Source organism: Actinocrispum sp. NPDC049592 (assembly GCF_040675465.1).
In the GTDB taxonomy this organism is placed as follows: domain Bacteria; phylum Actinomycetota; class Actinomycetes; order Mycobacteriales; family Pseudonocardiaceae; genus Kibdelosporangium.
The window spans coordinates 393,849-449,138 of the sequence record NZ_JBFAPA010000004.1; the positions used below are offsets into that span (position 1 = coordinate 393,849).

The window sequence follows — 55,290 nt, forward strand, 5'->3', positions numbered from 1 at the left end:
GTGATGGTGTCCAGCAGCCGGTCCTGCGCCTCGGGTGGCAGGTAGCCCAGCAGGCCTTCGGCGCTCCACGCGGTGGGCCGCGCCGGGTCGAACCCGGCGGCGCGCAGCACGGCGGGCCAGTCGTCGCGCAGGTCGACCGCGGCCACTCGCCGCTCAGCGGTGGGCGCGGCGCCCAACTCCGCGAGCGTGCGGGTCTTGAACTCGATGACCTGCGGCTGGTCGAGTTCGTACACCACGGTCCCAGTCGGCCAGGGCAGCCGGTACGCGCGGGAATCCAGTCCCGAAGCCAGGATCACGGCCTGCGTGATGCCCGCGCCGGTCGCGTCGAGGAAGAACTCGTCGTAGAACTTGGTGCGGATCTTGGCGATGTCGATCCACACCTGCCCGACCTCCTCGCCGGGCGGTGTTTCGCCACTGGCCAGCCGGGTGAGCAGGTCGATGCCGACCGCCCGGACGAGCGGTTCGGCGAACGGGTCGTCGATGAGCGAAGGATCCGTGCGGGTCGCGATCGCCCGGGCCGCCGCGGCCATGGTGGCGGTCGCGCCGACGCTGGACGCCAGGTCCCAGGTGTCCCCGTCGTACCTGGTCGAAGCCATGCTCTGCCCTGTCCTTCCGGGGGTCAGTCCTGCGGGGTGAGCAGGACGATCGGGATTTCGCGGTCGGTCTTCTGGGCGTACTCGTTGTACAGCGGGAAGATGGCCGCCATCTGGGGCCAGAGAGTCTCGCGCTCGGCCGGGGTGGCGACCCGGGCGCGGGCGGTCAACCGCCGGGTGCCGACCTGAACGCCGACGCTCGGGTCCGCCAGGAGGTTGTTGAACCACGCCGGATCCTCGTCAGCGCCGCCCTTGGAGGCCACGACGACGAAGTCGTCGCCCGAGGTGCCGTAGATCAGGCAGGTGCGGCGTGGCAGGCCGGTTTTGCGCCCGGTCGTGGCGAGCACGAGGGTGTACACACCGTTGGATTCGTGTCCCTCGGTTCCGCCTGAGGCCAGATACTTGTGGGTGTGTTCGGCGACCCAGTCGGTGGGGGAGTCGGTGGCGCGGTCGAGGTCATCGGCGACGGCCATGTCAGCGGTCCTTTCTCGTGCGGTTCAGTTGATCTTCTCGGCCAGGGCGACGATGAGGCCCTCGGGACCGCGGATATAAGCGAGCTGGTAGCTGTCCCCGTACCGCACCAGGTCGCCGATGAGTTCCGCGCCACGGCTGCGCAGCCGGGCAATGACGCCCTCGATGTCCTTGACGTCGAACATGATGCGACGGATACCGAAGGCGTTGACCGGGGCGTTCGCCTCACCGGCGGTGGCCTGCGGGCTGCGGAACTTCATCAGCTCGAGCCGTCCGTGGCCGTCCGGGGTCCGCACCACCGCCATGTCGCAGCGAACACCGTCGAGCGCGACGAGGCGGTCCACATCCGGTCCTTCGACCGACGCCTCACCCTCCAGCTCCAGGCCCAGCTCAACGAAGAACGCGACCGCACCAGCGAGGTCGTCGACCACGATGCCGACGTTGTCCATCCGCTGGATCGTCATGGTTTCCTCCCACGTCGCGCGGCTCTCGTGGCCGCTCGTGCCCCTGGGACGGAGCCGGCGCCGCGTTCTCGACAACCCCCGGCCGCGATGCCCTGGTATGCCAGCTACCAGGGCATGATCAGCGACTCCGCACAGTACTGCCCGGCCTGTCGGCTGGACGAAGTACCCGCCGTACGGCGTCACGGAGCCACTGGTGGGCTCCGTCGGCGGTGTGGCGCGGGTGCCAGGCCATGCCGATCGTCAGTGGTGGCAACGGAAGCGGGATGTCCAGCAGGCGCAGTTCCAGTGCGTGTGCCATGTCGCTGAGTGGTGCGGGTGGCTGGCCTGGCAGCGCGGTCGGCACCAGGCAGACGACGTCGCTGGCTGCGGCCAGTGCCATGGCCGCGAGGTGGCTGGGCAGGACGACGCTGACCCGCCGGGTGAGCCCGTGCTCGGCCAAGGCCATGTCCATCGGGCCGGTGAAGCGTCCCCGGCGGCTGACCGCCACGTGCTCGGCCGCGGCCAGTCCCGCGGGTGTCAGGGTTCCTTCGGTGAGCGGGTGCCCGGCCCGGACGCCGGCTGCCATCCGCAGGGTGATCAGCTCTTCGACCTGGGTCTCCGGGTCGACGTGGTCGATGGCCCCGATCTCCAGGTCGACCCGGCCCTCACGCAGCGCGGGGCCCGCCTCCCACTCTTCGGCCAGCACCCGCAGCGTGACGCCCGGGGCCTGCTGCCGGGCCAGTTCGAGCAGACCGGGCGCCAACGCCGCACCGACCAGGTCCGCGGTCTGGACGGTGAAGGTGCGTCGCACGACAGCGAGGTCGATCCCGCCGCTGGGCGAGAGCAATGCTTCCAGCCTCCGAACCACCGCTGCGGCCTCGTCTCGTATGGCCTCGGCGCGGGGTGTGGGCACCAGTGCCTGTCCGGCCCGCACCAGGAGTGGATCTTGGAGCAGGCGACGCAGCCGGGCGAGGGTGCGGCTCATCGCCGCGGGGGAGGTGTGCAGCCGCGCGGCGGCACGGGTGACGCTCTGCTCGGCCAGCAGGGCGTCGAGGGCGACGGCGAGGTTGGCATCGAGGTTCGGAAGTGGCGTGCTCACCTGCGTTATTCCGTTTCGAGCAATGATTGGATGCTGAAGTTCCCATTGTGGCAAAGCTGCGGGCGTCGGCACGATCAAGTGGTCATACCGATTCACCACAGACCGCGAGGTTTCATGATCGTCATTACCGCTCCCACCGGGAACATCGGCCGACGGCTGCTATCACTGCTGGTCGAGGCCGCTCCCGCATGCGGAGAGAAGCTACGGGTCGTGGTTCGCGATCCGGCCCGGCTCCCTGACGCCGTGCGCGGCCGGGTCGAGGTGGTCACCGGCTCGCACGGCGACGCCGCGACCGTCGAGCGCGCCTTCACCGGGGCCGACGCCGTGTTCTGGCTCGTGCCGCCGGACGGCTCGCTCACCCCCGACGAGGCGTACAGCGGCTTCACCCACCCAGCCGCGCAGGCCTTCGCCGCCCACGGCGTCAGCCACGTGGTCGGCGTCTCCGCGCTCGGCCGCGACAGCCCGCTGGCCGACCAGGCCGGGCTGGTCACCGCCTCCCTGGCCATGGACGACCTGATCGCCGGTTCCGGCGTCGCCTACCGCGCCCTGGCCAACCCCTCCTTCTTCGAGAACCTGCTCGAGGAGGCCGACTCGATCCGCTCGCGGGGCGTCTTCACCGACACCGTCGACCCGGACCGCGCGGCCCCGCTGGTGGCCGTCGCCGACATCGCCGCGACCGCGGCCGGGTTGCTGCTGGACCGCACGTGGACCGGCGTCGGCAGTGTTCCGGTTCTTGGCCCGCAGGACCTGTCGCCCAACGATCTGGCTCGCATCATGACCGAGGAGCTGGGCCACCCGGTTCGCTATCAGCGGGAGTCGCTCGACGAGCTGCGGTCCACCATGCTCGGCTACGGCCTCAACGAGGCGTTCGTCGAGGGCATGGTCGAGATGAAGCGCGCCAAGGACCTGGGCTTGGACTCCGGCGTGGACCGTTCCCCGCGCACCGGCACCGGATTCGCGCAGTGGTGCGCGGACACCCTCAAGCCCGCCGTTCTCCCCGAGGCAGTGGATGCCCACTGACCGTGCCGAGCCGCCCGTCACCGCGTTCATGCTGGTCAAGACCACCCCGAATGGCTGGCAATGACCGTCGAGGCCTTCACCACCCAAGTCCTGCCAGGCCCGCACCCACGGCGTCCGCTCCCGCTTCTACGACACACCGTCGTCGAGAACCTTCGGGGGAGAGGTTCGCTCCGGGACCTCGTCCGTCGGCGGGTCGCTCCGTGATCGGCGGCGCGCGCATCTCAAGCCGTCGTAGCTCTGCGTATGACTCGCCCCCGTGAAAAAGGCTTGATTTCCGAGGTCCAGCGACCCCAGTCGATTACGTCACGGTGACGATCTCCTAGTTTCCCGCCCTGGTCACGGGTCTGATCTCGCCTCGGCCGTCACTACCCGTGATAACAGTCATTATCACTGTATATCCATCTAGCGTTAGTTACGCGTGCGCGACACGCGTAACTACTAACGCGTACGCGTAAGCGAGTGAGATATGCTGGTGATGTGATGGATGCGGGGATCGAACTCGGGATTTGCGCGTTGGAAGGCTGTTCGAACGCGCTGCCGGCACCTGCCCGGGATGAGCGGGGGCGGTTGAAGGGCGGGAAGCCGGTTCGGTACTGCTGCAAGGCGCATGCGGATGAGGCGTCGCGGCGCCGGCGGGCTCTGGAGGCGGTGGGCGCCGAGGAGCCTCTGCAGTTGCTGCGGAATCTGAGTGGGGAGACGCGGGAGGTCGTGGACTCCGCGTTGAGGGAGCTGGCGGAGATCCGCAAGCGGTGGGATGAGCTGGACACTGGCGCGGTGGCGCGTTCGGCGGCGGACCGTGCGGAGTCGGCCAGCGCGATGCTGAAGGTGGAACGCGCCGAGCGGGCGGTGGCCGACGCGGAAAAGGCTCGTACAGAGGCCCTCACAGCAGCGTTGGCGGACCGGGAGGCCAGGGTCGCCGCCGAAAAAGCCGCGGAGGAGGCCGCTCAGGAAACCGCCGCGGTCCGCAAAGCGGCGTGGGAACAGACCGCCGAGCACGAACGGGCCCGCGGCCAGGCCGAGACCCGCGCGACCCTCGCCGAGCAAGGCCAGCGGACCGCGCTGGAGCGGCTGGAGGCGACGCGCCGGGAGCTGGGCGAGTTGGCCGAGTTGCAGCAGGACACCGCCAGGCGGCTGGCCGAGGCGCTGGCGTTCGCCGACCGCGCAGAAGCCGCACGCACGCTCGCCGAGGAGAAGATCGCGGCCGCCGAGGAACGCGCCAGGCTCGCCACAGAGACCGCCCAGGAGAAGGAAACCGCGCGCCGCGCCGAAGAGGAACGAGCCCGCCGCGCCCAAGAAGCCCTCGACAACGAATGGCGGGCCCGCCAAGAAGCGGAGACCACCTGGCGCGCGGAGCTGGAGCGAGCCCGGCAGGCCCAGGACGAGGCGGCGGCCGAACGCCGCGAGACGACGAAGAACCTCGCCCGGGTGCAGACCGCCTATGGCGAAGTCCTAGCCCGGCTTTCCCACCAGGACAAGGAGATCCAGCAACTGCGCGCCCAGCTGGCAGACGCCGTCGAACACAAGCCCGATCAAGCCCCGGGGACACCACCGGAGACAGCCGAACGCGAGTGACCACCCGGGTGGCGAGGCGATCGACTCGATCTTCGGTTCGCCGCGGATGCGGCGCCATCGGTTCCGGCAGCACCCCGATCCGGCAGCTCTTGCCGCTCAGGGTCGGGAAAGACCAACGGCACGCTCACGGCCCGGGCGACAGGAACGTCGCCATCGAGCACGACCAGGAAGTACTCGGGCCAGCGGACGGCGAGTCGGCGAGCCCTCGTCAGCGCGCCGATCTGGTCGTGCTACATGAACTCGGCCCCGACACCACCCAGCGCCAGTGCTGACTCCAGCAGATCAGGCCGCTCAGCCAAGTTCGTCACAAGCATGATCCCAGCCCTCCTCGCCCTTCGGCCGAGTGCCGACATGATGCACCTACGTCTCCCGCATGTGCGTTCAGTCAAAGCACCGTGTGACTGAATGAGGTACGGTGAGAAGGTGACTTCACCGGATGTCATTCAGGTCGATGCGGTGGACCGGCGTCTGCTCAGCATCCTCCAGGAGGACGCGACCACGCCCTACGCAGCGCTGGGCGAAGCCGTGGGGCTCTCCAGCGCCGCGGCTCACGATCGGGTCCGCAAGCTGCGAGAACGCGGCGTGATCCGCGCGACGACGGTCGACGTCGACCCCCACGCCATCGGCCGACCCGTTCTGGCCTACGTCCAACTCGAAGCCGACGAGTGGATGGGCGCCGCTGATACCGCTGAGGCGCTGCGGGCACTGCCGTGGATCCAGGAGGCGCACATCATCGCCGGGTCCGCGTCGGTGCTGGTCAAGGTCCGTGCCAGCAGCACCCAGGACCTGCAGAGCGCCCTCAAGCGCCTCTACGACATCCGCGGCGTCACCGGCACCCAGACCACCGTGGTGCTGGAGACCTTCTTCGAACGCCCGGTGAACCCCGATGCCTGACCTCGCCTACAACGCGCTCACCCTCGACCGCGCGACCGCCCACCGTGCCGACCCCGCCTGGCTCGCCACCCAACGAAGCCGCCCGGATGCCCGAGTGATCGCCTTCCACGACGGCGAGATCCACGACGCCCCGGTCACCCCCGACACCGAAGCCGTCTTCCTCGGACTCGACGGCGACACCCCGGTCTTCGCCGCCGACATCCCAGAGCCACATGGCCCCACGCGAGACCTGCGGGCGATCTTCAGCACCCTCGACCCCGCCGAAGCCGCCACCCTCGCCTACGCCCGCGGCCTGCTGCACTGGACCCGCAACCAGCAGTTCTGCGGCACATGTGGGGGAGCGACCCAGCCGACTGACGGCGGCCACGTCCGCCAGTGCCAGAAGTGCGGCAAACTGCTGTTCCCCCGCATCGAACCGGCGATCATCGTCCTGGTCACCTGGCAAGACACGTGCCTGCTCGCCCGGCACCGCAACGCCAGGAGCTACTCCACGCTCGCCGGGTTCGTGGAAATCGGCGAGAACCTCGAAACCGCCGTTCACCGCGAAGTCCACGAAGAAGCGGGTGTGCGCCTCGCGAGCGTCCACTACCAGGCGTCCCAGGCCTGGCCGTTCCCGTCCGGGCTGATGATCGGCTACCGCGCCGAAGCCGCCAGCCCGGACATCCAGGTCGATGGCAGTGAACTCGATGAAGCCCGCTGGTTCACCCCGGCCGAGGTGCGGGCCATGGGGGAGCACCGGACGGACTCCATCGAGCATCACCTCATCACTGACTGGCTCGCGCGAACGCCTCCGCGTAACGGAACTCCCCGGTGAACCCCGAGTCGTACATGCTCAGCGCCCGCGCCTGGAAATGCTTGGCCCACTTGGCGTCCTGCGGCATGATGTCCATCTTCGCCGCCGGTACGAACCCGAACCGCGCGTAGTACTTCGGGTCGCCCAGCAGCACGATCAGCGGTTCACCCAGCGCGTCGGCCGCGCCGATGACGGTGTGCATCAACGCGGCCCCGATACCCCGCCCCTGCAACCGCGGCAAGACCCCCAACGGCCCCAGGCCCAGCGTCTGGCGCCCGTCGATGGTCGCCCGCGAGCACACCACGTGCCCCGCCATGTCGTCGCCCAGGAACGCCACGAACGACAACGCCGGCAACCACGCGGAGGAGTCCCGCAGCTCGTCCACCAGCGAAGCCTCGACGTCACGGCCGAACGCCGCCCGGTGCACTCCCCAGATCCCGTACCGGTCCCCTGACCGCTCCCGGCGAACCAGCATCAGCCACGGGCCTCCGTCAGGGAGCCGAACAGGTTCAACGTCTCAGCCAGGCCCGTCAGCTCGAACACCCGCGCCGTCCCCGCGCTGGTCACGATCCGCACGGTGCCACCGGCCGTATCGGCCTCCTGATGCGCCCACGCCAGCACCGACAACCCGGCCGAACTCAGGAACGTCACCCCGGACAGGTCGATCACCAGCACCTCACCGGCCGCGGGCAGCGACTGCTCGACCCGTGACCGCAGCTCCGGCGCGGTGAGCGTGTCGATCTCACCGGCCGCATTGAGCACCCGGCCGGACGGCCCCTGCTCGACGTTCACCGACAACGGCTGAAATTCAGCGGAAGACATGCCCCATCATGGCATCACGGAACAAGCACGACCTTGCCCACCGTCCCCCGTGACTCCAGCGCCGCATGCGCCTCAGCCGCCTTGGCCAGCGGAAACGACTGCGTCACCGGCGTCACTTCGCCACGCCCGGCGGATGCGAGCGCCGCCGTCTCGAAGTACCGCAGCCCGCGCTGGGCGATCCGCGGCCCGATCGCCACCGAAGCCGTGATCCCCAGCCGGAACAGGTCACCCGTGCTGATCTGCGTGAACTCACCACCCGCCGACGCCCCGTACAGCACGATCCGCCCACCCGGCGCCAGCCGCTCCAAAGCCTGCCGCCCCGGCTCGCCGCCCACCCCGTCCAGCACCACCGTCACCGGCTGTACGCGTTCGGCCCACCCGTCCTGGCGGTAGTCGATCACCACGTCCGCGCCCAGGCTCTCCACCAGCCGCACCTTGTCCGGCCCACCTGCCAGCGCGACCACGACCGCACCCGCGTTCTTCGCCGCCTGCACCAACAGGTTCCCCATGCCACCGGCCGCCGCCGACACGAGCACGATGTCATCCGATCGGATCTGCGCCACGTCCAGCACCGCGAACGTCGTGCGCCCTGTGCCGATCATCGCCACCGCGTGGTCCGCGGGCATCCCGTCCGGAACCGCGTGCAGCGACTCGGCATCCGCGATCGCTGCCTCCGCGTACCCACCGCTGGCCATCCCCAGATGCGCGACCACCTTCTTGCCCAGCCACCCCGTGTCGACGTCCTCGCCGAGCACGTCGACCGTCCCCGCCACCTCACGACCGGGCGTCATCGGCAGCTCGGGCCGCGGGAACGGACCCGGCTTGCCCTCCCGGATCACCGTGTCCACCAGGTGCACGCCCGCCGCGGCCACCTGGATGCGCACCTGACCCCGGCCAGGGACCGGGGCAGGCACCTCCTCGTACTTCAATGTCTCGGCGGAACCGAACTCGTACTGCCGAATCGCGTGCGTCATACCCGCGAGCCTGCAACCTCAACTCCGGTCGAGGTCAACTCGCGTACGGCGCCTTCGCCGCCTTGGCCGCGGTCAGGAACGCACCCTTGTTCTTCGGCCAGAACAGGCTGTCCATGCACGAGTACTGCGGGAAGAACCCGCCGCAACTGCCCGAGCTGCCACCGACCTCGATCGTGTAGCTCGCGACACCCATGTTGCCGTAGGTGAAGTCGTCCGTCGTCCCGGTCGTGTCACCCTCAGCGATCACCGTGTACCCGTTCGAAACGGCCATCTTCTGGCCCAACGCCTTCAGCCCGGCCGCGTTCGGGTTCGGGTCCCACGTCCAGCCCCACGGCGGCATGATCTCGTTGCCGTAGCTGTGGAGAGTCAGCATCACACCCTTGGTGGTGACCGGCGCCGGGTCCGTGTCGCCCGGGCCGCGCTGGTCGGGGAACAAGGACTTGAAGAACGCCTCCATCGCCTTGGTCTCCGGCTCGGAACCCGCCGACGGACCCTGATACGTCTCACCGCACCGGCTCGTGCCCGCGCCACCCCACTTGAACGTGGAGTTGCGGTTCAGGTCCACCCCGTAGTTCGGCGTCCCACAGCTCGCGCCCGTGTTGTCGGCGTTCTTGCGCTGCATCAACGGCTGGTTGCCGCCCGAGGCAACGATGTCCACGCCATCCGGGTTCACGATCGGAACCACCCACAGCTCCGTCGTGTCCAAAAGGGACGTCACCTCGGCATCGGAGCCGTAGCCCTTGGTGAGGTAGTCGATCCACTTCCAGGCCAGCTCACCGGTGGACAGCTCCCGCGCGTGGATCTGCGCCATCATCGCCATGCGCGGCTTGGGCGAGTTCGGGTTGAGCGCACAGTCACCGGCCTGCTTCTTGGTGACGCAGATCGCCCGGATATCGTGCCCACCCGACCCGCGGGTCTTCTTCCAGCTGTCCCCGATGTCGAAAACCTGGGTCAGCGCGGGAAACGCGGCCGCGACATCGGTCAAGTGCTTCTCGTGCTCGGCCACGGTGTGATACCCACCGTAGAAGCCTTGCACCGCAAGACGTTGTTGGGGGAGCGGCTTGTAGACCGTGTCGACCTTCTCAGGCTGATACCCCAACCCGCGCAACCGGTCGGCCACGCCCTGGTCACCCACGACCAGAGCGCCATGATCGACATCGAACCCGGCATGCGTCAACACCCGTTCACTGGCACCAGGCACCCGCCAGAGATACGGCGTCGAATCGGCCGCCGGAGCCGCCGTCGTCGGCCACGCCAACACCCCAGTGAGCACCACCGCCGCAGCGACAGCACTCACAAAAGACTTCCTGTGCAGGGATTTCATACCGCGAGTATCAACAGCCACACGGGCAATTAGAACCTACGAAGGGTGGTCACATGTAAACACAGCGTGTCGGCGTGTCGGGACATATGGATCACCTATGCAACGGCCATCGGTCACCCATCGCCCCCGGTCGATAGACCTTGATCGAACCTTCGACAACAGGGGAGATGGCATGACCACGACTCGGCGATCGGTCCTCGGCCTGATCGGCGCCTCCGGCGCGGCACTCGTCACCGGGGGAGCCGCTCAAGCAACGCCTGCCCGAGTGCCCGATGACCTGAGGCCCGGCGGCGCGTTCGACCGGTACGTCAAGGAACAAGCCGACAAGGACGCATTCTCCGGCAGCCTCCTGCTGACCTACCGAGGACGCACCGTGCTGGCCCGCTCCTACGGCAAAGCCAACGACACCGCGCCCAACGGCCCGGACACCCTGTTCGCGATGGCGTCCGTGACCAAGATGTTCACCGCAGTCGCCATCGCCCAACTCGTCCAAGCGGGCAAACTCGCCTACAACGGCAAGCTGGGCGCATATCTCACCGGCTTCCCAGCCGCCATGGCCGACGCTGTGACCATCCACCAGCTGTTGACGCACAGCTCCGGCCTCGGCGACCCCTTCACGTGGCCCGACTACATGGCCACAGCGCTCACCTGGACCAGCCCCGAACAGGTCATGGACAACACGACCGACTTCATCCGCCGCTCATCGCTGGCATTCACCCCCGGAGCCGGATTCCAGTACAGCAACGCCGGCTACCACGTCCTCGGCGCGATCGTGGCCGCCGTGTCCGGCCAGACCTACTACGACTACATCCGCGAACACGTCTTCCGCCCGGCGGGCATGACCAGCAGCGACTTCCACACCCGACCGCAATGGCACACCGACCCCCGCATCGCCCACCCTTACGCCACACAACCCTCCGGCGGCCGCGCCGACTCGATCGACCAACGCCTGTACATCGGCACACCCGCCGGGGACGCGTTCTCCACCTGCGCCGACATGACCCGGTTCGCCTGCGCACTGCAAGGGGAGAAGCTGCTCAACCGGGCCTTCACACACGTCACGCTCACCGGCAAGACACCGCTGAGCCCGCCCACCGCGCCACCGAACCAGCCGCCGCCCCCGAAGCCACCGCTCGGATTCCAGTGCTACGGCCCGATGACGGTCCTGGCGAACAACCAATGGGTCACCGGACACAGCGGCGGCGCCCCCGGCACCTCCACCGACTTCCAGATGTACCCCGACAGCGACTGGGTCTCGGTCTTCCTCAGCAACATCGACTACGGCCACGGCGTCGTGCCAGCCATCCCCGGCAAGATCCGCGACCTCATCACTGCCTAACCGGCGCGGGTACCGGAGGCAAGGAAGAACGGGACGGCGACGAACAACCGGTCGTCCCGTGCCCTGGCGGCCTGGTCGTCGAGCCAGGCGCCTTCTCCGCCGATGTTCGCGAGCAACGGCAGGCCCGTTTCGCCAGTCCACACGATCGTGTGAACCTCGACCGTGACATCGACGAAACCGTTGTCCAGCAAAAGGTTCCGGTACCGGCGGGCGATCCGCGGATGAGGCATGCCGTCGGCACGAGCGTGAACGAGCCTGCGGATCAGCCCCGGGTCGTCCGAGTCGATGATGAAGGTGTCCCAGTCCTGGCCGACCAGCACCGCGCGACCGTTGTCGGCCAGGACCCGGCGCGCCTCGACGACAGCCGCCTCTGGCTCGGCGAGAGCGTGCAGGACCTTGTCAGCGCGATATCCGATGACCGAGCCGTCATCGAGGGGGAGTGCGGTGGCATCGCCGACGTGGAACTCGCCCGCAGGCCACCGCTCAGCAGCGATCTCGATCATGGTAGGACTCACGTCGACTCCGATCGCCCGTATCCCACGAGCGGCCAACTCGCCAACGGCACGCCCACCACCACAGCCGACGTCGACCACGGTGTCACCCAACCCTTGGTATGTGTGTTCACGCAGGTCACAAACCTGAGGGAGATCGTCAAAAGCATCAAGGAGGGGGAGCAGCGTCGACATGACCGTCATTGTTCGACTTAATGTCGGCATGAAGTCAATCGGCGAAGTCGCGGCCCGCTTCGGGCTACCTGCACACGTGTTGCGGCACTGGGAAGCGGAAGGCCTGCTGACCCCGACCCGTGAGGGCAACCGCCGCCGCTACACCGAAGCGGACATCCACCGGGTAGCGGCGATCCTGATTTCCAAAGAAGCGGGTTTCGGCCTCGCGGACATCCGGACCATGCTCGCCACCCGGTCCGCACCCGCCCGCCACGAGGTCATGGCACGCCACCGCGAACGGCTGCAGGCACGCATCGCCCGCGCTCAGGCCGCCCTCGACATGGTCGAAGGCGGCCCCTGCACCCACGACGACATCATGACGTGCCCGCACTTCCAGGGACTCCTGGCCGAACGGCTCTCATGACCCCCCTCGCAGAAGACTTTCCGCACAGTCGATGATCGTGTCCGGCAGCGGACGCGGCCGCCACGCCAGCGTCGTCTCCGCTGCCGTACTCGCGTAAGTTGTCCGCACCCCCAAGTCGCCGACGACCTGCTGCAGTTCCTTGTCGAACAACGCCACCAAGCGAACCACCAGGTCCGGCAGCCGGCGACTGGGCACCTTCGCGGCCACCGCACCCAACCGGGTCCGCAGCACCTCCGCCACCTCGGACAACCACAGGAATCCGGTGGTCGCCAGGAAACGACGGCCACCAGCATCCGGCGTGTTCAACGCACGCACATGCAGGTCAGCCACATCCCGCACATCCACGAACGGGAACCCCAGCCGCGGCAGACCCGGCATGGCGCCCTTCAAAAGACGATCCACCACCAGCACCGAGTACGGCACATGCTTGCCCAACACCGGTCCCAGCATCGCGCCCGGAGCCACCGTCACCAACCGATCGCTCACACCACGCTCTGCCACGAAATCCCACGCCGCCTGCTCGGCGAGGATCTTGGAACGCACGTAAGGCCTGGCCGTCACCGGGTCCGTCCACTGTGTCTCGTCACGGCCGACTGTCGAACTCGACGACGTGAGCACCACCCGAGACACACCGGCATCGAAGGCCGCCCGCAGAACACGCAAAGTTCCATCGCGGGCCGGGCCGATCAGCTCCGCCGGATCCTTGGGCTCCACCGCGGGAAACGGTGAAGCCACATGCAGAACATGCGTGCACCCATCGACCGCCTCGGCCCAGCCCTCATCGCTGCCGAGATCCGCGCGGACCACCGGCACCGGCGACTCGACCTGACGAGACCGGTCACGGACCGTCGTTCGGACCTCGTACCCCTGATCCAGCAACGAACGGATACACCAGCCGGCCAGATACCCCGAACCGCCCGTCACCAGGACCGTCATGACGGCACCCCACATCGCGGCGACACCAGGAAACCGTGGTTCTGGATGTCCCGGCGAGCCGTCGGACTCGTACAGATCCACTCGACCAGCTCGGCGATGGTTGACGGGGTACGGGCGACCACCCACTCGGGGATCCGGAACTGTGCCGGAATGCCTTTGATGCCAGGGACTTGGCCGTAGTTGACCTCGATCCGGCCGGTCGCGGGGTTGAACACGGTGGGCTGGGCGCCATCGAGCTGCCCCAGGCGCAGGGTGCCGTGCACGTCCGCGATTCGGTACACGGCCTGGCCGATGTACTTGCCGATCGAGTAGAACGCGATGGCGTTCGGGTTGTCCTTGATCTCCGGAGTCACGCCGCTGTCCTGCTGGGTGACTCCCACACACGGACCGAGGTGGTCGAGGCCGACGAGGGCGTGCAGCAGATTGGCCAGCCCCGGGCCGCGTTCCGGCAGGTACGGCTCGATGGTCGCATGGGACGTGCCACCGACCTGGTCCCACGTCGTGACGTTGCATTCGAGGATGTCGGCGATCTGGCTGATGGAGAGAGTCGCCGGAACGTTCGTCACCGCGTTGGCCGCCCAGTCAAGGCCATCGTTGGCGATGGGGTAGAAGACACTGTCAGCCGGAGCGCCAGGGGAGCGCGGGGCCACCGAGCGCGCGAAGTCGATACACGGGGAGCCGTCAGCGGCTGTCTGCCTCGTGGCGAGGGCGACGATCCCGGGTGACGAGCCGTTGGGACGGTCGATGGGAGCGCAGCCGGCTTTCAAGGAGATCTTCGGGGTCCCGGTGGCCCAGTGGCTGGTCACCGGGGCGCCTGGGTAGTGGGCCGCGAACGCGTCGAAGAGGGTCTCGGTCGTGTCGCTGCCCAGACCCACAATCACGTTGTCGCACAACGGGGTCGTCGGAGTCAGGGCTAACAACGCCGCGGTAGCCAGGTTGAGGATGGTCATGACGTATGTTTACAGTTGTACATGTACAAGCGTCAACTTAGAGCTGAGTAGGCTCTCAGCCGTGACCACCAGCCGTCCACGCAGCCGCCGCGGCTCCGGCGAGGAGCTCCGCGAAGCCCTCATCGTGGCGACCTCCGCGCTCCTGGACACCCACCAACTCGACGACCTCACGGTCCGGACGGTCACCGCGGCGACCGGAGTCAGCCCAACCGCCTTGTACCTGCACTTCAGCGACCTCGACGCACTCGTGCACGAGGTGAAGAAGCGGTTCTTCGCCACCCTCGGCGACCGGCTGCGCGCCGCCAACGGCCTGCGCGCCATGGCTCACACCTACCTCGCGTACGCACGAGACCACCCCGGGCACTACGCGGTGATCTTCCACATCGACAAACGGACCGACGCCGTGGGGAACCCGCCTGAGGATGTGGTGCAGGCCGGGTTCGCCGCGTTGCAGCCACTGGTCGAGGCGGTCGGCGCGACACTGGGGGACCGTTCACAGGAGACTTTCGACATCGCCATCGAGCTGTGGCTGAGCCTCCATGGCCGCGCGCAGCTCAACGCGGCCATGCCGTGGTTCGAGCTGCCCGACGAAGACCGGTACGTCGACAGGTTGATCAGTCGCCTTGTGTGACGACATCGATTACGCTGTGTGTTGAGCGCGACGAGGGGAGTCGCCGTGAAGCTCTGGCAACTGGAATCGGTCACCCGCGGCGAGCCAGAGTTGATGATGCGGCTGGACGTCCTGAGCGGGTCGAAGCTCGAGTTGTACGAGGCGGCCGACACCATCCGGAGTTGTCGCTTTGGTCCAGCCGATCGGGTGATTTCGGCGGTGGAGGTCTACCGGCGGTTCGGTGGCGGGTTCCTGGAGGACGTCTTGGAGAAGGGCAGCCGTCCCACGGCATGGGGAGAGCCCTGATCTCCATTACTTGACATAATGTAGATTATCGAACTTTGGAACGACCTGGAAAGATCGTCCACGAGAGGGCTCCGAGAACCGGAAATCACCAGGTAGCGACACGCGTTCATGATCGCGTCGTGACAGAACGCTTCCTGGAGACGCGCAGACGGCAGTCTCGGCATCGGACGGCCAGGCGCGGTCCCCAGGGAGCGACGTGGAGATGACTGGCTGTCTAACGTCACGAGTGACTGGACGCCTGTTGTGAGTGGGTTTTCATGCATAATGGTCGTTATGCATGAATTCCACAGGCGTTGAAATCTGCGGAGTGTCGGTGGGTGGCGGTATGTAGATCTTGTGATGCTGCTCGCCGCTCAGGATGCCTTCTTTCTGGCACGCCGTCCTCGTAAGGACTCTCCGCACACCACTGCCGCCTACCGGCGGGATCTTGGTGGGGTCACTTCCCTGCTGGCCGCCGATGCGGGGAAATCCATAGGTGAGCTGACCATCGCGGATCTCACTGTGTCGGCGCTGCGGATGGCGTTCGGCGAGTTCGCGGATGGGCACGCCAAGACCTCGGTGGCTCGCGCATGGTCGACGTGGAACCAGTTCCTGACGTTCTGCGTGGCCGAAGGTCTCATAGACGGCAACCCGATGGGCGCGGTCACTCGGCCCAAGGCTCCCCCGCCCGCGCCAAAGCCGTTGCGCGGTGAGGACACCCCCGAACGACTGCTGGCAGCTGCGGCGGCCGGCGCCCGCAAGGCTCGGGATCCGTGGCCGGAGCGGGATGTTCTGGTCATCGCGCTGGGTCTGGTCGCGGGGCTGAGGTCGGCGGAAGTCCGTGCCCTGCAACGGAGTTCGGTGGTCGGACGCCCCGGTGAACAGCGCCTGCACGTCCAGGGCAAAGGCAGTCGCGAACGTTCCATCCCGATCGAGTCGCCGCTGGAGCGCGTGATCGAGGCGTACCTGGCGTCGTGCAGCAAGCGGTTCCCGCACCACAGGTTCGGTCCCGCGACGGCGCTTTTGCTGGATTACCAAGGCAAACCGATCGGCCGCGGCGCCCTCGACTACCTTGTCAAGACCAGCTACCAGTGGGCCGGAATCCGCGATCAAGTTCCCACTGGCGCGAATCTGCACGCCCTGCGCCACACCTTCGCGACCAGGCTCGCCGAGGACGGTGCGAACGCGGCGGAGATCATGGCTCTGCTCGGCCACGCGAATCTCAACACGAGCCAGAACTACATCGAGGCTACGGGCAAGGAGCGCCGTGCGGCCGCCGCGGTAAACCGCACCTATCGTGCACTGAATTGCTTGCGGGACAAGGGATCACCCACCCCGGTAGACCTTGAACGGGATGGTTCGTGAAACGATTCAACGACCTATCCGGCCGGTAGTGTCGCCGCCATGACATCCCCCCAACATCGACATACGAGTCAGCCGCCTCCGCAACGACGTGGACGACGGCTACACGCTCCTGACCAAGGTGAAGGAGAAAGTCGATGGCATCGCTGAAACCCAGCGCCACCACGGAGAGCGGCTCGATCGGCTCAAGCTCACGCAGGACGCGCATGGACTACAGCTTGAACAGCTCCAGCTGACTCAGAACTCCCACGGACTGCGGCTCAACCGTATCGAGCACACTCAGACGGTCATGCTGGGACGGCTCGATCGCCTGGACGAGGGCCAGACGAAGCTGGTGGCGAGCCATGCCAAACTGGAAACCCGTCTGGCCGCTGTGGAAACCGGGCAGACCAAGCTGATGGAAGGTCAGGCCAAGCTCGAGGCAGGCCACAAGCTGGTGGTGGGCCGCCTCGATCGCCTTGAAGGCCGTCTCGACCGCCTCGAGGCGGGCCACGTGAACCTGGAAGCCGGACAGAAGAACCTGGAAGCCGGACAGAAGAAGCTGGAAGCAGGACACGACAAGCTGGCCGAAGGCCAGAAGGCGCAGGGTGAGAAGCTCGACATGATTCTGCAACTGCTGACGACAGGCCGATCTGCGAGCTAGATCTGCCACAGACTGTGTGGGCCCCGAAGGGTTTCGGGGCCCACAGTCATGTGCTGACCCACTTCACCGTGTGGGCTTCGGTCGGGTCGGGGGCTTCCCATTTGTTGGCGAGGCGCTCGATCACGGTGGTGGGGACCGGTGTGGCCCGGGCAGAGTTGCGGGCTTGGATTACCGACATCGGTGCTTCCAGGCTCACTACTTCGATCCGCGCCTTGTACGCGGCCGCGAGTCCGATGGTCTGTTCGCGGATCTGGCGGGACATGTTGGTGGCGTTCCAGACGAAGGGCTGGCTGTCGCGGAGGTAGGAGCGCGCGAGTTTGTGCGCGGCGTCGATCACGCGGCCCTGGTCCCCCGTCGGCTTGACGCCCAGTGCGGCCCGCAGAACGTCGAGGCTCACCCGGGGTACGTCCGGCAGGTGTGACGAGATCCAGGTGTCCTTGCCGACGCCCGGCAGACCGGACATGAGGGTGACCGTCATCCGGGTGTCGTCGTAGGCCGCGTAGTCCGGGTCCCGGCCGGGGGTGCGGAAGTACATGAACCGTGCGTGATCCGAGGCGAACTCCCGCGGTGTGGAAAGGCATCTCTGTTCGGCACAGTACGACTCGTACAGCGCGATGCTGTCGAGCACCTCGGCGGTGTCGCCGGCGATGCGGCCCAGGATGTCCGCGGTGGCAAGGAGAACGAGGTCGTCGTTGCGGGCCAGCAGGCTCACGCGGAACGCGATCCGTTGCAGGTCCTCACGTTCGACCGTCCAGAACGGGATCTGGTGATGCCGCACCAAAGCGGCGACGTGTTCACGCCACGCAGCCGGTGCGCCCATCTCCCAGAGGATCCGCCGCACCATCAGGTCACCCATCCGGGAGTGTCCGTGGGCGGTGATCCCGGAGTCGGAACGCTGTGTGGTGAACGGTTTCGCCACATCGTGGAGCAACACGGTGGCGAACAACCGGGCCCTCTCCCCTGCGGGTCGTGCTTGCCACGCGGGCAAGGAAGCCAGGGCCTCGCATGCCATCCGGGTGTGCACTTCGACGTCGCCCTCGCCGTGGTGGGACGGATCCTGTGGCACGCCGTCCATCCGGCGGATCCACGGGAACTCCGAGCGCACCTGGGCCCACGGCACTGTCCAGTGTGGAGGCGCTGGGCACAGGCGTTCAAACACCTCCATACATCACCGCCGGGTCTGCGAGCTGGTTGGGCACGATGGGCCGGTCCATCCAGTGCGAGCCGGAGTCGAGTACCGCGGTGAGGAACGTTGGCCGGACCCACTTGAAGCGTCCGGTGACCGCCCCGTCGGACTCGACCTTGACGTAGAGGCCTTCCATCTCCTCGGACATGTCGGTCTCGGCGGTGACCTGAGCCGGGTCGACGCCGCTCCCCTGCGCTGCCGCGATGAGGTTGTCCTTCCACGACGGAGTCCGGCATGTCGACGGGCCGACGAATGCCGTCAATGCGCCCAAAGTGGACAGGGAACCGCTGTGCAGCACCGGCACGGACGCGATCGGCAGCCCGGTAAGCAGCTCTCGCCGCGCGGCGGTCGACAGGAATGTGTCGGACGCGAGGTCCAGGATGTCGAACTCGCAGAAGTAGTGCGGCAGGGCGTCGTAGAACACGGTGTGCTTGGCGTACATCCACTCGCCGTATACGACGTAGCGGTCGCCGATGCGGGCGAACAGGGCGTGCTGGATCGTGGCGGCCCAAGCCTTGAGTGGGCCGAACTGTCGTTCGCGAGGGCCGCCGGTGAGGTAGTGGCCGCGGCTCTGCAGTTGCAGGGTGCCGTCGGCGGTGAAGCTGATGGCCGAGTTGGCGCCGTCCAGCTTCTCCTCCACGACGAGGAACTTGCCTTGGACCTCGCGGAACGGCACCGAGGACAGGTCTTCGTCGCCGGGCTGCAGGCGCGAGCCGGCGAGGTGGTGGGTCCTCGGGTACTTGCGTAACACGCTGTGAGTTATAGCGGTTGCGGGCGGCCGGGCTCGACCGAATTCCGGGCCCCGTTAGGCTGAACGGCAATGGACAGCACAGCTTCTCGCCCGTCGGCGATGCGGATACCGGTGGTTTTCGGCGTCGCTGCGCTGGTCGTGCTCGTCGACCAGCTGACCAAGCTCTGGGCGGTGTCGGCGTTGCCGGGCCGGGCGCCGGTGTCGTTGCTCGGTGATTTCATCCAGCTGCGGCTGTTGTACAACTCGGGTGCGGCGTTCTCGATCGGCGCGGGTTCGACGTGGATTTTCACGATCGTCACTGCGGTGGCTGTCGTGGTTCTGGTGCGGTTCGCGATGCGTCCGTCGTCCTCGTTGCAGGGTGCGGCGCTGGCGTTGCTGCTGGGTGGGGCGGTCACGCACCTGCTGGACCGGCTGTTCCGGGCGCCCGGGTTCGCGCAGGGGCATGTCGTTGACTTCATCGACTACAACGGCTGGTTCGTCGGCAATATCGCGGATGTCGCGTTGACGGTGGGCGCGGTGTTGCTGGTGGTGAGCAGCACCAAGTCGTCGCGGTCGGACGAGGACTGACACGTTCGTGGATCCGCTGGAGCTGTTGCGGCTGGAAGCGGAGACCATCTGGGGCCGGGAGGCGGGCGGTCTGGGCTGCGGGACGGTGTTCGCGACAGCGACGACCTTCGACGGCCGGACCGAACTCCTCGACGGTCATCCCGAGATCACGCCTGAGACACCGGCCATCATCACCGCCGCCCGGTGCTGGATCCTGACTCCCCCGGCTCGGCTCCCCTCCGCTCCCCCTGGGCTGGCTCTCGTGCACGACCACCGTGACCTGCGAGCACCCACCGGCTGGGACCCCGACGAGTGGCGGCTGCTGTTGGCAGGCGAGCGTGGGCCGTGGGCTGCCCTCGTAGACGACGATGACGTGGTGAGTCTGGCCCGCTGTGCGCGGCTGACCGAGCGGGCCGCTGAAGTCGGCGTACGGACCCAGGACGCGTACCAGGGCCGCGGCTTGGCCTCGATCGTGGTCCGCGCATGGGCAAAGCTCGTCGCTGCGGATGGCAGGGTGCTGTTCTACAGCGCCCTCGCAGACAACCACGCCTCCCACCGTGTTGCCGCCAAGTGCGGTGCCGAGCCGTTGGGCTTACTCTGTCGCCTCGGGATCAGCCCAACGCCGTAGCACTGCCACGTCGGGCCACGCCATACGCAGCCCGTTGGGTGTGCCGTTGAGGCGCGTCGGGTCTCCACCCGGCGGTGACACGGGCGCCGTCTCCACGCATGTGGCTCCGCAGGCACGGTAGAACTGTTGGGCGGCGGTGTTCTGCTGCAGTACCCACAGGAACATGGCACTGCCCGTTGCCCGCTCGGCGATGGCTTGGGCGGCGTGGGCGACAAGGCGTCTGCCGATGCCGGTTCGGTGCTGATCGTGGATGACGTGCAGGTTGTCCACGAAGCTGCCCCACTCGGGGTCCTCGTCGAACATGACGTGGATGAAACCCACCAGCCGACCGCCGTGCTCGGCGAGGATGGTCTGGGTGTTGGCCGGGTGGGCGAGCCGGGCCGACCACACCGAGCGGCGGTCGGCCTCGACGTCGCCGTCCAGGAACGAGTCGGCGAAGGCGCCGCGGTAGTGCCGCCGCCAGCTGTCGGCGTGCAACAAGGCGATCTGGTCGGCGTCGGCTGCCCCCGCGACTCGGAACACCTCACCAGCTTAGGCGGCTCCGATGGCCTCAAGATCGGCCAGCGCGTCATCCGGCAGTTCGAGCGCGGCGCCGGCGATGTTCTCGCGGAGGTGGTCGGCCGAGGACGTGCCGGGGATGAGCAGGATGTTCGGTGAGCGGTGCAGCAGCCAGGCCAGGGCCACCGACATGGGTGTGGTTTCCAAGCGTGTGGCGATGTTGTGCAGGGTGTCGGACTGCAGTGGGGACATGCCGCCGAGCGGGAAGTACGGCACGAAGGCGATGCCCTGGCGTGCTGTGCTGTCGAGCAGGTCGTCGTCCTGGCGGTTGGCGATGTTGTAGAAGTTCTGGACGCACGCCACGGGCGCGATCGACTGGGCTTCGGCGAGCTGGTCGGCGTTGACGGTGCTCAGGCCGAGGTGGCGGATGAGGCCCTGCTGGCGGAGGTCGGCGAGGGCGCCGAACTGGTCGGCGATGGAGCCTGGTTCGGCTGAGTCGAAGCCGCCGACGCGCAGGTTGACCACGTCGATCACGTCGAGGTCGAGGCGTTTGAGGTTGTCGTGGACCTGCTGTACGAGTTCAGCCGGGGTGCGGGCGTGCGGCCAGCCGCCCTGGTCGTCGCGGCGGGCGCCGACCTTGGTGACGATGTGCAGGTCGTCCGGGTAGGGCGCGAGAGCTTCGCGGATGATCTCGTTGGTGACGTGCGGGCCGTAGAAGTCGGCGGTGTCGATGTGCCGGATGCCCAGGTCGATGGCGGTGCGCAGGACGGTGATGGCGGCGTCGCGGTCCTTGGGCGGGCCGAAGACGCCCGGTCCGGCCAGTTGCATGGCGCCGTAGCCGAACCGTGGGACGGTGATGTCGGCGAGGTGGTAGGTGCCGCCAGGGAGAGTCATGGTTCCTTTCCGCTCGCCGGTGTCTCCGGGAGCGATGTGAAGAGTGCCCGCTCCAGTTCGGCGCTATCCAGTGCCCCGGGCATCCTGGGGGTGGCGGGACCAGGCTCGATGAGCGGAAGCCTCTTAGCATCGAGGTATGAGCAATGCGCTAGGCGAGTACTTGCGGGCGCGGCGGGAGCTGATCGATCCGGCCGAGGCGGGGCTGCGGGTCGTGGGTGTGCGCCGCACTCCTGGGCTGCGCCGTGAGGAGGTCGCCACGCTGGCCGGGATCAGCGCGGACTACTACCTGCGTTTGGAGCAGGGCCGGGACCGCAATCCGTCGCCGCAGGTGCTGGAGGCGCTGGCGCGGGTGTTCCGGTTGGACGAGGTCAGCACGCAGTACCTGCTCAGCCTGTCCAGTGCGCGCCCGGCGAAGCCGCGTCGTGAGGTGGTGCCGGCCGGGATCCGGCAGTTGCTGGACGTGATCAACCTGCCTGCGTTCGTGGAGAGCCGGACGTTCGAGGTGCTGGCCGCGAACCGGCTGGCCAGTGCCGTCTCGCCGAACATCCGGCCGGGTGTGAACCGGTTGCGCGCGATCTTCCTCGACCCGGTCGAGCAGGAGCTGTATCCGGACTGGGACAAGGTGGCGCGGGGCCTGGTCGCCGGGTTCCGTGCGTCGGTGGGCAGTGACGTCACCGATCCTCGGATCGTTCAACTGGTCGGTGAGCTGTCGCTGGGCAGCGAGACGTTCCGGAAGTTGTGGGCTCGGCACGATGTGACCGCGTTGGCCGGTGGTTCGTTGCGGCTGCACCATCCCGAGTTCGGCGAGCTGGAGTTGCGCCGGGAGAAGTTGCCGATCGCCGACTCGGGCGGGCAGATCCTGGCGATCTACCACGCCGAGCCGGGTTCCCCGGCGGCCAGTGTTTTCGAGTCGCTGACCGCCGGGGACGCGGAGATCAAGCAGGCGCGGTGAATGTGTAGGAGCCTGCTGGGAGGAAGTACGTGCCGGGCGCGGTCGGTACCGCCTGGGCTGGGAACGCGATCGCGGCAGGTTGTGTGGTCGGGACGGTGACGGTGGCCGAGGTGCCCGCGGGGATGGTCACCCGGAGGGTGAGGGTGCCGCCGGAGACCGACCAGTCGCTGGTCGCTCGCCCGTACGGCGTCTCGTAGTCAGACGTCGCCGAGGTCAGGCCACCGCCGGGTTGTGGGGCGATCCGCAGTGCCGAGTAGCCGGCGCTCGCCGGGGACAGGCCGCCGACCTGGCGGTAGAGGAAGTCGCCGACCGAGCCGAGGCCGTAGTGGTTGAACGAGTTCATGCCTGGGTCGTTGAACGTGCCGTCGGTGCGGATGCCGTCCCAGCGTTCCCAGATCGTGGTGGCGCCCTTGCTGATCATGTAGCCCCAGCCGGGGAATCCGGGTTGCAGCAGGATTTGGTAGGCGGTGTCGGCATGCCCGTGGTTCGCCAGCACTGGTAGCAGGTTCTCCACGCCGAGGAAGCCGACGGTCAGGTGGCCCCCGCTCGCGGCGACCTTGGCGGCCAGTTTGTCGGCGGAGGCCTGGACCCGGTTGGCGGGCAGCAGGTCGAAGGCCAGCGCGAGCACATAGGCGGTTTGGCTACCACTGCCTACAGTTCCGTCAGCGGCGACGAACCTGCTGGTGAACGCGGACGCCACCCGGTCGGCCAGCGTGCCGTAGGTGGCGGCTTCGCTGGTGTGCCCGCTGGCCGCGGCCATGCGCGACAGCAGCCGGGCCGACCAGCCGAAGAACGCCGTCGAGATCAGGTCCTGTGCGGTGTTGTCGTTGACGTTGAGCCAGTCGCCATAGGTCTCGTGGTTGCGGATGAGGTCGCTGCCGGAGGTGCTGCGCAGGTACTCGACCCACTTGACCATGGCGGCGAAGTGCGACTCGATGACCCGGACGTCGCCGTAGCGCTGCCAGAGCGTGTACGGGACGATCACGCCCGCGTCGCCCCATCCGGCCTTGCCCGCGCCGTCGAGCACTCCCGGTGCGACGTCGGTGAAGGCGCCGTCGGGGTGTTGTGCGTCGGTGAGGTCGTCGGCGAACTTGCCCAGGAAGTTGCTCACGTCGACGTTGAACGTCGAGGTGGCGGCGAAGATCCCGATGTCGCCGGTCCAGCCGAGCCGCTCGTCGCGTTGCGGGCAGTCCGACGGGATGGACAGCATGTTCGAGCGTTCACCCCAGAGAATGTTGTGCTGCAACTGGTTCACCAGCGGGTTCGACGTGGTGAAGGTGCCGGTCTGGGCGCCGGTGGTCCACATCGCGCGTCCGGTGACGGTGCTCGTGGTGGGCGCCGAGGGCAGGCCGGTCAGTTCGACGTACCGGTAGCCGTGGACGGTGAACCGGGGTTCGTAGGTCTCGGTGGTTCCGGTGCCCGCCAAGGTGAACCGGTCGGTGGCCTGTGCCGCGCGGAGGTTGTCGGTGTAGATGGTGCCGTCGGGGTTGAGGACCTCGGCGTGCCGCATGGTGACGGTCGTGCCCGCGGGGCCGGTGACCACGAGGCGGTTCCAGCCGGTGAAGTTCTGGCCGAGGTCGGCCACCCACACGCCGGGTTTGGGCTGGGTGATCGCGACCGGGCGGAAGTCCTGTTGCACGGTGACACCGTTGTCCACTTGGGACACCAGGGTGGGTTTGGCGTCGGTGCGGACGGTCGCGGTGGACCAGGCGCTGTCGTTGAACCCAGGGTTGTCCCAGCCGGTGGCCGCGAGCTGGGCGTCGTAGGTCTCGCCGTGGTAGAGGTCGTCGGACCGGATCGGCCCGTCGATGGTCTTCCAGGTGCCGTCGGTGCGGACGAGCGAGGTGGTGCCGTCGGTGAAAGTCAGCTGTAGCTGCGCGGAGTACCACGGCCGTGTGCCGTAGAGCTGGTTGCCCGCAAAGCCGACGCTGCCGGAGTACCAGCCGTTGCCCAGCATGGCGCCGAGCGCGTTGTCGCCCTGGCGGATCTGCGCGGTGACGTCGTAGACCTTGTACTGCAGGCGTTTGGTGTAGTCGGTCCATCCTGGAGCGAGGACGTCGGTGCCCACGCGGGTGCCGTTGAGGCGGGTCTCCTGCAGGCCGAGCGCCGTGGTGAGCAGCCGTGCTGCCGCGACCGGTTTGCTGACGGTGAAACCCTTGCGCAGCAACGGAGAGGGCGCGCTGACGGTGACGTTCGAGCCCCACGGGCCGGTGCCGTAGGTGGTCAGTGCGCGTGCGGCGGGCCAGGCGCTGTCGTCGTAGCCGCGCTGTTGCCACCCGGCCGGGCCGGTCTGGCTGGATTTCCAGGCGCCGTCGGTGACCACGGTCGGTCCGTTCTGGACGGTGAGCTTCGCGATCACGCCGGCCGGGCTGGCGGAGGTGTTCTCGCTCTGCACCGCGATGGTGTTCGCGCCCGGGGTCAGCTTCCCGCTCAGGTCCACGACGGTCGCGCGCTTCCACGAGTCGGCCACCCGCGGCGAGGAACTCACCTGCGTGCCGTTGACCCACACGACCGCGGTGTCGTCACCGGTCACCACCAGGGACGCCTTCGCGGGCGCTGGACCGAGGTCCACCGTGCGCCGGAAGAAGCGGGTCGCGGCGGGCACTCCAGCGGCCGGATCGCCTTCGGGGTACCAGATCCAGCTCGCGCCGCTGAGGTCCGGTGTGGCCCCGGACCTGCCGATGAAGTCGCCGGTCCACTCGCTCGAGGGCGAGCGCAGGCCGGTCTCGAAGCGTTGGGTCGCGCTCCAGCCACTGACCCGCCCGTGTGCGTCCCACACCCGCACGCGCCAGGTGTAGGCGGTCATGGAGGTGAGCGCCGGGCCGCTGTAGGTCACGTCGACCTGCTTGTCGGAGGCGACTCGTCCGCTGTCCCAGATGTCGGTGCCGTTCTTGGACACCACGAGTTGGTAGGCGGCCTGGCGTTGCTGCACCGCCGATGAGGTCAGTTTCCAGCCGAACCTCGGTTGGGCGTCGTCGATGCCCAGGGGGTCACGCTGGTGTTCGACGGTTCCGCTCGCGACGCTCAATGGTGAGGCCGCCGCCGGGTCGGGCAGGACGACGTTCTGTCCCCACGGCGCCGTGCCGTACGCGCCCAGATCCGTCACGCCTGGCCAGGCGTTGTCGGTAAAACTCGGCTGTTCCCAGCCTTCCGGGACTGTGCGTGAGGTCTTCCAGCTGCCGTCGGTGCCGACCGCGGTGGTCCCCGAGGCGGTGGTGACCTGCGCGCACCCGAGTACCCCGGCGGGACCGCCGGTGTTGCGGACGGCGACCGCGAGGGTGTTCGTGCCCGTGACCAGCGCTGGCCTCAGGTCGACCGACACCGCGGTTCGCCAGGAGTCCGCGACGCGGGTGGAGGACGCCAGCGGCTTGCCGTTGAGCCAGACATCGACGGTGTCATCACCGGCGACGACGAACCGCGCGTCGCTGACGGCGCCCGACGCGACGGTGAAACTCTTGCGGAAGTAGCGATACGCGGCCGGGGCGTCGACCCGGGGATCGCCTTCCGGATACCAGATCCAATGGGCACAGGACAGGTCGTCCGCGGCTGCGGCGACCGCCGCGGGCTGGACTAGGGGTACTGACAGGACCACGGCGGCTGCGGCGACGACCGCTCGCCAGCTGTTCCAGAGCAGCATGCAGGGCTCCCCGGGCTAGGCTTGACGCGAGACTGAAACGTTTCAATCACCGTGGCCAGTGACTGTAACCACTCCGTCACCCCCGCGCAATGCTCCGAACGTCGGCGACCGACCACCATGCCGAATGCGGCGCACCCCCGCACGCAGAGGCGATCCACGCGCGGCGGATCGGATTCATCACCGGCTGGTGGCGCTGCGCCTGCCGGACAAACGACCGAGGCGCTGACCCGCCTGGCCAACCGGATGGTGCAGTGAGGTACCACTACGGACTGTAGCTGAGGGGCGGATATCGGGTCGCATGGCTGAGGCATCGCCGGATCAGGTGGTTGTCCCTCGGCGATGTCGACGTCCCCGTGGCGCATTCGATGCGACGAGCGCATTTCTGGAAGCGTTTCCAGTCATCGCGTCGTCCCTTGCGGGTACATCACCAGTATGTGAATTCGGCCACCGGCGGTTATTCTGAGAGCGCTCCCATACCCTGCGAGAGGAGTTCTCATGCGAAGCACCATCCGTGCCCTCACATCAGCGGTCGTGCTGGCCGCGGGCACGATCTTGACGGCCGCCGGGCCGGCCCACGCGGATGTGACCATCTGTGACCAGTTCGGGTCGACCACGATCCAGGGTCGCTATGTGGTCCAGAACAACCGGTGGGGCAGCTCGGCGGCCCAGTGCATCAACGTCACGTCCACCGGGTTCCGGATCACGACCCAACAAGGTTCCAAGCCGACCAACGGTGCGCCGCTGTCGTACCCGTCGGTGTTCCTCGGCTGCCACTACACGAACTGCTCCCCCGGCTCGACGCTGCCGATGCAGGTCAGCCGGATCCGCAGTGCGCCGTCGTCGATCACCTACCGGTATGTGGGCGGGACGTTCGATGCCGCGTATGACATCTGGCTCGACCCGACGCCCAAGACCAATGGCGTGAACCAGATGGAGATCATGATCTGGTTCAACCGCCAGGGGCCGATCCAGCCGGTCGGCGGCGTCACCGGCAACACCTCGATCGGCGGCCGCAGCTGGCAGGTGTGGCAAGGAAACAACGGGTCGAACAACGTGATCTCGTACGTGGCGCCCTCGCCGATCACGTCGTGGTCGTTCAGTGTGCTCGACTTCGTCAACGACGTCCGGGCCCGTGGGCTGATCACCACCGCGTGGTACCTGACCAGCATCCAGGCCGGCTTCGAGCCGTGGAGCGGCGGCGTGGGCCTGTCGGTCGACACCTTCTCGGCGTCCGTCAGCGGATGACCCAGCCGGTGGGGCGGCCGTGCGCCGCCCCACCGAGCTAGTTGTCGGTGACCTTGGCCAGGAACCCGGTCAGCGCGGTCATCGTGCGGGAGACCTGGTCGGGCAGGCTGAGCGACTCGTTCGGGCGGCCGTCGGCGGTCTTCTTGCCCCGCAGGTACAGCGAGCAGGCCAGGTCGCTGCAGATGTAGGTGCCCACCGAGTTGCCGAGCTGGCCACTCTTACCGGCCTTGCGGGCGGTCATCAGGGACACGCCGTTGCCGAGGTGGGTGGTCAGGCACAGCGAGCACATGCTGCGGCGCAGCTGGCCAGTGCCGGCGGCACGGCGCAGGGCGATGCCGACGATCCGCTCCCCGGTGTCGGTGACGAGGTAGGCGCGGTCGGGTGCGGCGGGGTCGGTCCAGCCGAGGAAGTCCAGGTCGTCCCACGAAAGCGACGCCAGGTCACGGGGTACGGCCAGTCGCTTCGCCTCGCCTTTGCTGCAGTTGACGAAGGATGCGCGGATCTCTTGTTCGGTGACTGGTCGCATGGAAACGACGCTAGCTTTCCTAGGGGTCCTAGGCAAATAATTAAGGCCTCTAGGAAGGGGTGAGGTGTGGCACGTGCGGGGCTGAGTCCGGAACGGGTGACCGAGGCCGCGGCGGAGCTGGCCGACGAGGTCGGGTTCGACAACATCACCGTCTCGGCGTTGGCGCGGCGGTTCGGGGTGAAGGACGCGAGCCTGTACTCGCACATCCGCAACGCCCAGGACCTGCGGATCCGCGTCGCGCTGCAGGCGCTCGCCGAACTGGCCGACCAGGTGGCCGAAGCATTGGCCGGGCGGTCGGGCAAGGACGCCCTCATCGCGTTCGCCAGTGCCTACCGCAGCTACGCCAAGGCCCATCCCGGCCGGTACGCGGCCATGCAGATCCCCCTCGACCCAGACACGGCACGAGCCAGCGCCGGTCCGCGCCACGCGGAGATGACCCGAGCCATCCTGCGCGGATACGCGTTGGCCGAACCGGCCCAGACCGACGCGGTCCGCCTTTTGCACAGCGCATTCCACGGCTTCGTGAGCCTCGAGAAATCCGGCGGCTTCGACCACACCCCGCGTGCCATCGACGACTCCTGGGCCCAGGGTCTCCACGCGCTCGACGCGATGCTGCGGAACTGGCCCGCTGCTGGATGACCCGCGCCACGGGTAACTGACGCGGTCAGGGTATGTGTTGCCGAGATGGAGCCTGGGCGTGCCGTCGCCCGACCAACTTAGGTGTGCGAGACCCAGGAGGAGCCGAGCAGGACCAGGGCGTCGGCGCTGGGCGAGCCGGGTTCGGCCGAGCCGACGAGGAGGTACTGGCCGTTGGGGCCGCGGACGTCGAAGGCCCGGTAGGTCAGCTCGATGCGGCCGACGATGGGGTGGTTGAACCGCTTGATCCGCACGGACGTGCCCTCGACGCGGTTGGCGTTCCACAACTCGGCGAACTCGGGGCTGCTGGCCAGCAGTTCGTCGACCAGCGGGGTGACTTCGGCGGGGTCGTAGCCGCTGGCCAGCCGCAGGGTGTGCACGGAGGCGGCGGCGATCTCGGCCCAGTCGGCGAACAGGTCGCGCGCGGCGGGGTCGTGGAAGACCGCGCGGGCGAGGTTGTCGCGGTGGGCTAAGGGCGCGAGCAGGGCGTCGGCGAGATCGTTGGTGGCCAACAGGTCCAGGCGGCGGTTGGTCACGTAGGCGGCCGCGGCGGGGAACGTGTTCATCAACCGCCGCAACGCCGGATCCACGTCCGCGCGCGGCGGCACGTACGGGATCAGCCCGGCGAGGCGGTAGGCGTGCATCAACGCTTCGATGTCCAGCTGCAGTGCGCGCCCGATGGCGTCCACGACCGGCATCGACGGCTTGCGTTCCCGGCCCTGCTCCAGGCTGGTGTAGTAGTCGGCGCTTACCCCGGCCAGCACGGCGACCTCTTCGGGGCGCAGCCCGGTGACACCGCGCGGTCCGGTGCCGGCGAGGCCCGCGGTGGCGGGATCGACCCGGGCCCGTTGCGCCCTGAGGAACTCACCGAGCTGGTTAGCGGTCACGAGATCACCGTAACAGTGTCGAGGCCGGTGTTCTGTGGTGCGATTGACTGTCAGTTCGTGCGCTGTCACTGGGAGGGGTCATCACTGTTCGGCGGGGGTGGTCAGTCGCCCTGATCGTGTTATGCCAGGGATCGCAGGCCCTGGTGATCGGCGGGATCGCGTTGTTCATGCCGCTGATCCGCACGGACCTGCACCTGAACTACGCCCAGGGCGGGACGCTGGCGGCGGTGTCGACGTTCACCTACGCGTTCATGCAGGTGCCCGTGGGTGTGCTGGCCGACCGGGTGGACGCCAAGAAGCTGCTGCTGGTGGGGTTGCTGGGGACGAACGTGCTGGCGGCGGGGTTCGCGCTGATCGACTCCTACCCGTGGCTGGTGGCCATCCAGGCGGTCAGCGGGATCTTCCGGTCGCTGTCGTTCGCGCCGGGGCTGATCCTGATCGGCCGGCAGTTCCCGCCGGGCAAGCAGGCCACCGCGATGGGCCTGTACGTGGCGGGCGGGTTCTCCTCCAGCATCGTGCTCAACCTGACCGGCCCGCTGCTGGTCGGCCCACTCGGGTGGCAGGGCGTGTTCCTGGTGACCGCCGGGTTCGGCATCCTCACCTTGATCGCGTACTGGCTGATCGGCGCCGACGGCAAGATCACCGGCCAGCGCAAGCAGCCGCCGCTGCGGGAGCTTCCGCGGCTGCTCAAGCACCCGGTCGTGGCGATCACCGGCGTGATCCAGTTCGTCCGGCTCGCGGCCACCCACGGGACCATCCAGTGGCTGCCGACGTTCGTGCACGACCAGAAGGGGTTCTCGCTGCAGACCGCCGGGTGGCTCGTGGCGATGGGTGCCGCGTTGACAGCGCCGTCGAACATCATGGGCGGGTACGTGGCCGACAAGACCGGGCGGCCGCGCGCGGTGGTCGGGATCTCCCTGGCCGTGATCGCGTTGTCGCTGGCCGGGTTCGTGCTGGTGGACTCGCTGGTGATGCTGGTAGTGGTCGTGGCGGTGAACTCGATCGTGATCCAGCTGTACTTCGGGCCGCTGTTCGCGATCCCGATCTCCTACCTCGGGCGGGAGGTCGCCGGGGCGATCAGCGGATTCGGCAACTTCTGCGCCAACCTCGGCGGGTTCACCGCGGTCTGGGCGATGGGCGCGCTCAAGGACGCGACCGGGTCGTTCACCCTCGGGTTCCTGCTGCTTGCCGGGTTGTGCGGGGTCGGGATCGTGGCGGTGCTGGCGTTGAGCCGGATCCCGGTTCAGCAGCTGGAGAGCACACCCAGCAACTGAGCCACGGTGTCGGCCATGGCGTCGCGTGCGGGGGCGAGGTACTTGCGCGGATCGGTCGTGGTCAGGCCCTTCTCGCGCAGGGCGCCGGTGAAGGCCACGTTCAACGCCGTGCCAATGTTGATCTTGACCATGCCGTGCCGGATGGCCTCCCGCAGCTCGGTGTCCGGCACACCTGAGGAGCCATGCAGCACCAGCGGCACCGGGACCACATCACGCAGGCGGGCGATGAGCGAGTGATCGAGAGTGGCCGTGCGCGTCGTCATCGCGTGCGAACTGCCTACCGCCACGGCGAGTGCGTCGACCCCCGTCGCCTCGACGAACGCACGGGCCTCACCGGGGTCTGTCCGCGCACCCGGTGCGTGCGCGCCCTCTTTACCGCCGACCTCACCCAATTCGGCCTCGATCCACAGACCCGCCGAATGCGCCCAGTCGGCGGCTTTCCTGGTGGCGCGGACGTTCTCGGCGTACTCCAGCCGCGAGGCGTCGTACATGACCGAGCCGCACCCGGCGTCCGCGGCCTGGCGCAGCAGGATGTCGTCCTCGACGTGATCCAGATGCAGCGCGACCGGCACAACGGCCTCCGCGGCCAGGGCGGCGGTCGCGCGGGCGATGGGCAGCAGCCGGCCGCCGTGGAACCGCACGCAGTTCTGGCTGATCTGCAGCAACACCGGCTGCCGCGCGGTCTCCGCGCCGGCGATGACGGCCTCGGCGTGCTCCAGGGTGATCACGTTGAACGCGCCGACCCCGGTGCCGGAGCTCACGGCCTGGTCGATGATCGCGGAGGTGGGCAGCAGCATCACGCCTCCCGGACGGTGATCAGCCCCGCGAGCCGCCGGTAGGTGGGGTCGTCGAACGTGCCCGCGACCGGCGCGCACACCGCCGCCGCGGACAACGCGACCGCATCGGCCAGCAGATCCGGCCACGGCGTTCCCAGCCGTAGTCCCCGCGCGAGCGCCGCGGTGAACGCGTCGCCCGCGCCGGTCGCGTTGCCGGTCACCGCGGGCGGGCAGGCCAGCCAGGCGCCGTCCGACGTGGACAGACACGCGCCCTTGGCGCCGAGTGTGGCAGCGACCGGGACACCGAGCTGGGCACAGTCGGCCGGAAGGTCAGGTTTCCGGCCGAGCAGCCGGGTCAGCTCGTCCAGGTTGGGCTTGATCAGCGCCGGACCCGCGGCCAGGCCCTGGCGCAAGGGTTCGCCGTCGGTGTCGAGGATGACCGGCGCGGGCGACCGGCGGATCAGCTGCGCGTACCCGTCGACCGGCACACCCGGCGGCAGGCTCCCGCACAGCACCACGACATCGGCCCGCGCGGCGAGCAGGTCGAACTCGGTGAGCAGCGCCGCCCACTCCCAGGCGCTGATCTGCGGCCCGGGTTCGTTGAACAACGTCGCCTCCTCGTCGGAGACCACAGTGACCGTGCGGCGGCTCGGCCCCGCGATCGGCACGAACCCCGGCAGCCGGGTCCGCAGCACGTCGTCGGCCAGGCCGGTGGCCTGCACGGGTTCGCCGAGCTGGGTGAGCACGTCGGCGACGTTGACGCCCTTGCCACCCGCGCGGGTGTGCACGTCCCCGACGCGATGGGTGCCGCCGCGGCGCAAGGTGTCGACGCGATAGGTCACGTCGAGCGCGGCGTTCGGGGTGACCGTGAGGATCATCCGAGCCGCCACGCGCTGATCGCCGCACCCAGCCGTCCCGCGGTCGCGCCCAGGGCGGCTTTGACCACCCGCGGCGGCATCCGCCAGGCGATCCGCGCGGCCAGCTCGGCACGCAACGGTTCCATCAGCGTGTCCCCGGCCTCGGCCAGGCCGCCGCCGATCACGATCACCGCGGGGTCGAGCAGCATCGTGTACGTGGTCAGCGCGTACGACAGCGCGCAGATCGCGTCCGCCACCACCGCGCGCGCCTTGGGGTCGGTCGAGGTGATCACGTCGGCCGCGGTGACACCGGGTGTGCCGTAACGACGCACCAATGCTGCAGCAGATGCGTAGGTTTCCAAGCATCCGCGTTGCCCACACGCGCACGGCTCGTCGCCCACCGGTACCGGCGAGTGCCCGATCTCCCCCGCCATCCCGTCCGCGCCCCGGTAAGGCCGCCCGCCGATGACCGCGGTGCCCGCGATGCCGGTCCCGATCGGCAGGAACAGAAAGTCCTGCATCCCTTGGGCCGCACCGAACTCCGCCTCGGCCAACGCGCCAGCGCGCACGTCGTGCACGAGCGCCACGGGCAGGCCGAGGCGTTCAGTCGCGATCGCACGCAACGGCAGGTCACGCCAGCCGAGGTTGGTGGAGTAGCGAGCGATGCCGTTCTGTTCGTCGACGATCCCCGGCACCGCCAGCCCCACCGCGTCGGGCGTCCCGGCAGCCGCCACCAGGTCGGCGGCGAACGCCAGGATGCCCTCCACGGTGTCCGGCTGCCGCAGCGTGGGCCGCTGCTCAGCGGCCGTGCTCGTGCCGTCCGGGGCGACGACCGCGCCCTTCATCAGCGTTCCGCCGACGTCCAGCGCGACGACGCTCATGTCAGGATCACGGAGCGGGTCAGGCTGCGCGGGGCGTCCGGGTTGAGGTTGCGCCGGGCGGCCAGCTCGATGGCCATCCGCTGGGCGCGCACCAGCTCGGCCTGCGGGTCGAGCAGGGTCAGCTGCAGTTCGGCGCCGGTCGCGCGGACCTCGTCGATCAGGCCGTCGGGCGCGTCGCCGAACATCCACACCAGGGAGGCGACGTCGGCGATGGCGATCGGGCCGTGCCGGTACTCCATCGCCGGGTAGGACTCGGCCCAGGCCTGCGCGGCCTCGCGGACCTTCAGCGCGGCCTCGTTGGCCAGGCCCACCGTCCAGCCCGCACCCAGGAACGTCACCTGGCGGAACCCGTTGGCGTCCGCGGGCAACGGCATGTGCAGTGCGCGTTCGGCCTGCTCCGGTAGCCCGGACACGTCCTGTCCGAGGTGCGCGCGCAGCAACGTGAGCAGGGTCGTCGGGAACCGGGTCTGCACGACCGAGCGCTCGTCGGCGAAGTCCAGCACGATCACGTCGTCGCTGTGGTCAGCCGCGGGACTGCCAGGCACGGCGGTGATGGTGAGCGTCGCGGCATGCCCGTGCACCACCGACATCGCGCGCAGGATCTCGGTCGTCGTGCCCGAGCGGGAGATCGCGACCACCCGGTCGTAGCGGCGGCTGGTCGGGAACTCCGACGCCGCCCACGCATCCGTCTCACCCAGGCCCGCGCGTTCCCGCAGCACGGCGTAGGCCTGCGCCATGAACAACGACGTGCCACAGCCGATCACCGCGACCCGTTCGCCCGGCTCGGGCAGTCCGCCCGGCCTGCTCGCGGCCAGGTCGATGGCGTGCCGCCAGCAGTCCGGCTGGCTCGCTGTTTCCTCCGCCGCGTGACTCATGCGTCTCCAGGTGCGATCTTGTGAGCGTTTCTGCTTCATAGTAGTTCGGAGAGTGCAGCTTCACGCAAGACTGGGCGTGGTTGTTGGCGTTTCCCGCTGTTTACTGTGACTATCTGCACCGATCAACAAACTGGCCGGCTGCACACGGGCCTGGAGGCATGCACTATGGCGTCGCACGAGCGATGGAACGCTCTGCTGGAGATCATCGCGCGGGACGGGCGCCTGGAAGTCGAGTCCGCCGCCAGCGAGCTGGACGTGTCCACCGCGACCATCCGCCGCGACCTGGACCGCCTGGCCCAGCAGCAGATGGTGACCCGCACCCGGGGCGGCGCGACGGCCAACAACGTCTCCTACGACCTGCCGTTGCGCTACAAAACCGCGCGGCATGCCACCGAGAAGGAGCGCATCGCGCGCGCCGCGGCAGCGCTCATCCGCCCCGGCGCTGTCGTCGGCCTCAACGGCGGTACGACGACCACGGAGGTCGCGCGGGCACTCGCCACGCGCGCGGATCTGCACGCGAGCGCAGGCGAACCTGCACTCACGGTCGTCACGAACGCACTGAACATCGCCAACGAACTCACCGTCCGCCAGCACGTGAAGATCGTGGTCACCGGCGGTGTCGTGCGCCCGCAGTCCTACGAGCTGACCGGGCCGCTGGGCACGTTAGTGCTCGAACAGCTCACCACCGACCACCTGTTCCTCGGCGTCGACGCGGTCAGCCCCGCCGCCGGGGCCACCGCGTACAACGAGGGCGAAGCGAGCATCAACCAGCTCATGGTCGCCCGCAGCCGCCAGGTCGTGGTCGTCGCCGACTCCTCCAAGCTCGGCCGGCACGCCTTCGCGCGCATCTGCGACATCCGCCAGGTCGACGTCGTCATCACCGACTCCGGTGCGGACAGCGCGATCGTCGCCGAGTTCACCGACGCGGGCGTTCAGGTCATCCGCGCCTGAAAATCGGCACAATCGAGGTGTGGCCGACCTCCGTACGAAGGTGGCTCGCGTGCTGCCCACCATCCTGATCGCCGTGCTGCTGGTCTTCGCCGCGTTCTTGGGCCTGCAGCGCAAGCTGATCTACTTCCCGGACCGCGACCTGCCGACGGTCGCCGACGTCCTGCCAGGCGCCCGTGAGGTCCAGTTCGGCACCGAGGACGGCCTCACCCTGGGCGGCTGGCTCGTGCCACCCCACGCTCAGGGACCCGGCTACATGGTGCTCGTCGCCAACGGCAACGCCGGCAACCGTGCCGACCGCGCACGACTGGCCTCAGCACTGGCCGACGCGGGCATGGCGGTACTGCTGTTCGACTACCGCGGCTACGGCGGCAACCTCGGCAGCCCCGACGAGGCCGGTCTCACCCGAGACGCCCGCGCCGCCTACACCTACCTGACCGACACCCTCGACCTCCGGGCCGACCAGCTGATCTACCTCGGCGAAAGCCTCGGCGCCGCGGTCGTCACCCGGCTCGCCGCCGAACACCCACCCGCCGGACTGGTGCTCCGCTCCCCGTTCACCTCGCTCGCTGACGTGGGCCGCGAGCACTACCCCTTCCTGCCCGTGAGCCTGCTCCTGCGCGACACCTACCCCGTCGCCGACACCATCACCAAGGTCAAAGTCCCGACCACAGTCGTGCTGGGCACCGCCGACACCGTCGTCCCACCCGCGCAGAGCCGCGCTGTCGCCGCGGCCGCAGGCGCCCGGGTCGTCGAGGTCCAAGGCGCCGACCACAACGACCCGGCCCTGACCGACGGCCCCCAGCTCATCGCCGCCGTCACCACCCTGCTCGGGTAACCCGGGAAAATCCTCCCGGGTCTCAGTCGAAGGGGCTGCAGAGGTCGACGTCGTTGCCGTCGGGGTCGCGCAGCTTGGAGTAGCGCATGCCCCAGAAGGCGTCCCACGGTTCCTTGTGACCGGTGTACCCGGCGGCGACCATGTCCTTGTAGACCACGTCGACCTCATCGCGGGACTCCACCTGCACCTGCAGCACCACCGGGTGCCCGGTGCCGCGCTGCCACTCCGGGTCGAACGACCGGATGGTCTCCTCGGTGTCCCAGGCCATCATGATCCCGCCGGGCAGCTCGATGTGCACATGCGGCTCGGTGTCCGCCGACGCCGGGATGTCGAGGCCGAGGCGGCGGTAGAACGCCAGCGAACGGGCCATGTCGGCCACCGCCAGTTGAATCGCACTCACACGAATACTCATGCCGGCCACGCTAGGACCTCGGGCCGGCATGAGTCTTGAACGAATCGGACGCCTGACTACTCGACCGTCACGGACTTGGCCAGGTTGCGGGGCTTGTCGATGTCCCGGCCCAGCGCCGCGGCCACGTGGTAGGCCAGCATCTGCAACGGGATGGTCAGCAGGATCGGGTCCAGCTCCGGCTCGTTGGCCGGCACCCGCAGCACCGCGTCCGCCAGGCCGTCGGGCAGTTCGGCGTTGGTCACCGCGATCACCGGGCCACCGCGCGCCTTGATCTGCTCGATCGTGCCGATGTTCTTGGCCAGCAACTCATCGCGCGGCACCACGACCACCGAGGGCATGTGCGGGTCGATCAACGCCAGCGGCCCGTGCTTGAGCTCGGCGGCCTGGTAGGCCTCGGCGTGCACGTAGGAGATCTCCTTGAGCTTCTGCGCACCCTCCCGCGCCACCGGCCAGCCGCGGACCCGGCCGATGAAGAACATGTGCTCGGCGGCCGCGTACTTCCCGGCCACATCGGCGATCTCGTGGTCCAGGCCCAGCACGGTGTCGATCTGGTCGGGCAACGCCTGCAACGCCGACACCAGCCGCGCGCCATGCGCCGCCGACAGATCCCGGACCCGGCCCAGCAGCAACGCCAGCATCGCGAACGACACCGCCATGTTCGTGAACGCCTTGGTCGAGGCCACCGACACCTCAGGGCCCGCGTGCAGGAACACGCCGCTGCCGCACTCCCGCGCGACCGCGCTGCCGACCACGTTGACTGCGCCGATCACGTTGCCGCCCTTGCGTTTCAGCTCCTGCACCGCCGCGAGGGTGTCGAGGGTCTCGCCGGACTGGCTGATCGCCACGTACAAGGTGTCGGAGTCCACGACCGGGTTGCGGTAGCGGAACTCCGAGGCGGGCTCGGCGTCCGCGGGGATCCGCGCCAGCTCCTCGACCAGGTTCGCGCCCATCTGCCCGGCGTAGTACGCGGTACCGCAGCCGAGGAACTTCACCCGCCGCACACTGCGCAGCTCCCGCGGTTCCATCCGGATACCGCCCAGGTGCGCGGTGGCGAACCGGGTGTCCAGCCGGCCCCGCAGCGCCCGGCGCACCGCCTCGGGCTGCTCGGCCATCTCCTTGCGCATGAAGTCGGAGAACTCGCCCAGCTCGTAGTCCTCGTCGGTCAGCTCCACGGTCTGCGCGCGCCCGGTGGTGTGGAAGTCGTTCGCGCGCACCGTCGCGATCTCGCCGTCCTCCAGGTACACCACCCGCTGGGTGTGGCGGACCAGCGCGGCCACGTCGGAGGCGATGAACATCTCGCCCTCGCCGACGCCCAGCACGATGGGCGAGCCGTTGCGCGCCACCACCAGCTCGTCCGGGCGCTTGGAGTCCAGCACCACCAGCCCGTAGGTGCCCTCGACCCCGCGCAGCGCGGCGCGCACGGCCTCCTCGAGCGTCTCGGCCTGCTCGGCGGCGGCCGCGATCAGGTGCGCCAGCGCCTCGGTGTCCGTTTCGGACACCAGCACCACGCCCGCCGCGGTCAGCTTGCTCCGCAGCTCGTCGGAGTTCTCCACGATCCCGTTGTGCACCACCGCGAACCGGCCGGTGGCGTCGGTGTGCGGGTGCGCGTTGGTGTCGTTGACCTCGCCGTGCGTGGCCCAGCGGGTGTGCGCGATACCGACCCCGCCGGGCTGCTTGCCGACCTGCTCGCGCAGCTCCCGCACCCGCACCGCGGCCTTGTGCACCTTGAGGCGGCCCCGGTGCACCAACGCCAGCCCGGCCGAGTCATATCCCCGGTACTCCAGCCGCTGCAGTCCCTCCAACAGGACCGGCGCCGCCTCCCGCTGCCCGACGTAGCCGACGATTCCGCACATACGCAAAGTCCCTTTCAGCCGTACACGATCCGCCGCAGCTGCCGCTCCGACAGCTGCGGTGCCGCGACCCGGCGCGCCGCCAGCTCGGCCGCGATCACCGGCCAGATCCGCGCGTTGCCGTAGTGCCGGCGGCGCAGCTCCGCGTGCCGGCGGCGGACGAACTGCTCGGCCGTCTCACCGAAGTAGGCGACCACATCGGCCACCAGCCGCTCGGCGGTGTCCGGTGCCAGCCCGGTCGTGGCGACGACGTGCCGGACCAGTTCGGTCTGGGTCATGGCGCCCGAGCCTGACACCTCCCGGCCGGCAACTCAACTCCTGTGCCCGAAATCGGGCACAGATCCGTCGAGCCACACGTTCGGGCGACATCAGTAGCGGAGGGTAGCCGGAAGCGCGCACGATGAGTAGTCGCCCTACCCCGGCATTTCGCGCGCGAGGAGCGACCATGGAGCACGACGTCAGCAACCTGCTGTACCGGCACCCCGAGTGGTACGAGTCGGTCTACGACGGCGCCGGTCACGCGGCCGGCCGCCTGGCCGAGACCCAGTTCCAGGCAGTGCTCGGCCGCCTGCCCGCCAGCCTGCTCGACATCGGCTGCGGCACCGGCCGCGACCTGGAGTACCTCGCCGCGCTCATCCCGGACGTCGTCGGCGTCGACTACCAGCAGACCATGATCGACTACGCCCGCGCCCAGCGGCCCGGGATCGACTTCCGCACCGGCGACATGCGCACGCTGCGGCTGCACCGCACGTTCGAGGCCATCACCAGTTTCGGTCTCGCGCTCACCTACATCCACGACAACCACGACATCGACCGGGTCATGACCACCTACGCCACCCACAGCGTTCCCGGCACGGTCCTCATCCTGGAGACCCTCGACCCCGGCAAACTCGACCTGCTGCCCGCGCGGTTCACCATTCCGGCCATGCACGCGACCGCCGATGCCGTCTACCGCCACCACCCCGGCCACCAACTGCTCGAACGCACCCGCGTCTGGCGGCTCGACGGCGAATACGTCCGCGACAGCGTCCGGTTCCGCGTGCTCTACCCGCAGGAGCTCGCCCACTACCTCGACCGGCACGGCTTCGAGCTGCTCGGCACGCACACCGTGGCCGGCGAGAAGACCGCCGCCAGCATGTTCGTCGTCGCCCAGTACCGCGGGGAGGCCTGAATGCGCGTCGAATCCGACTCCCTCGGCGAGGTCACCCTGCCCGACGACGTCTACTACGGCGTCCAGACCGAACGCGCCCGGCGCAACTTCGCCGTCTCCGGCCAGACCCTCGGCGGCCAGACCGCGCTGCTGACCGCGATCGCCCAGGTCAAGAAGGCCGCCGCGCTGGCCAACCAGGACATCGGCGTGCTGCGGCCCCCGGTCGCCGCCGCTATCCGCCAGGCCGCCGACGAGATCATCGACGGCACCATCGGCCCCGGACAGTTCCCCGTCGACGTGCTCTCCGCGGGCGGCGGGGTCTCGCCGAACATGAACGTCAACGAGGTCATCGCCAGCCGCGCCACCGAGATCCTCTCCGGCCGCCGCGGCCACGACCTGGTCCACCCGAACAACCACGTCAACGCCGGACAGTCCACATCGGACGCCATGGCCACCGCCGTGAACGTGGCCCTGCACCGGGAGATCCTGAAACTCCGCGACGCCGTGGACTACCTCGGCGACGCGCTGCGGGACAAGATCGCCGAACACCGCGACACCGTCAAACTGTCCCGCACCTGCCTGATGGACGCCGTCCCGGTCACCTTCGGCCAGGCCTTCGGCGCCTACCTCGCCGTCGTGCGCCGGGGCGTGCAGCGCCTGACCAGCGCCGCCGAAGCCTGCCTGGACGTACCCATGGGCGGAACCGTTGTGGGCACCGGACTCGGTGTCGGCGCCGGGTACGTCGAGGCGATCTACCCGCGGCTGCGCGAGGTCACCGGCCTGCACCTGCGGCGGCACCCCGACTTCTTCGACGCCTTCCAGAACGGCGACGTGTTCCAGTACGTCTCCACCATCTTCAAGGCGCTCGCCTGCGGGTTGATCAAAATGGCCAAGGACCTGCGCATCCTCGCCAGCGGCACGCGCGCGGGCCTCGGCGAGATCGCCCTGCCCGCCGTGCAGGCCGGCTCGTCGTTCATGCCCGGCAAGGTCAACCCGGTCATGGCCGAGCTCGTCGTGCAGGTCGGCCTGCAGGTCTGCGGCAACGACACCGTGGTCACCATGGCGGTCGAAGGCGCCGAACTGGACTTCAACGCCTGGACCGCGGTCATCGTGAAGAACCTGTTCGAGTCCATCCGGCTGCTGACCGCCACCATGCCGTTGTTCGCCGACAAGTGCCTGCGCGGCCTGGAAGTCCGTGTCGAGCACAACCGGCGGACCGCCGAGAACTCCCTCGGACTGTCCACAGTGGTCGGTGGCGTCTACGGCTACGACGCCGGTGCCCGCGCCGCCCACCACGCCGCCGACCACGGCACCTCCATCAAACAAGCCGTGATCGACCTCGGCATCGCGCCCGCCGCCACCGCCGAACGCCTGCTCGATCCCGTGGTGCTCACCGACGCCAGCCGCAGCGCGACCCTGCTCGACGACATGGTCACCGAACAACGCCGCAGAACCGCCGCCCTGGTCGAGGACCTGTCCCCCGCCGCCCGCGCGGCGATCTACCAGGCCACCCGCGCCATCGCCCTGGCCGACAACCAAGTCAACCAGCACGAACAACAAGCCCTCGACGTCGTCGCCGAAGCCCTGCACCTCACCGACGTGCCCGCGGCCGACTTCCACGGCCTGACCGCCGCCGAACGCGAACTCACCTACGCCTGCGCCGCGTGGCTGGCCGCGGCCGACTCCGTCACCGACGACGCCGAGACGAAGCTGCTGGCGCACCTGCGTGACACCTTGGAACTGAACGAGGCCACAGCGGACGGCCTGCGGGAACGCGTCGACGCCCTGCGCGCGGAACGCCGCCGCTACCTGCCACGGTCCGAGCAACTGCCCTGGTGGGAGGAGTTCGCCGAATTGCTCACCCGGCTCGTGCAACCCGCCGCGGCACCGCAGGCGTGACTAGGGCGGTACCGCGGAACAACCAGCACGGGGAGAGGTCGATGAGAGACCGGGACACCGGGTTCACGGATTTCTTCGTGAACCGGTCGGATGCCCTGCGCCGCACGGCGTACCTGCTGTGCGGCGACTGGCACCGGGCCGAGGACCTGGTCCAGACCTCGCTGAGCAAGCTCTACCTGGCCTGGGGCCGGATCACCCGGCACGACTCGCTCGACGCGTATGCCCGCCAGACCCTCGTGCGGACGTTCCTGTCCGAACGCAGGCTCGGCTGGTTCCGCAACGAACGGGTCACCGACGACCCCGCCGACACCCCGGCACCGGGCCGCGGGGGCACCGAGGACCGGATCGTCCTGCTGGCGGCGCTCAAACGGGTCCCGCCCGGGCAACGCACCGTGCTGGTGCTGCGGTACTGGGAGGACATGTCGGTCGACGAGACCGCCGCGCTCCTCCGATGTTCGACCGGGACGGTGAAAAGCCAGGCCGCGCGGGGGCTGCAGACGCTGCGCGGCCTGCTCACCGACCACCTGGCAGCTCAGCACCCCGACCGAAAGAGGACCGAATGAACGAGCAGGAGCTACGCGACGGCCTGCGCGACGCCATGGCGGCCAGCAGCCCACCGCCACCGATGAGCCCCACCTCCGCGCTGGACGCCGCCCACCGCGCGCACCGTCGCCGCCGGGCCCGCTGGGCCGGAGCCGGCGCCGCGGCCGCCGTGGCGGCACTCGCCGCCGGAGCCGTCCTGGCCGTCAACCGCGGCCCGGCCGAGCTGCCCATCGTGGACCCCGCCGCGGGCGCGAAGACCACTGCGGCCGGGAAGACCCAGCCGCAGTGGCCCGATGGGCAGACCGACCGCACCGCGCGCAACGGTCCCCGCGCTGAGAAGAGCGCCGCCCTGCTGCAGGCCCTGACCACGGCCCTGCCACCGACGCTGGGCGTGGACACCGACCTGAAGTACCCGCAGAGCAAGGACCCGGTGACCGCACCCCAGTCGCAGTACATCGACACCATCAACGGCAAGCAGATCTGGGAGTACATGGCCACCGCGGAGGTCTACGCCAAGGCCGCCCCCAATGCCGGCAGCGCCCGCCTCGTCGTCCAGGTCCGCACCCCCGGCAACACCGACCCGGCCGACCCCTGCGCACTGGCGAAGAGCTTCTGGGGCGCCGGCGGCACCTGCGTGTCCAAGGACATGCAGGGCAAGAAGGTCGGCGTGGCCACCAGCACCGAGCAGGGCTCGACCAGGCAGACCGCGGCCTACCGCTACAGCGACGGCACCACTGTCTTCGCCAGCCAGTCGGTGAGTCCGCGCAACAACATGGACCCGGGCGGCGGCATGACCACCCCTCCGCTGACCGTCGACCAGCTCTGCGCGTTCGTGCTCACCCCCGGGTTCCAGCTCGGCTGAGCGGGACCCGGGACGGCCATCGCCGCGCCCTGCTCGCGGCGGTGGCCGCCACCTATTTCCACGAGTGGTACCGTTACCAACAATGGGAACGGTAAGAGCCGCCGGGCGCATGCTGCTGGTGAGCGGACGCTCGGCGTACGTGGAGGAGTCCGGTACGGGCCCCGGCTGGGTGGTCTTCGAGGCCGGGCAGGGACTGGGGCGGACGCGTTGGAACGTCCAGCGCGTGTCCCCGCCGACACCTACGCCACCATGCTCGCCGAGGACTTCGTCCCCGCCTGCCGGACGGCACTTCGCACCTCGAACACGTCGGCTCCGGCCAAGTCAGCCAAACCGGACAACCCACCCTCATCGCCGACCGGATCGGCCGGCGGCTCGAAGGAGCCTGAACCATGCGCGCATCCGATGAGGACCGGTCCAAGGCCGCGGCCCTGCTGCAAGCCGCCACCGCCGACGGCCGCGTCTCGGTCAACGAACTCGACACCCGCCTGGCCACCGTCTACCAGGCCACGACCCGCGACGAACTCGACTCGGTGGTCAAAGACCTACAGCCGGTCGCGGTGTCCGGATCACCCAGCGCCACCAAGGATGTCGGCGTGATCAGCGACTTCGTCCGCGACGGCCGCTGGGTCGTCGGACCCGGATACCGCGGCACCGCGGTCGTCGGCTCCGGTGTGATCGACCTGCGCCACGCCCAGTTCACCGGCCCCGAGACCACCATCCACGTCACCGCGTGGGTCAGCACGGTCTACGTCGTGGTGCCCGATGACGCCGAGGTGCGGGTCCAAGGCACCGGGGTGCTGGGCGGTTTCACCCTGGACCGCGAGAGCGCGCATCCCGCGACCCGGCGGATCACCGTCACGGGCACCTCGGTGTGCAGCAGCGTGCACGTCGTCCACGAGATTCCCCCGGCCAAGCAACGACGGCTGCTCAAGCGCCGACGTTAGCCAGGTACTTCTCGATCACCGCGTAGTCCTGGGAGATCGCCGCGATGTAGCCGTCCGGGCGAACCAGCACGTGGGTTCCCGGTGTCACGTCGTAGATCCGGAACGCCTCGGGGTCGGTCACCTCGATGCCGTCCGCAGTGCTGAAGCCGAGCAGCGTGAACTGCGGGCCGCGGAACACCTCGAACAACGTCCGGCCATCACCCACCGGGCCGTCGGGTGCGCGGTCACCGGCCTGCACAGCGCCCGGCTCGTCGCGGTCCTCGACCGCCAACGGGCCGCCGCGGTAGGTGATGCCGAGCTGGCGTTCGTCCTTGCCGCGGCCGATGACGGTCTCCGACTGCAGCGACTCGCCCAGCAGCCGCTCGCTCAGTCCAAGGACGTGGGCGGCGACGGGCAGGCGCTCCTGCTCGTAGGTGTCGAGCAGGTCTGCCGAGGCGCCCTGGAGCACCTCGGCCAGCTTCCAGCCGAGGTTGTAGGCGTCCTGGATACCGGTGTTCAGGCCCTGGCCGCCGGTCGGCGGGTGCACGTGGGCCGCGTCGCCGGCCAGGAACACCCGGCCGGCCTTGAACTTCGTGGCCATCCGGATGTTCGGGCGCCACTCGGTCACCCAGGTCAGGTCGCTCAGCCGGATATCCGGCCGGCCGGTCCGCCGGGCCACCACGGCCTGCAGTTGTTCCACAGTGGACAGATCTGGTTCGGGGAACGAGACGACCAGCTGGAACGAGTCGGTGCCGCCCATCGGGCACAGGGCCACGACGTCGTTGCCGTCGCGCCACATGTGCCAGTGGTCGCGGTCCAGGCCTTCGACCTTCACATCGGCCACGAGCATGCGGATGTCCTCGTTGGTCACGCCCTCGAACGGCACACCCAGCAGCCGGCGGGTCGGGCCGCGGCCGCCGTCGGCGCCAACGAGGTAGGCCACCCGCACCTGCTCGGTGCCGTTGAGCGTCGCGGTGACCCCGTCGTCATCCTGCTCGAACGCCGTCAGCTCGGTGCCCAGTTCCACGCTCACCCCGAACTCGGCCAGCTTGCCGCGCAGCAGCTGGGCGGTGCGCCACTGCGGGATCATCCACGGCGTCGGGTAGGGCACGTCCGCGGTCGGTGCGGTGCGCTCGGACATCTCGCCCTCCCAGACGACCTGGTCGCCCTGGTAGGCGCGCAGCGGCGGGTAGGTCGAGCCGTGTGCGAACACCTCGTCCAGCAACCCGAGGTCGTTCATCACCTCGAGCGTGCGTGGCTGCATGCCGCGTCCGCGCGAGCCCTTCGCGAACTCGGTCTCCTTGTCGACGATCCGGCAGTCCACGCCGCGACGGGCCAGGTCCAGCGCCAGCGTCAGTCCGGTCGGGCCCGCTCCCACGATCAGTACGTTCGCCATGATCCCGCTCCTTAACGTCATTAAATCTAACGCCATTAAGCTAGCTTTAATGCTGTTAAGCTGTCAACCCGGAAGGGAAGGTGATCTTGGGTGGCCCTGGATCGGGAGAGCGTCGTGCGCACCGGGCTGGCCGTGCTCAACGACGTCGGCCTGGACGCGCTCACCCTGCGCAAGATCGCCTCGGAGCTCAACGTCCAGCCGCCCGCGCTGTACTGGCACTTCAAGAGCAAGCAGGACCTGATCGACGAGATGGCCACCACGCTGATGCGCGACGGGATGATCGACATCCCGCCGGACACCGGGTGGCGTGAGCTGGCGTCGCTGTACGGCAACGGCCTGCGCCAGATGCTGCTGCGATACCGCGACGGCGCCAAGATGTTCGCCGGCACGCTGCTGCGCGACCCGGCCGTCTACCAGCAGCAGGAAGCGGCGTTCCGGATCTTCACAACTGACGGGTTCTCCGTGGCCGACGCGGCCACCGCGCTCAACACCGTGTACTGCTACACGATCGGGTTCCTCATCGAGGAGCAGGCGGTCTACCCGCACCCCGGCGAACGCAGCCCGGACTACGACATCGCCAAGCGCACCGAGCGGATGGCCGACCTGGACGTGCCGCTGTCTGCAGAGGCGGGCAAGACGCTGTTCGACGACTACGACGCCCGCTACCAGCGGGGTTTGGACGCGATCCTGGTCGGGATCGCGTCCTGGCTACGCGTTGCCGAGTGACGGAACCAACGCGATCGCGAACACCCCGTAGAAGATCGCGGCGATCGACAGCCGCGACACCGTCAACCGGCCCGACCGCAGCGTCACCAGCAGGTACAGCACCGCCACCAGGGTCACCGCACCCGCAGTGAGCAATGCGTTGTCGAACCGCCATGGCGTGAACAGCAGGCCGAGTCCACTGGGGACGGTCGCCTGGATCATCATCGAGCCGGAGATGTTGGCCAGCGCCAGCTTGGTCTTGCCTTGGCGGACCCAGATCACCGCGTTCATGATCTCCGGCAGCTCGGTCGCGATCGGCGCCAGCAGCAGCGCGGTCACCGCGGCGGGCAGGCCGATCATCGGGCCGACGATGTCCAGCTGCTTCACGAACAACTGCGAGGCGGCGAAGATCACCGCCAGCGCGCCGAGGGTCTGCACCAGCACGGCCCAGGTCTGGGGTTGTCGCTTGTTCTTCTGGAGTTTGAGGGGGTGCAGTTCGCCTTCGTCGTGGTCGTCGTCCTGCCGCATCTCGCGCCAGAAGTAGACGCCGTAGACGAGGAAGAACAGGATGCCCAGCCACGGCTTGATCGAGAACGCCACCACACCCAGGGCGACCTTGACCACGAACACCGCGGCGAACCAGGTCTGGTCGGTGGCGAGCTTGTTCAGGTCACCCCAGTCCTCGGTGGCACCGCGCTTGCGGGCCAGCAGACTCCAGCCGATCACGCCGTACGCCACCGTGGCCAGCGCCAGCGGTCCGCCCATCGCCGCGCCCACCCCGATGTCGCGCTGTTCGGGGGTGGTGCCGAAGACCACGGCCACGAACGTCACGACGCTTTCCGGCAGCGCGGTGCCGATGGCCGCCAGCACCGTGCCGACCGCCACCGTGCCGACCTTCATCCGCCGGCCCAGCCACTCCACGGCGTTGACGAACCACTCGCACGCCAGGTAGATGGCGAGCGCGCAGCCGATCAGCAGCACAAAATGGATCACAAGGTCCTCCCGCACCGCGGGACGGGGACCTCCGGGAAAAACGGCGACCTCGACCCACGGCGCCGTGTTTCTCGCACGTCGTCTGTGGGCCGAAGGTCTCGCCCGCCTCCTGCACGTGAGGCCGCCGGGCCGGGCGCGAGGCGCCAGTATGTCGACCGCGGCGTTGTGGGCTACTCCCCTTCAGCGCCCCCAACCATGCCCGATCATGGTGCGATTGTCAATTAGTTGCGCAAGTGTCGAAGTGAACGTCACATGCGGCAGTTCCGCTCCTGGTCAGGGAGAATCCAACGCGCCATGAGCGAACCCACCTCCGCCGACGAGCCCACCCGGCCACAACTGCAGTCGGCCGCCGCCACCTTCGCCCTGCTAGCCGCACCGACACGCCTGCACGTGGTGTGGCTGCTGGCTCGCCACGAGTACGACGTCGGCACCCTCGCGGACCGCATCGGCACCACCGTCGCCGCCGTCAGCCAGCACCTCGCCAAACTCCGCCTCGCCGGTCTCGTGGCCGCGCGCCGCGACGGCCGCCGCCAGATCTACGCCGTCGAAGACCCCCACGTCCTCACCCTCGTCGAGCAGATCTTCGAACACATCGCCCCCGACGGCACCCTCGCCCCCGACCCACCCACACCCCGCCATCCCACGCGCCCCGAACTGCCCGATCCGGACTGATCAGTTTTGTGTGGGTTTTGATTTGACGGGCGTACTTCATGTGACGATCACCAGTTCATGTCATCATGTTCCATGACCGGACGGCCCGCCTTCAGCCCAAGGAGGGGGAGCAATTTGTCCAACACCACCGAACCGGACCCCACTCAGGGGCCGTTGGCCGAGTTCGCCGCGCTCCGCGCAGAAATAGAGCGCAGATCCAACCATCAACACAACTTGATCGCATTGCAAATAACATCGGCAGGCACTCTGTTCGCCTTCGCGATGTCGTCAGGCGGGAGAAGTGCCCTGCTTCTCATTCTCCCGGTAACGTCCTACATGCTGACTGCTCGATACATCTCCTACTACTACGGAATAAGGCTGGTCGCCGACTACATCAGCCTGGTCCTGAGTCCCCGCGTCGGCGGATCGTTGGGATGGGAGGACTGGCGGCAGGAAAACCTGCACCGCCATTACGATCGAGCGCTGACAATGGTCAACCCGCTCTATATCGTCTTCCCCGGCACGGCTCTGCTGGCTCTCCTGACAACGCTGTGGTTCGCGCTTGGGAGTGACGGCCGATCGTTTGGCTGGTTCGGCGCAATTGGGTTCGGTGGAGCATGGCTTCTTGGTGGCACTCTGTCGGGTCTGTCACTGAGGCTGATCCTGCAAATAACCAAGCAGTACAGGACGGTCAATCGTACGGCGGCCGTGATCATTTGACCTGCAGCGAATGTTGCCCAATCAAGTCGCTGTAGGGCTTGTCTGGCATGCAACTCTGCCGCCTCGGCTTCGTCGGGTCGATCCCAACTCGGAGTACGTGGACGGGGATGCCCGGGCCGTTCGAATGGTTAATGCTTTGCCGGTTGCCGGGTGGTCCGCGCAGGATGGCGGTATGGCTACGACCCGCCGAGCCGACATGTTCACCGAGGACGGCAAGCCGTCCGCCGACGATCCGCGTGAGCACAGGTCCAGGCTGGGAGACGAGCGCAGCACGTTGGCCGAGTCCCTGCGCTGTCTCCGTCTCACCCTGGAGCTGAAGTGCGCGGGGCTGGACGCGGAGGGGATGGCACGGCGGGCGGTGGAGCCGTCGACGATGTCGTTGCTGGGGTTGGTGCGGCATCTCGCGGAGATCGAGCGGGCGACGTTCCGGGTGTTGATGGCGGGTGAGGATGCGCCGAAGTTGTTCTGTTCCGCGGCCGATCGGGATGGGGACTTCAACGGTGCGGTGGCCGATCCGGAGGTGGTCGCGCAGGCGTGGGAGGCGTGGCGTGTGGAGGTGGAGTTCGCGACGAGGTTCGTGGCCGAGGCGCCCAGTCTGGACATCACCGCCGAGGACCCGCTGAACCAGCACGGCAGTGGCGGTGGGGCGATGTCCCTGCGCGAGGCCCTGATCGGGATGATCGAGGAGTACGCCCGCCACATGGGGCACGTCGACCTGCTGCGCGAGCGGATCGATGGGCGGATAGGTCAGTAAATAGGTTGCCGGGCGCACAGCGGTTTGGTCTGCTGTGGAGGTCCGTCTTTGGCCTGGGGAGTGGTAATGCGACTCGCTGTCATGTCCGACCAGCACCCAACCCGTCTCGTGGCCGAGGACATGACTTTTGCCGACTTCACTCAATCTTGGGATTCTCGCGCACGTCGACGCCGGTAAGACCTCGCTGACCGAGCGGCTGCTGCATGCCGCAGGGGTCATCGACGAGGTCGGGAGCGTTGATGATGGCAGCACCCAGACCGACACGCTGGCGCTTGAGCGGCGCCGCGGCATCACGATCAAGTCCGCAGTGGTGTCATTCGCCATCGATGGGCTCACCGTCAACCTGATCGACACGCCCGGTCACCCGGATTTCATCGCCGAGGTGGAACGGGTGCTCAGCGTGCTCGACGGCGCCATCCTGGTGGTGTCGGCGGTGGAGGGTGTGCAGGCGCAGACGCGTGTGTTGATGCGGACGTTGCGGCGGTTGGGTATCCCGACGCTGATCTTCATCAACAAGGTCGACCGGCGCGGCGCCGACCCTGTGCGTGTGCAAGGCGACCTGGCGGACAAGCTGGGCCTGACGCTCGTCGCCGCACACGCGCCGGAGCTGGAGGTGCTGGCCGAGCACAACGACCACTTCCTCGGCGCGTATGTCGAAGGGCGCCGCGTGCCGCACCTGACGCTCAAGCAGGAGCTGGCCCGGCAGACCGAGAAAGCGTTGGTGCACCCGGTGTTCACCGGCTCGGCCAGCACGGGCGCGGGGGTTGCGGCGCTGATCACCGGGATCAAACAGCTGCTCCCGGCGGCGCGCGGGTGGGACGACGACCCGGTGGACGGCACGGTGTTCAAGGTCGAGCGGGGCCCGGCGGGCGAGAAGATCGCGTACGTCAGGATGCGCTCGGGCACCCTGCGCACCCGCGAACGGCTCACCTTCGGGAAAGTCACCGCCATCAACGTGTTCGCCGACGGCACCGACACCCGCACCGACGAGGTCGCCGCGGGCCAGATCGCGAAGGTGTGGGGCCTCAACGACGTCCGGGTCGGCGACACCCTGGGCGACGCGCAGACCAAGGACGAGCACTTCTTCGCACCGCCCACCCTGGAAACCGTTGTCACGCCGGTAAATCAACGCCAGCGCGGCGCCCTCAACAGCGCACTGACCCAGCTGGCCGAGCAGGACCCGCTGATCAACCTGCGGCACATCAACCAGGACATCGCGGTGTCGCTGTACGGGGAGGTGCAGAAGGAGGTCATCCAGGCCACCCTCGCCGACGACTACGGCATCGACGTGACCTTCCACGAGACCACGACCATCCACATCGAACGTCCACACGGGACAGGAGCGGCGTTCGAGCTGATCGCCAAGGACCCCAACCCGTTCCTCGCCACAGTCGGTCTGCGCATCGACCCGGCCCCGGTCGGGACCGGCGTCCGGTACCAGCTGGAAGTGGAGCTCGGATCGATGCCGTACGCGTTCATGAGGGCAGTCGAGGACACCGTGTACGAGACGCTGCACCAAGGTCTGCACGGCTGGCAGGTCACCGACTGTGTGGTCACCATGACGCACTCCGGCTACTGGGCGCGGCAGAGCCACAGCCACGGCACGTTCGACAAGAGCATGTCCAGCACCGCGGGCGACTTCCGCAACCTGACCCCGCTCGTGCTGATGGATGCCCTGCGCCAAGCGGGAACCACGGTCTACGAACCCATGCACCAGTTCACCCTGACGCTGCCGACCGACACGCTCAGCGCGGTCCTGCCCGTGCTGTCCCGGCTGCGCGCCATCCCACGCACCCGCACGACCAACGTCCTGGAAGGAACCGTCCCGGCCGCGCACGTGCACGAACTCGAACGCCTGCTGCCCGGCCTGACCAGCGGCGAAGCCGAATGGGACAGCTCCTTCTCGCACTACGGCCCGGTCACCGGCGCCGTGCCGGACCGGCCACGAACCGACCACAACCCGTTGAACCGCAAGGACTACCTGCTCAACGTCAGCCGGCGGGTGGGCGCATGACCCAGCACGTGTCCCGGAAGATGACCCTGCTGCTCGCGCTCACCTGCGGGGCGGCGGTCGGCAACATCTACTTCCCGCAGGCGATCAGCCCCCTGGTCGCCTACAGCCTCGGCGTCACGCCCAGCGCGGCAGCCCTCGTGGTCACCGCCGCTCAACTCGGTTACGCGGCAGGGATCTTCCTGCTCGTGCCACTGGGCGACCGGCTCCCCCACCGCCCGCTGATCGTCACCCTGCTCGGCCTCACCGGGCTGGGCCTGGTCGCGGCCAGCACGGCGTCGACGCTGCCGCACCTCGTCGGCGCCGGAATCTTCGTCGGGATCACCACCGTCATCGCCCCGATCCTCGGACCGATGGCGGCGGGCCTCGTCGCGGAGGACCGGCGCGGCGAGGTGACCGGGCTGCTGCTGAGCGGGTCGATCGGCGGGATGCTGCTGTCCCGCGCGTTCGGCGGCAGCCTCGGCGAATGGCTCGGCTGGCGCGCGCCTTACCTGCTGTCCGCGGTGATCGCCCTGATCCTGGCCGCGGTACTCGCGTTCACCTTGCCGCACACCACACCCGCCACCAGGCAGCCCTACCCGGCGCTGCTCAAGCAGACGATCATGCTCCTGCGCACCGAGCCGGACCTGCGCCGCTCGGCGTTCAACCAGGCGACGATCTTCGCTGGGTTCTCCGCCGTGTGGACCGGAGCCGCGCTGCTGCTCACCGGTCCGACCTACCACCTCGGCGCGCACGCCGTGGGAATCCTGGCGTTCGTCAACGCGGGCACGATGATCGCGGCCCCGGTGGCCGGGCGCCAGGCCGACCGTCGCGGCCCGGACGTGGTCAACCGCGTGTGTTTCGTCGCCGTCATCGCCAGCGCCCTCGTGCTCGCCCTCGGCGCGCTGGGCGGCACATGGGGCCTGGTCGCGCTGGCGATCGGCACGCTCATGCTCGACATCGCCATGCAGTCCGACATGGTCGCCAACCAAGTCCGGATCTACGTCCTGCGCCCGGAAATCCGCAGCCGCCTCAACACCGCCTACATGACCTGCGCGTTCCTTGGCGGCAGCATCGGCTCCTGGCTCGGCGCCCAAGCGCACACCCTGTTCGGCTGGACCGGCGTGTGCGCTGTGGTGGTCGTGCTGGCGCTACTGCCCCTCGCCGCCGCGCGTAAGCAGTTCGCCCAGAGCACGGCGTAGCCGCTCGTCCGCGCCGATGTCCGAGTTGTACACGTCGAGGTACTCGGCCACGCGGGTGACCGTGTGGCGGCGGATGGAATCGGCTTCGGCGCGGACGATGGCTGGGTCGATGGTCGTGCCCATCTCGACGAGCGTCTCGGCCACGGCGAGGCGGCGGGATGGCAACGGCCACAGCCGGGTCAACGTGCCGAGGTCGATCTCGCCGGTGATCCGCCAGATCGCGGTCACGGCGCTCAGGTGCAGCCACCCGTACTCGTCCGGCCGCTCCAGCAACGCCCGGAGCGCCGGCAGGCTCGAGGCTGCGGCGGGGCCGAGGTCGCCCAGGCTGTCGGCGCCTTCGCGGGCAACGAAGTTGTTGCCTGCCAACATGTCCGCGAACACCGGCAGCACCGGCTCCGGGTCTTCGGTCAACCGCCACAACGCCCACGCCGCCGCACCGGCCAGTTTCTCGTCCGACAGCAGCCCGCGCACCAGCGGGACCGCCTCGGCGGCGCCGATCCGGCCCAGTGTCCGCAAAAGACCCTCGGTCGGCGCGACCGCGAGCAGGTCGGGGACGGAATCGGCGGCGTCCGGGCCGATCTGGCCGAGCGCCTCGATCAAGGACGCCGTGGTCGGCTTGATCAACGGCAGCAGTTCGAGGGCGTTGCGCCCCAACGAGGTCACGAGGTTGCCGATGTGCTCGGGCACCAGCTTCTGCTCCAGCAACCAGCCCACCATCGGCACCGCTCGCGCGTCACCCAGGTGCGCCAGCGTGCTCAGCGCCGCGCTCACCTGCTGCCACATCTGCGGCTCGGCGGTGAGCCACGCGGCCGGGCCGGCGTCGGGCCGGCGGCGCGCGAACCGGGGCGCGGCCGCGAGCGACTCGGCGAGTGCGTCGGCGGCCGGCGCGGCCAGCGGGCCGATCGACAGCAGGGTGTCCGCGGCAAGGTCGTACACGGGCGAACGCGGGTCGCCCAGCAGGTCACCGACCGCAGCCGCCAGTTCGCCGTAGTCGCCGCGCCAGCCGTTGACCAGGTCCTTCACGGCACGCAACGAGTCGTACCGGCGAACCCAGTCGTCCGACCGCAGCTGCTGGAGCAGGAACTCGGTGCGCACGTCGACCAGGTCGCCGAACGCCCAGCTCACCTCGCGGATCACGCCGTCCATGTGTGGCGCCGGGCGCCACGAGACCGTGTCGTGCCGCATCTCCCGCAGCTGCCCCACCAGCGTCTCGGTCTGGAAGCCGGCTTTCTCCGGCGGCGCGACCTCCTGCGCGTACGCGGCCGTCAGGCACTCGGACAGGCTCGGCAGCGCGTCCACCGGCAACGGGTCCGGTCCACATCGGACATACTCGGTCCACGCCGCCAGCCCCACCCGGGGATGGGGCGAGGACAACGACATCAAGCCCATCCGCACGGCGCCGACGTTCACCCCGCGTGTGCCGAACCGGCCCAACGCCCGCAGCCACGCCACCTGCACATCCGCGTCGGACTCGCCCGGTAGCCGCGCCAGCACCGCGTCCACGACCGGACCGGCGTCCCGCCGGACCGCGAGCAGTGCCTTCCCGAGCGCGCCGCGAACCTCAGGATCCTTGTCGTTCAACAACTCCAGGTACACCGGCGCGCCGGCGGCGACGTCCAGCCGAGCACGGTCGTACCGCGCGGCGACCTCCGGGTCGCTGGCGGGCGTCCAGTCGTCGTTCTCGGCGTTCGCGTAACTGGCCAGCAGCTCGAGAATGGCGCCGCGACCGGGAACCCCAGGCTGGGCGGCGGCCTCCAGCAGGAACGGGATGGTGGCGATCGTGCACTCGTAGATGTCGCCCTGGTGGTGCACGGCCCCGTACATGCCGTCCAGCGCGACCTCACGCTCGGACGCGTCGCTCGACACCAGGTCGCGCAGCATCTCCGGCACGTCGTCGGCCGAGCCGTAGGCGTGCTTCATGCCCGGCCAGTCGATGTCGTCCAATCCCGCGAACACGTGCTAGTCCCCCATCAGCTGTAGGTCCCTGCGTGGCAACGGGCTCGAGTAGACCACACTGGTGGTGACCGGGCCGAGGCCGCTGATCCGGCCGGTGATCGTCTCCAGGTGCCGCATCGACCGCGCCAGCACCTTGAGCACGAAGCAGTCCTCGCCGGTGGTGTGGTGCGCCTCGACGATCTCCGGCGTCGTATCGACCAACGCGTGGAACGGCTTGTAGTTCCCGTTCGGGTAGCGCAGCCGGACCAGTGCCATGATCGAGTAGCCAAGCCGGTCGGCGTCCACCACCGCGGTGTACCCACGGATGATCCCGGCCTGCTCCAGCCGCCGGACCCGCTCGGTCACCGCACTGGGTGACATCGAGACGGCCTTGGCCAGTTCGGCGTAGCTCATCCGGCCATCCCGCTGGAGCTGCTCCAGGATGCGCCAGTCGGTCCCGTCCGGGAATTCATCGGCCATCCGTTAGAAGTACCGGGGAAATCCCGGCCGCGCAAGCTTGACGCCGGTGATGTTGAGTTCCGTTGACGCCCGCCGCGCCATACGGTTTTCGCATGTCAGAAGCCATCCAGTTCTTCGCCGACCGCCTGCGGTTCCAGACCGACCCGTCCGACGTGTACGCCGCCCAACAGGCCGGTACCCCGTTCGTCATCGTCGACTCCCGCGGCGAACCCGGCTGGCGCCAAGGCCACATCCCCGGCGCCCTCCACCTCCCCACCACCGACATCCCGGCCCGCGCGGCCGACCTGATCGACCCGGCCACGCCCGTCATCACCTACTGCTGGGGCAACGGCTGCAATGGCGCTACTCGGGCCGCGCTGGCGTTCGCGCACCTGGGGTACGAGGTCAAGGAGATGATCGGCGGCATCGAGTACTGGACCAGGGAAGGCTTCCCCGTCGAGACCGCCGTCGGCACCACCTCGCAGCCGATCGACCCCTTGACCGCCCCGCTCACCACCATCACCTGCGACTGCTAACTGCCTGCCGGGGGCGGACCGCGGAAATCGATCGTGAAGGGTTCGCACACCTTCCAGCCGCTCTCCTTGACCAGAGTGAACCGCCGCGGCAACTGGGTCATGCGGTTGGTGACGAACACTTCCGCGTGGTCACCGTCGATCCGCTCGTTGGTGAGGTCGAACTCGCCGTCGGCGAACCCTTGCAAGGCCTCGGCCTTACCGCCGTCGAGCTCGCGGACCAGTTTGTCGCACGACACCTGCTTGACCGTGGCCACAT

At 68.7% G+C, this 55,290-nt stretch carries 60 protein-coding genes (2 of these 60 running past the window's edge); 30 read left to right on the forward strand and 30 right to left on the reverse strand.

Going from position 1 to position 55,290, the window contains the following annotated elements; translation table 11 throughout:
• From AB0J95_RS14095 to AB0J95_RS14110, 4 genes are all read right to left on the reverse strand, one after another.
• Positions 1-596 carry the 5' portion of a class I SAM-dependent methyltransferase gene (locus tag AB0J95_RS14095; RefSeq protein WP_364756984.1) on the reverse strand. It extends 313 nt beyond the left edge of the window, so the window shows 596 of its 909 coding nt (coding positions 1-596); its start codon is at positions 594-596; its stop codon lies off the left edge, out of view.
• A gap of 23 nt (positions 597-619) precedes the next feature.
• Positions 620-1,066: a nitroreductase family deazaflavin-dependent oxidoreductase gene (locus AB0J95_RS14100; RefSeq protein WP_364756986.1), complete on the reverse strand. Its 447-nt coding sequence runs from the start codon at positions 1,064-1,066 to the stop codon at positions 620-622.
• Between the two features lie 24 nt (positions 1,067-1,090).
• Positions 1,091-1,528: a VOC family protein gene (locus AB0J95_RS14105; protein WP_364756988.1), complete on the reverse strand. Its 438-nt coding sequence runs from the start codon at positions 1,526-1,528 to the stop codon at positions 1,091-1,093.
• Between the two features lie 118 nt (positions 1,529-1,646).
• Positions 1,647-2,606 (reverse strand): LysR substrate-binding domain-containing protein, encoded by a 960-nt coding sequence (locus AB0J95_RS14110; RefSeq protein WP_364756990.1) that lies wholly within the window; start codon positions 2,604-2,606, stop codon positions 1,647-1,649.
• 114 nt (positions 2,607-2,720) lie between these two features.
• Here AB0J95_RS14110 and AB0J95_RS14115 point away from each other — a divergent pair, with 114 nt between their 5' ends.
• The 4 genes from AB0J95_RS14115 (at position 2,721) to nudC (ending at position 6,906) form a co-directional block, all read left to right on the forward strand.
• Positions 2,721-3,626: an NAD(P)H-binding protein gene (locus tag AB0J95_RS14115; RefSeq protein ID WP_364756992.1), complete on the forward strand. Its 906-nt coding sequence runs from the start codon at positions 2,721-2,723 to the stop codon at positions 3,624-3,626.
• Positions 3,627-4,298: 672 nt separating this feature from the next.
• Positions 4,299-5,198, forward strand: a complete 900-nt coding sequence (locus tag AB0J95_RS14120; protein ID WP_364756994.1) for a hypothetical protein — start codon at positions 4,299-4,301, stop codon at positions 5,196-5,198.
• Between the two features lie 423 nt (positions 5,199-5,621).
• Complete coding sequence (locus AB0J95_RS14125; RefSeq protein WP_364756996.1) at positions 5,622-6,092, forward strand: Lrp/AsnC family transcriptional regulator; 471 nt, start codon at positions 5,622-5,624, stop codon at positions 6,090-6,092.
• Complete coding sequence (nudC, locus tag AB0J95_RS14130) at positions 6,085-6,906, forward strand: NAD(+) diphosphatase (RefSeq protein ID WP_364756998.1); 822 nt, start codon at positions 6,085-6,087, stop codon at positions 6,904-6,906. The genes AB0J95_RS14125 and nudC overlap by 8 nt, the downstream gene beginning before the upstream one ends.
• On the opposite strand, the gene AB0J95_RS14135 is transcribed toward nudC, so the two are convergent.
• From AB0J95_RS14135 to AB0J95_RS14150, 4 genes are read right to left on the reverse strand one after another with little or no spacing between them, the layout of a single operon-like run.
• Entirely contained in the window at positions 6,857-7,360 is a 504-nt protein-coding gene (locus AB0J95_RS14135; RefSeq protein ID WP_364756999.1) for an N-acetyltransferase, read from the reverse strand. The two genes, nudC and AB0J95_RS14135, sit on opposite strands and share 50 nt — an antisense overlap.
• A complete protein-coding gene (locus AB0J95_RS14140) occupies positions 7,360-7,707 on the reverse strand; it encodes an STAS domain-containing protein (protein ID WP_364757001.1) in 348 nt (115 codons plus the stop codon). The genes AB0J95_RS14135 and AB0J95_RS14140 overlap by 1 nt, the downstream gene beginning before the upstream one ends.
• A gap of 14 nt (positions 7,708-7,721) precedes the next feature.
• Positions 7,722-8,681: a zinc-binding dehydrogenase gene (locus AB0J95_RS14145; RefSeq protein ID WP_364757002.1), complete on the reverse strand. Its 960-nt coding sequence runs from the start codon at positions 8,679-8,681 to the stop codon at positions 7,722-7,724.
• Positions 8,682-8,715: 34 nt separating this feature from the next.
• Complete coding sequence (locus AB0J95_RS14150) at positions 8,716-9,978, reverse strand: M14 family zinc carboxypeptidase (protein ID WP_364757004.1); 1,263 nt, start codon at positions 9,976-9,978, stop codon at positions 8,716-8,718.
• A gap of 199 nt (positions 9,979-10,177) precedes the next feature.
• Here AB0J95_RS14150 and AB0J95_RS14155 point away from each other — a divergent pair, with 199 nt between their 5' ends.
• Positions 10,178-11,344 (forward strand): serine hydrolase domain-containing protein, encoded by a 1,167-nt coding sequence (locus AB0J95_RS14155; protein WP_364757005.1) that lies wholly within the window; start codon positions 10,178-10,180, stop codon positions 11,342-11,344.
• On the opposite strand, the gene AB0J95_RS14160 is transcribed toward AB0J95_RS14155, so the two are convergent.
• Positions 11,341-12,060, reverse strand: a complete 720-nt coding sequence (locus AB0J95_RS14160) for a methyltransferase domain-containing protein (protein WP_364757007.1) — start codon at positions 12,058-12,060, stop codon at positions 11,341-11,343. The genes AB0J95_RS14155 and AB0J95_RS14160 overlap by 4 nt on opposite strands.
• Here AB0J95_RS14160 and AB0J95_RS14165 point away from each other — a divergent pair.
• Complete coding sequence (locus AB0J95_RS14165; protein WP_364757009.1) at positions 12,029-12,433, forward strand: MerR family transcriptional regulator; 405 nt, start codon at positions 12,029-12,031, stop codon at positions 12,431-12,433. The genes AB0J95_RS14160 and AB0J95_RS14165 overlap by 32 nt on opposite strands.
• Here AB0J95_RS14165 and AB0J95_RS14170 read toward each other — a convergent pair.
• Positions 12,428-13,369 carry an NAD-dependent epimerase/dehydratase family protein gene (locus tag AB0J95_RS14170; protein WP_364757011.1) on the reverse strand — a complete coding sequence of 314 codons (942 nt, stop codon included), beginning with the start codon at positions 13,367-13,369 and terminating at the stop codon, positions 12,428-12,430. The genes AB0J95_RS14165 and AB0J95_RS14170 overlap by 6 nt on opposite strands.
• The gene (locus AB0J95_RS14175) at positions 13,366-14,319 is read right to left on the reverse strand and encodes a substrate-binding domain-containing protein (protein ID WP_364757013.1); all 954 of its coding nucleotides are present in this window, start codon (positions 14,317-14,319) and stop codon (positions 13,366-13,368) included. Before AB0J95_RS14175 ends, AB0J95_RS14170 begins: the two co-directional genes overlap by 4 nt.
• 61 nt (positions 14,320-14,380) lie before the next feature.
• Between AB0J95_RS14175 and AB0J95_RS14180 the strand changes: the two genes are divergently transcribed.
• The 4 genes from AB0J95_RS14180 (at position 14,381) to AB0J95_RS14195 (ending at position 17,219) form a co-directional block, all read left to right on the forward strand.
• The gene (locus AB0J95_RS14180; protein WP_364757014.1) at positions 14,381-14,950 is read left to right on the forward strand and encodes a TetR/AcrR family transcriptional regulator; all 570 of its coding nucleotides are present in this window, start codon (positions 14,381-14,383) and stop codon (positions 14,948-14,950) included.
• 45 nt (positions 14,951-14,995) lie between these two features.
• Positions 14,996-15,235, forward strand: coding sequence for a hypothetical protein (locus AB0J95_RS14185; RefSeq protein WP_364757016.1), 240 nt, complete (start codon positions 14,996-14,998; stop codon positions 15,233-15,235).
• Positions 15,236-15,574: 339 nt separating this feature from the next.
• Positions 15,575-16,579 carry a tyrosine-type recombinase/integrase gene (locus AB0J95_RS14190; RefSeq protein WP_364757018.1) on the forward strand — a complete coding sequence of 335 codons (1,005 nt, stop codon included), beginning with the start codon at positions 15,575-15,577 and terminating at the stop codon, positions 16,577-16,579.
• An 88-nt stretch (positions 16,580-16,667) separates the two neighbouring features.
• Entirely contained in the window at positions 16,668-17,219 is a 552-nt protein-coding gene (locus AB0J95_RS14195) for a hypothetical protein (protein WP_364757019.1), read from the forward strand.
• 46 nt (positions 17,220-17,265) lie between these two features.
• Here the strand turns inward: AB0J95_RS14195 and AB0J95_RS14200 are convergent, their stop codons facing one another.
• Together AB0J95_RS14200 and AB0J95_RS14205 are read right to left on the reverse strand one after the other, a co-directional pair.
• Positions 17,266-18,339, reverse strand: coding sequence for an AAA family ATPase (locus AB0J95_RS14200; RefSeq protein ID WP_364757020.1), 1,074 nt, complete (start codon positions 18,337-18,339; stop codon positions 17,266-17,268).
• 31 nt (positions 18,340-18,370) lie between these two features.
• A complete protein-coding gene (locus AB0J95_RS14205) occupies positions 18,371-19,156 on the reverse strand; it encodes an RNA ligase family protein (RefSeq protein WP_364757022.1) in 786 nt (261 codons plus the stop codon).
• Positions 19,157-19,225: 69 nt separating this feature from the next.
• Here AB0J95_RS14205 and lspA point away from each other — a divergent pair, with 69 nt between their 5' ends.
• On the forward strand, positions 19,226-19,723 hold the full coding sequence (gene lspA, locus AB0J95_RS14210) for a signal peptidase II (protein WP_364757024.1): 498 nt from the start codon (positions 19,226-19,228) through the stop codon (positions 19,721-19,723).
• A gap of 7 nt (positions 19,724-19,730) precedes the next feature.
• On the forward strand, positions 19,731-20,330 hold the full coding sequence (locus AB0J95_RS14215; protein ID WP_364757026.1) for a GNAT family N-acetyltransferase: 600 nt from the start codon (positions 19,731-19,733) through the stop codon (positions 20,328-20,330).
• Here the strand turns inward: AB0J95_RS14215 and AB0J95_RS14220 are convergent.
• Positions 20,295-20,852 (reverse strand): GNAT family N-acetyltransferase, encoded by a 558-nt coding sequence (locus AB0J95_RS14220; RefSeq protein ID WP_364757028.1) that lies wholly within the window; start codon positions 20,850-20,852, stop codon positions 20,295-20,297. The genes AB0J95_RS14215 and AB0J95_RS14220 overlap by 36 nt on opposite strands.
• A 9-nt stretch (positions 20,853-20,861) precedes the next feature.
• Complete coding sequence (locus tag AB0J95_RS14225) at positions 20,862-21,722, reverse strand: oxidoreductase (protein ID WP_364757030.1); 861 nt, start codon at positions 21,720-21,722, stop codon at positions 20,862-20,864.
• 136 nt (positions 21,723-21,858) lie between these two features.
• Here AB0J95_RS14225 and AB0J95_RS14230 point away from each other — a divergent pair, with 136 nt between their 5' ends.
• Positions 21,859-22,674, forward strand: coding sequence for a helix-turn-helix transcriptional regulator (locus AB0J95_RS14230; protein ID WP_364757032.1), 816 nt, complete (start codon positions 21,859-21,861; stop codon positions 22,672-22,674).
• Here AB0J95_RS14230 and AB0J95_RS14235 read toward each other — a convergent pair.
• Positions 22,658-26,311 carry a family 78 glycoside hydrolase catalytic domain gene (locus AB0J95_RS14235; RefSeq protein WP_364757034.1) on the reverse strand — a complete coding sequence of 1,218 codons (3,654 nt, stop codon included), beginning with the start codon at positions 26,309-26,311 and terminating at the stop codon, positions 22,658-22,660. The two genes, AB0J95_RS14230 and AB0J95_RS14235, sit on opposite strands and share 17 nt — an antisense overlap.
• Positions 26,312-26,806: 495 nt before the next feature.
• On the opposite strand from AB0J95_RS14235, the gene AB0J95_RS14240 reads away from it, so the two are divergent.
• Positions 26,807-27,556 (forward strand): glycoside hydrolase, encoded by a 750-nt coding sequence (locus AB0J95_RS14240; protein ID WP_364757036.1) that lies wholly within the window; start codon positions 26,807-26,809, stop codon positions 27,554-27,556.
• 37 nt (positions 27,557-27,593) lie between these two features.
• Here AB0J95_RS14240 and AB0J95_RS14245 read toward each other — a convergent pair whose 3' ends face one another.
• The gene (locus tag AB0J95_RS14245) at positions 27,594-28,082 is read right to left on the reverse strand and encodes an FBP domain-containing protein (protein ID WP_364757038.1); all 489 of its coding nucleotides are present in this window, start codon (positions 28,080-28,082) and stop codon (positions 27,594-27,596) included.
• 66 nt (positions 28,083-28,148) lie between these two features.
• On the opposite strand from AB0J95_RS14245, the gene AB0J95_RS14250 reads away from it, so the two are divergent.
• Positions 28,149-28,721, forward strand: coding sequence for a WHG domain-containing protein (locus tag AB0J95_RS14250; RefSeq protein ID WP_364757040.1), 573 nt, complete (start codon positions 28,149-28,151; stop codon positions 28,719-28,721).
• 77 nt (positions 28,722-28,798) lie between these two features.
• On the opposite strand, the gene AB0J95_RS14255 is transcribed toward AB0J95_RS14250, so the two are convergent.
• Positions 28,799-29,605 (reverse strand): helix-turn-helix transcriptional regulator, encoded by an 807-nt coding sequence (locus AB0J95_RS14255; protein ID WP_364757042.1) that lies wholly within the window; start codon positions 29,603-29,605, stop codon positions 28,799-28,801.
• 116 nt (positions 29,606-29,721) lie between these two features.
• Between AB0J95_RS14255 and AB0J95_RS14260 the strand changes: the two genes are divergently transcribed.
• Positions 29,722-30,879: an MFS transporter gene (locus AB0J95_RS14260; RefSeq protein ID WP_364757044.1), complete on the forward strand. Its 1,158-nt coding sequence runs from the start codon at positions 29,722-29,724 to the stop codon at positions 30,877-30,879.
• On the opposite strand, the gene AB0J95_RS14265 is transcribed toward AB0J95_RS14260, so the two are convergent.
• Genes AB0J95_RS14265 through AB0J95_RS14280 form a run of 4 tightly spaced genes read right to left on the reverse strand, consistent with a single transcriptional unit; the run spans position 30,849 to position 34,268 of the window.
• Positions 30,849-31,676, reverse strand: a complete 828-nt coding sequence (locus AB0J95_RS14265) for a class II fructose-bisphosphate aldolase (protein ID WP_364757046.1) — start codon at positions 31,674-31,676, stop codon at positions 30,849-30,851. The two genes, AB0J95_RS14260 and AB0J95_RS14265, sit on opposite strands and share 31 nt — an antisense overlap.
• Positions 31,676-32,545, reverse strand: a complete 870-nt coding sequence (locus tag AB0J95_RS14270; protein ID WP_364757048.1) for a hexose kinase — start codon at positions 32,543-32,545, stop codon at positions 31,676-31,678. The genes AB0J95_RS14265 and AB0J95_RS14270 overlap by 1 nt, the downstream gene beginning before the upstream one ends.
• Positions 32,530-33,393: an ROK family protein gene (locus tag AB0J95_RS14275; RefSeq protein WP_364757050.1), complete on the reverse strand. Its 864-nt coding sequence runs from the start codon at positions 33,391-33,393 to the stop codon at positions 32,530-32,532. Before AB0J95_RS14275 ends, AB0J95_RS14270 begins: the two co-directional genes overlap by 16 nt.
• Positions 33,390-34,268, reverse strand: a complete 879-nt coding sequence (locus AB0J95_RS14280) for an SIS domain-containing protein (protein ID WP_364757052.1) — start codon at positions 34,266-34,268, stop codon at positions 33,390-33,392. Before AB0J95_RS14280 ends, AB0J95_RS14275 begins: the two co-directional genes overlap by 4 nt.
• Positions 34,269-34,433: 165 nt before the next feature.
• Here AB0J95_RS14280 and AB0J95_RS14285 point away from each other — a divergent pair, with 165 nt between their 5' ends.
• Both AB0J95_RS14285 and AB0J95_RS14290 read left to right on the forward strand, forming a co-directional pair.
• A complete protein-coding gene (locus AB0J95_RS14285; protein WP_364757054.1) occupies positions 34,434-35,219 on the forward strand; it encodes a DeoR/GlpR family DNA-binding transcription regulator in 786 nt (261 codons plus the stop codon).
• Positions 35,220-35,238: 19 nt separating this feature from the next.
• Positions 35,239-36,054, forward strand: coding sequence for an alpha/beta hydrolase (locus tag AB0J95_RS14290; RefSeq protein ID WP_364757056.1), 816 nt, complete (start codon positions 35,239-35,241; stop codon positions 36,052-36,054).
• Between the two features lie 22 nt (positions 36,055-36,076).
• Here the strand turns inward: AB0J95_RS14290 and AB0J95_RS14295 are convergent, their stop codons facing one another.
• The 3 genes from AB0J95_RS14295 to AB0J95_RS14305 are packed head-to-tail and all read right to left on the reverse strand — an operon-like array spanning position 36,077 to position 38,594.
• Positions 36,077-36,466, reverse strand: a complete 390-nt coding sequence (locus tag AB0J95_RS14295) for a VOC family protein (protein ID WP_364757058.1) — start codon at positions 36,464-36,466, stop codon at positions 36,077-36,079.
• A gap of 56 nt (positions 36,467-36,522) precedes the next feature.
• On the reverse strand, positions 36,523-38,319 hold the full coding sequence (gene glmS / locus AB0J95_RS14300) for a glutamine--fructose-6-phosphate transaminase (isomerizing) (RefSeq protein WP_364757060.1): 1,797 nt from the start codon (positions 38,317-38,319) through the stop codon (positions 36,523-36,525).
• 14 nt (positions 38,320-38,333) lie between these two features.
• Positions 38,334-38,594 (reverse strand): hypothetical protein, encoded by a 261-nt coding sequence (locus tag AB0J95_RS14305; protein WP_364757062.1) that lies wholly within the window; start codon positions 38,592-38,594, stop codon positions 38,334-38,336.
• Between the two features lie 167 nt (positions 38,595-38,761).
• Here AB0J95_RS14305 and AB0J95_RS14310 point away from each other — a divergent pair, with 167 nt between their 5' ends.
• The 5 genes from AB0J95_RS14310 (at position 38,762) to AB0J95_RS14330 (ending at position 43,714) form a co-directional block, all read left to right on the forward strand.
• Positions 38,762-39,487, forward strand: a complete 726-nt coding sequence (locus AB0J95_RS14310) for a class I SAM-dependent methyltransferase (protein WP_364757064.1) — start codon at positions 38,762-38,764, stop codon at positions 39,485-39,487.
• On the forward strand, positions 39,488-41,365 hold the full coding sequence (locus tag AB0J95_RS14315; RefSeq protein WP_364757066.1) for a lyase family protein: 1,878 nt from the start codon (positions 39,488-39,490) through the stop codon (positions 41,363-41,365).
• A gap of 41 nt (positions 41,366-41,406) precedes the next feature.
• Positions 41,407-41,928 carry a SigE family RNA polymerase sigma factor gene (locus AB0J95_RS14320; protein WP_364757068.1) on the forward strand — a complete coding sequence of 174 codons (522 nt, stop codon included), beginning with the start codon at positions 41,407-41,409 and terminating at the stop codon, positions 41,926-41,928.
• A complete protein-coding gene (locus AB0J95_RS14325; RefSeq protein ID WP_364757070.1) occupies positions 41,925-42,770 on the forward strand; it encodes a hypothetical protein in 846 nt (281 codons plus the stop codon). Before AB0J95_RS14320 ends, AB0J95_RS14325 begins: the two co-directional genes overlap by 4 nt.
• Positions 42,771-43,159: 389 nt before the next feature.
• Positions 43,160-43,714, forward strand: a complete 555-nt coding sequence (locus AB0J95_RS14330; protein WP_364757072.1) for a DUF1707 domain-containing protein — start codon at positions 43,160-43,162, stop codon at positions 43,712-43,714.
• Here AB0J95_RS14330 and AB0J95_RS14335 read toward each other — a convergent pair.
• Positions 43,698-45,089: an FAD-dependent oxidoreductase gene (locus AB0J95_RS14335; protein WP_364757074.1), complete on the reverse strand. Its 1,392-nt coding sequence runs from the start codon at positions 45,087-45,089 to the stop codon at positions 43,698-43,700. The genes AB0J95_RS14330 and AB0J95_RS14335 overlap by 17 nt on opposite strands.
• A gap of 90 nt (positions 45,090-45,179) precedes the next feature.
• Between AB0J95_RS14335 and AB0J95_RS14340 the strand changes: the two genes are divergently transcribed.
• The gene (locus AB0J95_RS14340; RefSeq protein ID WP_364757076.1) at positions 45,180-45,815 is read left to right on the forward strand and encodes a TetR/AcrR family transcriptional regulator C-terminal domain-containing protein; all 636 of its coding nucleotides are present in this window, start codon (positions 45,180-45,182) and stop codon (positions 45,813-45,815) included.
• On the opposite strand, the gene AB0J95_RS14345 is transcribed toward AB0J95_RS14340, so the two are convergent.
• Entirely contained in the window at positions 45,798-46,787 is a 990-nt protein-coding gene (locus tag AB0J95_RS14345) for a sodium:calcium antiporter (RefSeq protein WP_364757078.1), read from the reverse strand. The genes AB0J95_RS14340 and AB0J95_RS14345 overlap by 18 nt on opposite strands.
• Positions 46,788-47,081: 294 nt before the next feature.
• Between AB0J95_RS14345 and AB0J95_RS14350 the strand changes: the two genes are divergently transcribed.
• From AB0J95_RS14350 to AB0J95_RS14370, 5 genes are all read left to right on the forward strand, one after another.
• Entirely contained in the window at positions 47,082-47,459 is a 378-nt protein-coding gene (locus AB0J95_RS14350; protein ID WP_364757080.1) for a metalloregulator ArsR/SmtB family transcription factor, read from the forward strand.
• Between the two features lie 114 nt (positions 47,460-47,573).
• The gene (locus AB0J95_RS14355) at positions 47,574-48,158 is read left to right on the forward strand and encodes a hypothetical protein (RefSeq protein WP_364757082.1); all 585 of its coding nucleotides are present in this window, start codon (positions 47,574-47,576) and stop codon (positions 48,156-48,158) included.
• Positions 48,159-48,330: 172 nt separating this feature from the next.
• Positions 48,331-48,912 (forward strand): DinB family protein, encoded by a 582-nt coding sequence (locus tag AB0J95_RS14360; RefSeq protein ID WP_364757083.1) that lies wholly within the window; start codon positions 48,331-48,333, stop codon positions 48,910-48,912.
• A 127-nt stretch (positions 48,913-49,039) separates the two neighbouring features.
• A complete protein-coding gene (locus tag AB0J95_RS14365; RefSeq protein WP_364757085.1) occupies positions 49,040-50,926 on the forward strand; it encodes a translation factor GTPase family protein in 1,887 nt (628 codons plus the stop codon).
• Positions 50,923-52,104, forward strand: coding sequence for an MFS transporter (locus tag AB0J95_RS14370; RefSeq protein ID WP_364757087.1), 1,182 nt, complete (start codon positions 50,923-50,925; stop codon positions 52,102-52,104). Before AB0J95_RS14365 ends, AB0J95_RS14370 begins: the two co-directional genes overlap by 4 nt.
• Here AB0J95_RS14370 and AB0J95_RS14375 read toward each other — a convergent pair.
• Together AB0J95_RS14375 and AB0J95_RS14380 are read right to left on the reverse strand one after the other, a co-directional pair.
• Positions 52,054-54,060 carry a hypothetical protein gene (locus AB0J95_RS14375; protein ID WP_364757089.1) on the reverse strand — a complete coding sequence of 669 codons (2,007 nt, stop codon included), beginning with the start codon at positions 54,058-54,060 and terminating at the stop codon, positions 52,054-52,056. The two genes, AB0J95_RS14370 and AB0J95_RS14375, sit on opposite strands and share 51 nt — an antisense overlap.
• Positions 54,061-54,063: 3 nt before the next feature.
• On the reverse strand, positions 54,064-54,519 hold the full coding sequence (locus tag AB0J95_RS14380; protein ID WP_364757091.1) for an Lrp/AsnC family transcriptional regulator: 456 nt from the start codon (positions 54,517-54,519) through the stop codon (positions 54,064-54,066).
• Between the two features lie 92 nt (positions 54,520-54,611).
• Here AB0J95_RS14380 and AB0J95_RS14385 point away from each other — a divergent pair, with 92 nt between their 5' ends.
• Positions 54,612-55,034 carry a rhodanese-like domain-containing protein gene (locus AB0J95_RS14385; protein ID WP_364757093.1) on the forward strand — a complete coding sequence of 141 codons (423 nt, stop codon included), beginning with the start codon at positions 54,612-54,614 and terminating at the stop codon, positions 55,032-55,034.
• On the opposite strand, the gene AB0J95_RS14390 is transcribed toward AB0J95_RS14385, so the two are convergent.
• Positions 55,031-55,290, reverse strand: the 3' portion of a protein-coding gene (locus AB0J95_RS14390; protein ID WP_364757095.1) for a hypothetical protein. Its footprint extends 142 nt past the window's final position; 260 of the gene's 402 nt are visible here — the last part of the coding sequence; its start codon lies off the right edge, out of view; its stop codon occupies positions 55,031-55,033. The two genes, AB0J95_RS14385 and AB0J95_RS14390, sit on opposite strands and share 4 nt — an antisense overlap.

Coding starts and splice junctions, on each gene's coding strand:
- AB0J95_RS14100 (WP_364756986.1), bottom strand. CDS start 1,066: ATGGCCGTCGCCGATGACCTCGACCGCGCCACCGACTCCCCCACCGAC.
- AB0J95_RS14105 (WP_364756988.1), bottom strand. CDS start 1,528: ATGACGATCCAGCGGATGGACAACGTCGGCATCGTGGTCGACGACCTC.
- AB0J95_RS14115 (WP_364756992.1), top strand. CDS start 2,721: ATGATCGTCATTACCGCTCCCACCGGGAACATCGGCCGACGGCTGCTA.
- nudC (WP_364756998.1), top strand. CDS start 6,085: ATGCCTGACCTCGCCTACAACGCGCTCACCCTCGACCGCGCGACCGCC.
- AB0J95_RS14135 (WP_364756999.1), bottom strand. CDS start 7,360: ATGCTGGTTCGCCGGGAGCGGTCAGGGGACCGGTACGGGATCTGGGGA.
- AB0J95_RS14140 (WP_364757001.1), bottom strand. CDS start 7,707: ATGTCTTCCGCTGAATTTCAGCCGTTGTCGGTGAACGTCGAGCAGGGG.
- AB0J95_RS14145 (WP_364757002.1), bottom strand. CDS start 8,681: ATGACGCACGCGATTCGGCAGTACGAGTTCGGTTCCGCCGAGACATTG.
- AB0J95_RS14155 (WP_364757005.1), top strand. CDS start 10,178: ATGACCACGACTCGGCGATCGGTCCTCGGCCTGATCGGCGCCTCCGGC.
- AB0J95_RS14165 (WP_364757009.1), top strand. CDS start 12,029: ATGACCGTCATTGTTCGACTTAATGTCGGCATGAAGTCAATCGGCGAA.
- AB0J95_RS14160 (WP_364757007.1), bottom strand. CDS start 12,060: ATGCCGACATTAAGTCGAACAATGACGGTCATGTCGACGCTGCTCCCC.
- AB0J95_RS14170 (WP_364757011.1), bottom strand. CDS start 13,369: ATGACGGTCCTGGTGACGGGCGGTTCGGGGTATCTGGCCGGCTGGTGT.
- AB0J95_RS14175 (WP_364757013.1), bottom strand. CDS start 14,319: ATGACCATCCTCAACCTGGCTACCGCGGCGTTGTTAGCCCTGACTCCG.
- AB0J95_RS14190 (WP_364757018.1), top strand. CDS start 15,575: ATGCTGCTCGCCGCTCAGGATGCCTTCTTTCTGGCACGCCGTCCTCGT.
- lspA (WP_364757024.1), top strand. CDS start 19,226: ATGGACAGCACAGCTTCTCGCCCGTCGGCGATGCGGATACCGGTGGTT.
- AB0J95_RS14225 (WP_364757030.1), bottom strand. CDS start 21,722: ATGACTCTCCCTGGCGGCACCTACCACCTCGCCGACATCACCGTCCCA.
- AB0J95_RS14230 (WP_364757032.1), top strand. CDS start 21,859: ATGAGCAATGCGCTAGGCGAGTACTTGCGGGCGCGGCGGGAGCTGATC.
- AB0J95_RS14235 (WP_364757034.1), bottom strand. CDS start 26,311: ATGCTGCTCTGGAACAGCTGGCGAGCGGTCGTCGCCGCAGCCGCCGTG.
- AB0J95_RS14240 (WP_364757036.1), top strand. CDS start 26,807: ATGCGAAGCACCATCCGTGCCCTCACATCAGCGGTCGTGCTGGCCGCG.
- AB0J95_RS14245 (WP_364757038.1), bottom strand. CDS start 28,082: ATGCGACCAGTCACCGAACAAGAGATCCGCGCATCCTTCGTCAACTGC.
- AB0J95_RS14265 (WP_364757046.1), bottom strand. CDS start 31,676: ATGCTGCTGCCCACCTCCGCGATCATCGACCAGGCCGTGAGCTCCGGC.
- AB0J95_RS14275 (WP_364757050.1), bottom strand. CDS start 33,393: ATGAGCGTCGTCGCGCTGGACGTCGGCGGAACGCTGATGAAGGGCGCG.
- AB0J95_RS14280 (WP_364757052.1), bottom strand. CDS start 34,268: ATGAGTCACGCGGCGGAGGAAACAGCGAGCCAGCCGGACTGCTGGCGG.
- AB0J95_RS14285 (WP_364757054.1), top strand. CDS start 34,434: ATGGCGTCGCACGAGCGATGGAACGCTCTGCTGGAGATCATCGCGCGG.
- AB0J95_RS14295 (WP_364757058.1), bottom strand. CDS start 36,466: ATGAGTATTCGTGTGAGTGCGATTCAACTGGCGGTGGCCGACATGGCC.
- glmS (WP_364757060.1), bottom strand. CDS start 38,319: ATGTGCGGAATCGTCGGCTACGTCGGGCAGCGGGAGGCGGCGCCGGTC.
- AB0J95_RS14305 (WP_364757062.1), bottom strand. CDS start 38,594: ATGACCCAGACCGAACTGGTCCGGCACGTCGTCGCCACGACCGGGCTG.
- AB0J95_RS14310 (WP_364757064.1), top strand. CDS start 38,762: ATGGAGCACGACGTCAGCAACCTGCTGTACCGGCACCCCGAGTGGTAC.
- AB0J95_RS14315 (WP_364757066.1), top strand. CDS start 39,488: ATGCGCGTCGAATCCGACTCCCTCGGCGAGGTCACCCTGCCCGACGAC.
- AB0J95_RS14320 (WP_364757068.1), top strand. CDS start 41,407: ATGAGAGACCGGGACACCGGGTTCACGGATTTCTTCGTGAACCGGTCG.
- AB0J95_RS14325 (WP_364757070.1), top strand. CDS start 41,925: ATGAACGAGCAGGAGCTACGCGACGGCCTGCGCGACGCCATGGCGGCC.
- AB0J95_RS14330 (WP_364757072.1), top strand. CDS start 43,160: ATGCGCGCATCCGATGAGGACCGGTCCAAGGCCGCGGCCCTGCTGCAA.
- AB0J95_RS14335 (WP_364757074.1), bottom strand. CDS start 45,089: ATGGCGAACGTACTGATCGTGGGAGCGGGCCCGACCGGACTGACGCTG.
- AB0J95_RS14350 (WP_364757080.1), top strand. CDS start 47,082: ATGAGCGAACCCACCTCCGCCGACGAGCCCACCCGGCCACAACTGCAG.
- AB0J95_RS14360 (WP_364757083.1), top strand. CDS start 48,331: ATGGCTACGACCCGCCGAGCCGACATGTTCACCGAGGACGGCAAGCCG.
- AB0J95_RS14370 (WP_364757087.1), top strand. CDS start 50,923: ATGACCCAGCACGTGTCCCGGAAGATGACCCTGCTGCTCGCGCTCACC.
- AB0J95_RS14380 (WP_364757091.1), bottom strand. CDS start 54,519: ATGGCCGATGAATTCCCGGACGGGACCGACTGGCGCATCCTGGAGCAG.
- AB0J95_RS14385 (WP_364757093.1), top strand. CDS start 54,612: ATGTCAGAAGCCATCCAGTTCTTCGCCGACCGCCTGCGGTTCCAGACC.